This is a genomic window from Clostridium sp. YIM B02551 (assembly GCF_022324735.1).
In the GTDB taxonomy this organism is placed as follows: domain Bacteria; phylum Bacillota; class Clostridia; order Clostridiales; family Clostridiaceae; genus Clostridium_T; species Clostridium_T paridis.
Genome location: NZ_JAKGTF010000003.1, coordinates 173,015 through 230,685 on the forward strand (window position 1 = coordinate 173,015; position 57,671 = coordinate 230,685).

Genomic DNA, 57,671 nt, shown 5'->3' on the forward strand with positions numbered 1-57,671 from the left:
GTTCTAATAAAAGCAATTTTTTCATAATTTTTATTAGTAAATTATTTATTTTAACAATATAAACGGAGGTTTAAATATGAATGAATCTAATAAAGAAAAAGATTTAACTTTTAGGGTATTTCACGACACCTTAAATTTATCATCTTTTCCAAATGGCTTTGAATCAGGTGTTACTTCACAAAGCTTAATTAAATCAAGTAAGCTTAAAGGTGACTTAAATAATAACCTTTTTTTAAGCACTCAAAGTCAAAATGTTATTAATCCACCTGATCCACTAACTCTAATTAGAACTATAGATGAGGATGAAGATGATAGTTTATTTATTGAAGAAATAAAAGCAGCTAACGACGTGCTAAATAAAATTGAACAGAATAATCCTGGCCTAATAAGTTCCTTAAGAGCTTATAATATTCCAAAATCAACATATAAAATGATTGTAAAGAGAATTATAGCTCTCTCTCTTAAATATAATGAAAATAATAAAGTAATGCCCTTTGAAAATCTTTAGAGGAGACTAAATGAATTATTTTCAAAATCAATCTTCAAAAAATGGTTTAGGGCAATTGTTCACAAACACTTTGCCTCAAATGGAAATATTCGTACGTTTTTTTAATACGTCTCCTAGTACTTCATCAATAGATGTTTATATTGACGATACTTTAGCATTTAGTAATATTGAATATAAGGAGTATTCAATTTACGTTCCTTTAATTACCGGAGAACATAAAATCTCTATATTTTTATCTAGAGATAATAAGCTTCCAATAGCCACTAAAATAATTGAACTATCACCTCATTCTATTTATACTATAGCTATAATAAATAAATTAAACGTATTAGATTTAATCCCTATAATAGATGGAAATAAATCCTACAGCTTTGGAACTACTTTTTTTAGATTTATCCATCTATCACCGGAAGCACCACTACTTAATCTTGTAAATAAGAAAGACAAGAAATTATTTAAATATATAGAATTTGAAGAAAGTACTGGCTATTTGCCATTGACACCTGGAAAATACAATTTTACTATTAGTTCTTCAACAAATAATGTTATTTATCTTAGAGTTCAACCAATAAATTTAATTGCAAATAATTTTTATACACTTTATGTAGTTGGACTTCTCAATAACTGCCCAAAAATGGAGACATTTATAATCAAAGATGGTTTGTAAAAATGAACATAATAAAAAGCAGAGAACCTTGTATTTTTAATTTCTCTGCTTTTTACTATGTTTTAATTTAAATAAGCTTTATTCATATCTTAATGCGTCAATAGGATCTAATTTTGCAGCTTTTCTCGCAGGATATATACCAAAAAATATACCAACAGAAGAGGAGAAAAGAATAACTAAAATAATATCCCTAAGTGATAATACAGGCGTAACATCTGCATAGCTGCCAATAGCATAAGCCCCCATAATTCCCAAAATCATACCTATAAGTCCACCTATTAGTGATATAATTACTGATTCAGTTAAGAATTGTATAAGTATTGCATTAGTTGTCGCTCCAATTGCTTTTCTTATTCCAATTTCCCTAGTTCTTTCTGTTACTGAAACTAACATAATATTCATAACTCCGATTCCTCCAACCACAAGAGAAATGGCTGCTACTGCACCTATGAAAGATGTGAAAATATCTATTATCTTATTGACTTGATCAACTTGTTTTAATAGCTTTTCTCCACTATATAAATTTTCTCCACGATTATTATGCTTTGCGCTTAAAATATTTAATGATTCATTTATTGCATCATCAGTTGTTTCCTTGCTATTTGACACAATAAAAATATTATCAATAGATAAGTCATCATACATATTACTTAATGCGGTAATTGGAACATTTACCATTGCAGGCATTTGATCATTAAACGATCCTCCCATGTAGGAAGCACTCTTTGTAACACCTACTATTTTAAACTTTTTAATATTGGCATCTTTACCTAAAGTTATGGTCTCATCTACTGCATCCTTATAGCCAAATAAATATGATGCAGTAATATCATCGATTACTATGACATTCTTTCCATCTTCAACTTCTTTCTCATTAAAAAATCTACCATATAATATCTCTGAATTTTGCACATACTTCATATCTTCATTACTACCTGTCATATACGCTCTTTTACTTTTATCTTTATATCTTATTGTGCTTTGTCTTGAAACTGAAGCTGATGCATATTTAATATTTTCACCTTTTTCTTTTAAATAATCTACGTCTTTTAAGGTAAAATAATCCCCTTTTGAAGCTTCTTGAGTATCTACTTTAATTTGAGCTGATGAGGAACCTATTTTCTCAAGTTCTCCTGTTATACTCGCCTTTCCCCCTGCCCCTAATGATAATATTGCTATAACTGAACTTATCCCAATTATTATTCCAAGCATAGTCAAGAAGCTTCTTAATTTATTGGAAACTATACTTTCCTTTGCCATTTTAAAGTTTTCTAACAATCCCATTTCCTAACCTCTTTTCAGATCATTTCATAGTACTATTCTATCTGTAACCACATCATCCTCAACAATGTTACCATCTCTTACCTTAAGTATTCGTTTTGAATACTTTGCTATATCTGGCTCATGAGTTACCATTATTATTGTTGCACCTTCATCGTTAAGCTGTTGAAATATTTTCATTACTTCTTCTGAAACCTTTGAATCCAAATTACCTGTAGGTTCATCAGCCATAATAACAGATGGACTATTTACTATAGCTCTTGCTATAGCAACTCTTTGCTTTTGTCCTCCTGAAATCTCATTAGGTCTATGCTTAATCCATGGAGTTAATCCAACTCTATCTAAGGAATGTAAAGCTCTCTCTCTTCTTTCTTTGGCTCCAATTCCACCATATACCATTGGTAGTTCAACATTTTCTAATATACTCATCCTAGGTAACAAGTTAAAATTCTGAAATACGAATCCTATTTCTTTATTCCTAATTAAGGCTAATTGATTATCTGTAAGGTTAGAAACATCTTGATTATTTAATATATATGTCCCTTCATCCATCCTATCTAAACAACCAAGCACATTCATAAGTGTGCTTTTTCCAGAGCCAGAAGGGCCCATTATTGCCGTAAATTCTCCCTTCCCTACATCTAATGATACTCCTTTAAGAGCTTCATATACTATATCTCCCGTCCTATATGTTTTTCTCACATTCTTTATTTGAAGCACTCTAACTCCCCCATTACATAGAATTTTTCCTGCTATATAGGGTTTTTTATAGGAAACTTAACTTATTCTTGTTTGAGTTCTGGCATGAATAAGTTATTAGCTGAACTTAAAACCCTATATACTTTTACTAAGATGATACTGTAACTTTAGTACCATTAGTTATGTTTTCATTTGGGTTTAAAATTACCTCGTCTCCCGCATTAAGTCCCAATAATATTTCAGCATCAGATTCTGTTTGTAATCCTACCTTAACCTCTGTTTCTTTTACGACACCATTATTAACCACATAAACATAATATTTATTCCCTTTTGCTGACTTTAAAGCTTCCGCTGGTACTGAAAGTGCACCACTCTTCTCTCCTAGTAAAATATCTACATCTTCATCAAACTCTACCTTTAATCCTTTTATGTCCTCCGTAGGTTTTATTTCACCACCTAATGATACTTCCCCAGCAGCCAATGGATTTGAAGTATCTTGCTTTGCCGCAGGGTCTATGAATGAAACTACTCCAGACACATCACCTTCAGGTCCATGTATTACAACTTTAGAATTCACTGCCACTTTACTTGAATCATTCTTATTTAATGATATTTTAATCTTTAAATCACTCAAATCTTGTAATGTTAAAGCTTTAATAGTAGGATTTCCTACTGAGCCCTCAGATAAATTAAGTGCTGTAACAGTACCATTAAAATCTGCTACAATACTTCCTCCCATTGTTGATACTTTATTTCTAGCACTATCTAGCTGAATTTTAGCCAGATCCACTGCACTTTGTGCCTGCTTTATTTGTGTATCACTTATAGGTATTAATTGATTTCTATTTAATTTTGCTAGAGCTAATGCTTGAGCACTTGCATTGTCAGTCTTACCTTCTAATTGTTTTATTGTATCATCCAGCTGCTTAATGTTATTATCAATAGTACCTTTTTTACTAATTAAATCATTATATTGAAGCCCAGCATTATTATAAGATATTTGTGCTTGCTTAATTGCTGAATCTAAATCACTTGTATCGAAAGATACAAGAGTATCCCCCTTCTTTACATTGTCTCCAACTTTAACATATATTTTTGTTACCTTTAACTGTGATGTATAATAATCTTTAGTATTAGCAGACTCCACTTTTCCAGTAGTACTTAAATATGATTTTAAATCCTTTACAGTCGCTTTTGAAGTTCTTACACTTATATCCTTCTTCTTTCCAACCGATAACTTATATACTCCAAATGCAGCTATAGCAATTACGCACAGTATTACTATATTTCTAATTATTTTTTTATTCTTCATAGCGATCTTTTCCCCTCTCAATAAATCTCCATAATTATAATATACTAATAATACCTTCTTTCAATTCACTAAACAATTGTTTTATTATAGATTAAATTAGAATTTTACAATTATATATAGTATAATAAAATTGAATTTTTATCCCCAATAAGGAGTAGTAAAATGATTATTTTAGGATGTAAGGATTTAGAAAAAAGTTATGGTACAAAAGTAATACTTAATAAATTAAGCTTCTCAGTTAATGAGGGTGAAAAAGTTGGAATTATAGGGGCCAATGGTGAAGGGAAATCCACCTTATTTAAAATATTAACAGGTGAGTTATCTCAAGATTCAGGTGACGTCTTTTTAGATAAAAACAAAACATTAGGATACTTATCTCAACATTTGGCTTTAGATGAAGATAGTACAATTTACAGTGAAGCTTTAAGTGTATTTCAAGAATTGCTTGATATAGAGGCTCGTCTACTAGTTTTAGAGGAAAAATTAAAGGAACCTTATGATGAAAATAAGGCCTCCTATCACGAGAAATTAATAACTGATTACACTACCCTTCAGGATATATATTCCCATAGAGGGGGCTATACATATAAAGGCGAAATATCTAGAGTAATTAGAGGTCTGGGGTTTACTGAACTGGATTTTGATAAGAATATATTTAACTTAAGTGGTGGTCAAAAAACTAGGGTTGCACTAATTAAATTACTTTTAAGAAATCCTGATATTTTGCTATTAGATGAACCTACCAATCATCTAGACTTGGAAGCAATTGAATGGCTTGAAGAATACTTATTAAGCTATAAAGGAAGCGTACTAGTAATATCTCATGATAGATTTTTCTTAGATAAAGTTACAACAAGTACTTTTGAATTAATACAAGGTTCAATATATTGCTATAGTGCTCCATATACTAAATTTTTAGAATTAAGAAAAAAAGATATAGAAGCACGTACTAAAGCATATAACCTTCAACAAGCGGAAATTAAAAGGCAAAAAGAAATAATTGAACGCTTCAGATCTTTTAATAGAGAAAAAAGTATACGTGCTGCAGAAAGTAGAGAAAAAGCTCTCGAAAAAATGGAGCTTTTAGATTCACCTGAAAAAGAAAAAGCAGCCTCTAAAATTTCTTTTGAAACAAGAGTGAAGAGTGGAAATGATGTTCTACATATTGAAAATTTAAAAAAATCTTATGGTGACAATTTATTATTTGATAATCTATCTTTCGATTTGAAAAGAGGAGATAAAGTTGCTTTAATTGGTGAAAACGGAAGAGGAAAAACCACATTATTTAAAATAATATTAGATAATATTAAGCCTGATAGTGGTATTAAGGTAATAGGAAGAAATGTTGAGCTTGGATATTATGATCAAGAACAATCGGATTTAAATCTAAACAATACTATTTTAGCTGAGGTATGGGATGCTTTTCCTGAACTAACTACTTCAGAAGTTAGAGGTGCATTAGCAGCTTTTTTATTTAAAGGAGAAGATGTATTTAAAAATATCTCTTTACTCAGTGGTGGTGAAAAATGCAGAATAAATCTTCTTAAATTAATGCTAGCGAAAGGAAACTTATTATTACTTGATGAGCCAACTAATCATTTAGATATCTTATCAAGAGAAGCTCTTGAAGACGCTATTTTATCCTACGATGGAACACTCATGGTAATCTCACATGACAGATATTTTCTAAATAAAGTAATAGATAAGATTTATGAACTTAATGCTGATGGAATAAAAGAATACTTAGGAAACTACACTTATTATTCTGAGAAGAAAAAGAACCCTACTAGATATGAACAGCTTAACGAAGTTCAAGGAAAAACAAAAACCCAAATTAGAGAAGAAAAGCGTAAGCAAAAGGAATCAGAAAAAGAGACTAAAGCTTCTAAACTCCGAATTCAAAATATTGAAAAAGAAATTGCAAATTCTGAAGACACTCTTCTAAAACTTCAAGAACAACAATGTCTTCCAGAAGTATACTCCAATCCAGAAAAGAGTGGAACTATAAATAAACAAATTTCTGAAATTCAAAATAAAATTGATGAACTATATGAAGAATGGGAAACTTTAGTTGAGAATTAAATTAGAAAAGCAGAAGACCTAGTTCATCTAGGCTTCTGCTTTTAAATTATTTTCTTCTATACACCTGTATGTCCAAATCCACCGCCTCTATTTTCCCCAATTTCTACTGGGTTATCATGCTCAATAAATTTTGCTTTTTTATATTCACAAAACACCATTTGAGCAATTCTTTCATTTTTCTTAATATAAATAGTACCATAAGGATTTCCTCTTTTATCTAAATAAATAATGTCATTTAGAATCTTTAATTCCTCACCTCTATTTAAATATTTAGATAAATTTGTCTCAACATAATTTTCTTTAAGTTCATTTATTATTTCTGGATTTCTTAAAATTTCATATTTTAAATTTGCATTATTATAGCTATTCTCCACTATTACCCCTACCATATCCCTATAATCAGCATCAATAGTTCCTGGGGAATTAGGAATTCTTATGTTTGTTTTAAGCGATAACCCGCTTCTTGGTCTTATTTGTGCTTCACAGTTATCTGGTATTGCAATACTAAAATTTAGTGGCATTATTCTTACTTCACCAGGTCTTATTACTAAGTCCATGCTTGCATATAAATCGCAACCAGCAGCATGTACAGATCCATATGTAGGAATAGTCCCTTCTTCATTTACTTTTATGTATACATTTATCTCTTCACTCAATTGTAATTTCTCCTTATATAAAAATATAATAAAATTTTATATTAAAATAATAAATTAAACAATAGTATTCAAGGGAATAAAAACTCATAAAAGATTGTTTTTATTCCCTCTTAGTTTTAAGAATCTATAAATTTTTACAAAACTATATATAAATTAATTAAGTTTAAAACCAGAAGCCCCAGCCGCCACAGAAGAATAGAAGTAAAATTATTGCTAATTCACAACCACAATCATTTCTTCTGCAATCTCTTCTGCGTAACCTGTTTACAACTATAATAGTAGCTGTTTCTACTACATCATTGATTTCGACTTCATTCCATGGAATATAAGATGGTTTTTGGAAGAATCTCTTATCTATTTCTTGTACTACTCTATAGAATCCATTTGGAAGATTATCAAAGATTACTCTACCATTACAGTCTGTAATCTTGGAACTTATTAGTTTAGGACATCCCCCAGTAAGTCTATATAGATTTACTTTTACTCCAGATAAAGGTTCTCCACTTGCACTTCTAAATTTCGAATAAACAACTATACTGCCTCTTGCTTCATGGTGATGATCGTGATGATGATCATCGCAATCCTCTTCATGAAAATCATTGCATATATCCCCTTCGTTTTGACAATCATATTCATATCCATCATCATTTCTGAGATAGCTCTCGAATATATCATTACTTTCATTTCCTTCTAGTGGAAATCTAGTTTCTTCTTGACTACTTTGAAACATATAAATACCTCCTTCGATGTATTTCCTATAACATAATATGTTCGATAGGAGGTTTTTGTGTCACATTATAAAGAAAAAAGCTATGCTTAAAGCATAGCCGAAAATATACCTACTAATGAACTTACAAAATTCAAGTCATTATAACTAAATTCTTTCTCATTTATAGAAACAGACAAATATATTACTCCTTTAACTTCACCATTTTTTATTAAAGGAACTATTAATAGTGATCTCCAGTCTGGCATCCATGTACTGCCATCTTGATTATATACATTGTCCCAATCTACTAAATATCTTCCACTTTTATTTGTTATTACTTCTTCTACTAAATCTTCATTAAATCTAGAAACCTCGTACCAACCATCTTCATACCTTTTCCTCGAATACCTTTCTTTAACTTTATCGTCCTTAACCAAGAAAAAGGTTATTTCATCGGATTCTACTATTTCATTTATTCTAGACATAAGCTCATATATCTTTTCTGATAAACTACCCCTATTTTTTATTATCTCAATTACATCCATAATAGCATTAACTTTTCTATAGTCATTACTAGTATTTCCTGATAATATTCCTGTTAGCTTATCATTAGCTTGACTTACTTTTCCATACTCTCGATCCCAAAGTACAGTCTTATTCTTCCCTGTATTCTTTGCAACATATAGGGCTTCATCCGCTCTTTTAATAAGTTCATCAGCTCTTGTAGAGTCAATCGGAAAATTAGAAACCCCTATACTTATAGTAAGCTCACGTCTTCCCCCTAGTATATTACTTTCCCTAACTTTTTCTCTAAATTTATCACATTCCAACAAAGCCTTATCCTTATTCTTATTTGGGAAAATAATTACAAACTCTTCTCCTCCATATCTACTTAATATATTTTCAGGTTCTAAACTATCTTTTACGATTGCAGCAACTGATCTTAAAACTTTATCTCCTAGATCATGTCCAAACTTATCATTCACTCCTTTGAAATTATCAACGTCAAAGATAGCAATTGAAAATTCTTTATGCTCTAGTCTAGAACTTTCTAATAAATCAGCAAAGGTTTCTTCGAAATACTTTCTATTATAAACTCTTGTTAACTTATCAATAGTTGAATTTATTGTTAGATATTGTTTATCTAACAGAAACCCAAATAGCGGAATCAATTTCTCCAATTTTTCAAGAGTTTTTTCATTGATATTATTTAAATATTTATTAGAATATAAGATTAATGTACCTTGAGTATTTTCAGTTGCCTTAATCCTAATCCTATTTTTTATCCTTAAGCATATTGCAGCTTTCATTCCTTTAGGTAACAACTCTTCATTAAACCGATTTTCTGAATCTAAAGCTTTTTTTATTATCTTAGTTCCTTCATCAATATTTAATCTACTCTTAAAAAACTCAACATTTCTTTTAGGGTTTATTGCTCTATTTGTATGAATTATAGATTCAACCCCATCTGCATCCTGCATAGTTACAATGGCCCCATCTGCTAATGTAATTTTACATAAATACTTTGTTAAAACATCTATGTTACTTATTATATCGCTTTTAAATACATTAAATACATCATACATATTTTTATAAAAGTTATAAAAACACTTGTCAAAATTCTCTTCTAACTCATATAATAATTCTTTATTTTTAATTAAATTTGATATTTCTAATACATGCAATAAATCTTCAAATTCTTCTAACGAACCAATATATTCTACTTTCTTCAGCAATTGCTTTCCAGTTATCTTTTCCAGGCTGCTTGCAAATTTATTATATGCATATAGAAATCGTCCATAATTAATATAGTTTAACTTACTTTTATTTGGTAATGAGTTTATATTATTAACTATTAGACTTAAAGCCATGTAATAGTATTCTATAGCATTGAATGGAATATTAAGCTCTTCATAAGTTTCACCTATCCTAATTGTTACCTTACCTACTAAGCTTTCATCATCTACATTTTCTATAAGTCTTTGGAGCTCCGTTACTATAGATAACTTTCCATTTCTCTCATAAAGCAATTTAATATAATTTAGCTTTAAAATTAGTTTTTCATCAATGCAAACATTGTTTAAAGATTTATATAAATCTCTACCCAAGTCTTCATAAGATAAATCATTAAGCTCAAGTATTGTTTCTATTGTTAAATCAACCTTAAAGTATTCATCTCTTATTAATTTCATTTCCTCTAAAATTATATTTATTTCACTTATTATATCTTCTAAGTTCTTACAATTTCTTAGATTATAGAAATGATATTGACATCTTAATTTGCTTACTAACTGTCCTGTAAGACCAAAACTTTCTTCAATAACTGAAGACATTATTTCTGAAGCCATTTGATAATCTTTAATTTTATATAGGTATCTAGCCTCATTACTCTTTAGGGATTTTCTGAAAGCTTCTCCAATATTATACTTAGAAGTTACTAATAATGATGCTTCCAAATATCTATGTGTTAATTGAAGCTTATCCAGATGTAAATAACAGCTACTAAGATAAGAAAGAACTATTCCCTTATAGAACTCATGATTCCATTCGTTAGCTTTTTCTAATGCCTTTAATAAGAGTTCTTCTGAATCAGCAAATTTTCGCTGAGACATTAAAGCTGCTGCCACATTTATTTCTGTAAGTATGTTTAAATCCTTAATTTGATGTTTGTCTGAAGCCTTCTGTGCATTTATAAAAAAGCTCAAGGCTCCCTCTAGATTTTCCTCTATTTCAAATAGTGTTGTTCCTAAATAGATATTAGATGAAATTACTCCTCTTAGATTAAAAGTCTTATTAAATAAACTTTTTGCCTTATTTAAGCAGTCAATAGCTTCTTTCCCTTGAGAAATATTGAGATAACAATATCCAATGTACAAGTTTAAATATCCTTTTAAGTCAAAATCTTCACTCCCACATATTTCGAGTGCTCTCTCTCCTGCTTCAATAGCTTCAGAATATTTACCTATAAAGCAAAGATGTTTTAGTAATGCTAAACTATATATTCCTTCGCCATACTTATAATCAAGGTTATTTAGAATACCTCTTGAATTTTTTAAATAATATTCTGTTTCTTTTATTCCATCTATTCTATAGCCAACTATAGCTAAGCCTGAATAGCAAAGGGATTTATCCTCTTGACTATCAGTTTTTTCTATTACATTAAAATAATAGTTTGTTGACTCTTTAATTTCCCCTTGTCTATAGTATAAGTCTGCTAAGATTAAAGCAATTTCAATATATTCTTCATTAGAGATTTCTTCTGCTTCTAATGCCTTTTTATAGTAATAAATCGCTCTGATATTATCCCAAGACTCTAACTTCTGTCTTCCTCTGTTTTTACAAAAGTATATAAGTTTTTTTGTTTCACCTAAAACATCAAATTGATAAATAAGTTCATCATTATAGTCATGACCTAATTCAATTTCATGCTCTAATAATTTTGAAATTTCTCTGTGTAATTCTTTTTTCTCTTTTTCATCTATACTCTTAGATACTATCTTTTTCACTAGATTATTATTTATTTCATAAAGTATTGCTCTGTCAGAAATTTTTTCAGAAATATATCCTTTGTTTTGCAATAAATAAAATTCATCATAATTATTTTTATCTAATACATTTGCTTTAAATAAGAAGTCTTCTTCAACTGCACCATTTATAACAGACATCTTCTTCATGATTTCATATTCCTTAATTGAAATCTCATTTAAGCTTCTCTCAATTTCTAATTCGATGTTTCTTGGAAGTGCAATTTCCTGCTGCTGTAAGTTTAATTTCCATCTTCCAGTCTGTTCCGATACAAAAAGTAATTTATCCTCAAATAATTTCTTTACAACTGCAATAATATACATTGGATTTCCCAATGTTTCTTTATATATCTTATTAGAAAAATCATAAAGTTCTGATGATGTATTCATAATATTTCTTATTAATTGTCTAGATAAAATCTCATTTAAATAGGATATTTTATATTCTTCATAACGCTCTGTTAATTTACAATTATATATTAATTCTTCTACTTCCTCATGTTTCTTTAATTTATTTTCATTATAAGTTATAACAATAAGTAGATTTTCAAACTGTGATTCTGAAAGAAATAAATATTTTAATAGCAGTTTAAAAATCGTACTACTACTTTCTATATTATCAACAAATAGAACAGTGAATTTATTCCTAGTTATTTCTGAAAGTAGTTTTGCAACTCTGTTTATTGTTTGTAATTCCCTATTGCTTTTACTTATCTCACTAGCCTCATGAGGGAGAGCTAGTAACCTACAAAATTCCTCTAAGTACTGTCCATATTTTTCTATTAAATTTTTATCTATAAAACCTAAAAAATACTCAAAAATGTCCTTTTGCTTAATTTGTCCACCAGAATTTCTCTTTATATCATCTGAATCAATTAAGTTAGCATTGTAATCAAATTTATTATAGATTAAAGTTTTAAAATAATTTAATAATTTTGTCTTTCCGCTACCTTCATCTCCATCAATCCCTATTATAGAAAATTTATTTTTTTTAGAAATTATGTTATCCACTACTTGAGAAAATCTCTTAATTTCATAATCTCTTCCTATAACTTCAACATCTTCTATTATTTTATTTAAAGAATTGTAATCGAATCTACTGTACTCTTTTTCAAAATGAATATTTATATAATCTATACACTCATTTAAAGAAATAAACATTTTATCTCTTATGTTTTTATATAAAGCTAAAATTTTACTACTATTATCACTTCTATTTTCTAATTCGTCTTCAAAAATCCCATAATAAATGTTTGAAATTTCAATATGATTAAAATCATACTCTTGAATTTCATGATTACTTCCAAGTATGTCCACTTCTCTATTTTTATTTATAACGCTTAATTTTTCTATTTCCATAGTTAGAATATCAGTCAACTTAACTTCATCTTCACTATAATAAATATTGTCCAAAGATAAGTTTCTATACTTGTATCCTTTAATACTCAATGTATTAATTATGTTTAGTACCTTTGCAAATAGATTCAGCTTAAAATCAAAAGTGCTCTTCATCAATATTTTTGATTTAATAACATCTTCGTATATTGGATCTATAAGATATGCATATTTTCTATTTTCTAAAACAATACCATCAATATTCTCAATAGTTAAAAATTCATGCACATTAACTAAACCTGGGAAGTTTAAGTTTTTAATCCAGGTTATATTTGATAAAATATGTTCTTTTATTCTTTCATTTAATACTTTAGTTTCAATTACTTTTAATACATATACTTTTAAATCATCTAAATCTTTAACTAAGTAACTATTAATTTCATCACCCATAGAAATAGTTTTTTCTATTCTATACCTAGAATTAATTAACTTCATTTTACTTCTCCTACCTATATCAAATAAATCCCTCTACTTTTTAACATCCTCATAATCTACATCTATAACATTTCCATCTGTATATTCTTCCTGTCCTTTATAAGTAGTTGAATATCTATTTACATTATTATGTTTTCTGCTTTTTAACATATTATTCTTTATGTATCTATAAGCCCAGAATATAACTAATCCAATTAACACATAAGGTAAAATCCAAGATAATAAGGCTATTACACCAACAATTATGAATATTGTTACTACTAAATAAATCAATGTATTTAAACCTTTTCCCATTTAACTCATCCTTTTCATAAGCTTTTTTTTAATTACATACATTATAACATAATTTCAATTTCTTAACTTCTTAATTTTTATTTATTTTTTATAATTTTATCTTAAAAATATATGGAGCAAACTCACGCTTTTATATTTTATAAATTAGTAGAATATTGAATTCACTCCTTTTATTACTTAATAAATATCTAATATTTTTTGTTTTATAGCAAATAATACTTGTGAAAAGGAGCTGATTGAAATGACGAAGTCTAAATTTACTTTTTTTATAACTTTATTCTTATTATTCACATTAAATTTTATTCCTTGCTATGGAATGGAAAGTGAAGAAAAAGTTATATATATTACTTTTGATGACGGACCCACTAAAGTAAGTAATAAGGTTCTAGATGTTTTAGATGAATATGGAGTAAAAGCAACCTTTTTTCTAATAGGAGAACAGATTCAGAGAAATAGAGATGTTGTGTTTAGGATGTATGAAAATGGTCATAGTATTGGACTACATTCTTATACTCATAGTAGAAATAAAATTTATAGCAGTAGAAGTTCATTTTTAGATGAAATGAAAAAAACTCAAAAAGAGCTTGAGGAACTTACTGGTTATAAGTCTACTATATTGAGGTTTCCTTTTGGATGTAACAATAATATGTATAAACTTGATAATAAAATGGTTGATATGCTTCATAGTGAAGGTTTAAAGATATTTGATTGGAATGTTGATAGTAAGGATGGTGCAATTCAAGGACTATCCTCATATGATATTCTTAAGAATTCTAAAACCGATAAAAATAGAATAATATTACTGCTTCACTGTAGTTCTAATAATAAAAATACTGTTAAAGCGCTTCCATCTATAATAAAGTATTATAAAGAAAAAGGATATACCTTTAAAACTATTGATGCTAATACTGATGAACAATTTAGGGTAATAAAAAAATCGTAAAGGCGATAATGAGCTTTAGATTATAACTCAAACTTATAATTTTATTTATAACCTTAAAATATTGTAGATTCCTAAAGAGTAAAATAATATACTAATTTTATAATATTATTTTGGAGACTGTATGATAGAAGTTGATAGGATGAAAATAGTTGATTATGCCTATGAATATGCCCTTTATCATAATAAAACCTTCAGCTACTTAGGTAATATGTATTCTGGAGGAAGTGACTGCGCTAATTTTGTTTCTCAAAGTATTCATTATGCCGGCTCACCCATGAATTTTAATAATCCTTTATGGTACTATAGAAATAAAAATGACTATTCCATATCTTGGGCTACAGCTCATGGTTTATACTGGCTACTACTGGAAAACTATAGACGTAATCTAAAAGGACCTAAGGGGAGAATAATTGATAAAAGTGAAGTTTCCCCAGGAAACTTAGTTTTCTTCCAAAAGAAAAACAATTTTATTTTTCATTCTGCAATTGTTACTTCTTTTAATAAACTTGGTGATCCACTTATTTCTCAGCATAGTATAGATGCTCTAAACAAAGAGATAAACCCTAACTATTATTTTCTTAATATGTATTTCATTGAGGTTTATATTTAATAGGTGACTATAGTTCATATTATAGTCACCTTAATTATTTTATTAACTAAATTTTAACTGATTCTTTTTTAACCCATCCTGACTTTGTAAACTCACCTTTATCTGTTGTATAAACAATGTTTAACCACGAACTTTGTTCTTCTAAAATTGTTACTTTTTCATTTTTAAATACTCTACCAATTACACTCCCATTTGCATTTGAATAAACATCTAAATCTTGTAGAATAGTAGCATTATATGGATTTAAATATTGAATCCAACTTCCAACACTAACATATGCATATCTACTTCCAGTTGGCGTAGGATAAATTATATATGCAAGTTGTCTAGAATAAGATACATCTAAAACTTTTATCTTGTCTCCAATATCCACTCTTCTATTTGGAATAATTTCTCCTTTAGCATCTCTTACATACAACCAATCATATCTAACTCTTGCATTTGGCGTATAATTACTTGTATTCCCTGAATCTCCAGGTGTTGATGGTGGTGTTGGTGTTGAAGGATTTGAACCTGAAGGATCATAATTAGCTTTAGAAGTACTTCCAGTTACAGCCTTAACTATTGCATTTGCAATTGAATTAACATTATATCTATTCATATCTTCCTTAGAATCCAAAAAAGCACACTCAACAAGAACGCATGGCATAGAAGTATATTTCGGAATAAAAAGATTTCCAACTTTCACACCTCTATTATAATATCCTATTTTACTCATCTCACTGCATATTTCATTTGCATAAGCTTCTGCTTGACCACCTCTTCCAGATATCCAAGCTTCCACTCCAGTTCCTCCACCTATATTAAAATGTATACATAAATGAAGAGCCGAACCAATACTATTAGCTTCTTTTACCCTAAATCCTAGTGAACCATTTACTGAAGTAAATTTTTGATCCCAAGGTGTACAATCTTTCACCACATATCCTAAATCACTTAATTTAAGCATTATTGCCTTCCAAACATCTTTAGTACAATTATCTTCAATCCTTATACCGATAGCACCAGTATCCGGATAAGCATTATGTCCAGCATCTCCGCTTATGATACTTCCCTTACTTAACATATCCTATCACTCCTTTATCCTAAGTTATATCTCTATATAATATGCAGACAAAGGAATTTATGAAATAAAAAATGAACATATACATAATCTAATACAAATTTTCTAATTGTATTTTGATATGTATATGTTCTACTTATTATTAAAGTGAAATTTCTCTTGTGTCTTCGGAAATTTTATTAAATTTATAATCTGCTCTTAAATTTTCTACGAAAGCTTTTATCCATTCATCTCTTAATTCATAAAAACTATTTACATTTCCACCTACAATATTCCAGTATTGTCCATGAATATCCATTGTCGATTGCCATACAATATGTTCCTCTGAATTTTCTACTATTTCATTTACTCTATCACATGGCATACCATCAAGTATAAAATTATTAACTGCTGTAAATGCTTCTGCAGGTGATTCTATACTATTTCCTTCATTTAAATATTCCTCTGCGTTCTTCTTTCCTTTTTCTATGTAAATTTCTTTTACTGATTCTAAGAAAGATTCTCCAATTTCCTTAACTCCCTTAGTAATTAATGCTGCCTGTCTGCTCTCAGCAGAAGTAATTTTCTCTTGTAGCCATCCATGAATGTTAGATGTATCTATCATATCTTCTAATGGTTTCTTTTCTGTTGGTTCCCCATACTTATTGTATATTTCTGCTATCCACTCATCTACTTTATAGCCTTTGTTTTCAAGCATATTTTGAATTTCTTCTTCTATACCCTCAAACCATGTAATTTTATTAAATAGCCAGTAATGTATCTTTCCTAAAAATAAACTCATTTTTTCAACCTCTTTCATTTTTTCTATTATGTTCTTATTATAAACACTTTATATATATTTATCAGTAACATGTGTTACAAATGAAAAGGCTGGAGAAATTTTTCTCCAGCCTTTTTTCATAAGATTAAAATTATAATCTTACAAATCAAATGATTTAGCAGCACCACTTCTTCTTAAAGATGCCTCAAATATTTTGAATAATACAAGCCCAGCAGCTAAATTTATAACTGTAGCTGGTAAAACTACTGTAATAAATAAAGCACTAAATGGGGCAGGTAATCCCACAATATATAGAGCAGCTGTTAAAAATATAGTTCCACTAATTAATGTTCCTATTGGAAGTGTTAATGCTAGTACAATATTTTTATTTAACCTATTTCTTATTAAACTTAGCAAACCATAAACTATAGTAACAGTTACTACTTTATCAATAATATTAGGAATTTGTCCTCCTGGGAATTTTGTTGTTAAAGCAGTAAATATTCCAGTTATTATTCCAGCTGTTAATACAGTTTTAAAATCCTTATTTATCATCATTATTATAAATAGTGTTGCTAAAGCAAAATCTGGTTGCATTGGAAATCCTAAAGCTGGTGTAAATTGATGTAGCATTAAGCCTATTGCTAAAAGAATTGCATTTAATGTTAATTTTTTTGTGTTCATTATGAACGCCCCCTTAATAAATAATTTTTAAAATAGCCCTTTATTGATAATAAAAAAGAATAAAAAAACTCCGTCCTATTATATTAATAGGACGGAGATTAAATCCGTGGTGCCACCTAAATTGCGTATAAAACGCCACTTAAATCAGGTACTAACATACCTTATTTCTCTTAACGTAGAAACTACGATTCAGCTACTCTCACTGGATTTCACCTTATTCCTCAAAGGCCCATTCATTATAACCTCTTGTGTTGAGATTCCACCATCCTCAACTCTCTTTAACAATTTATTATAACTACTCTTCCTTATCAAAGGATTTAAATATTCTCTTTATATTTATATTATAATAATGAATTTCTAAAGTCAATATGTTTCTATAGGGTTTTTGATAGGAAACTTAATTTATTCTTGATTGCAAATGTCGGCTTCTGGACATTTACAGGCACGAATAAGTTAATAGTTGAACTTAAAACCCTATTACTTATCCTCATTAGATTTTTTATCTTTTATTAATGATGCAATTAATGCTGCTACTGCTAATGATAGTATAGTTGCTTTTCCTTTATTTTTTAGTGCCAAAAAGATCACTTCCCATCTATTTTACTTATTTCTATTATAAATATGAAATAAGTGTAATTCAATAATTATTGGGTTTTTTATAGGAAACTTAATTTATTCTTGTTTGAAAATATCGGTTTGTGGACATTTTCAGGCATGAATAAATTTTTAGTTGAACTTAAAACCCTAAAGCTATGCAAAATTTTATTTGCATAGCTTTTTATTGTGATTTTTGTGTTATATATGTTAATTTTCTTGTTTTACTGATGTCCAAATATCATCAAAAATCTTAATTTTATCTCCAATATCTTTTAAGTATTCTCCTTTTTTAACTTCTTCGCTAGGAGGATATACTGCTTTATCTGCTATTATGTCTGGGTCAATTAAAGGGTAGGCTGCCTTATTGGGATTTCCGTATGGAAATGCCTCTGATATTTCAGCACTTATTTCTGGTTCCAGAATAAAGTTTATAAATTCATGTGCTAAGTCATTATTTTTAGCTCCTTTAGGAATAACAAAGTTATCCTGCTGTAAAAATAACCCCTCCTTAGGCAATACCATTTGAATATTTTTATTTTCTCTTTTTGCTAAGCTGCTTTCAGCCCCCCAAGCAAATATGGCTTTTGCTTCACCATTTATTAGCATAGTTTTAGGTGAGTCACTATCATATGCCTTTATATTTGGCTTTAATTTAATTAATTTTTCTTTAGCTTTTTCAAGTGCTTCTGGTGAAGTTTCGTTTAATGAATAACCTAAAGACTTTAATGTTAAGCCAATGATTACTCTCTCATCGTCCAATACTACAAGAGAATTTTTAAACTCTGGTTTCCATAAATCATCATAGCTTGTTATTGTACTTGGATCAACCTTTGAAGAGTCTACTCCTATGATTCCTGCAAGCCACATATATGGAATAGAATATTCATTTCCTCTATCAAAAGGAAGATTCATAAATTCATCTCCTAAGTTACCTATATTAGATAACTTATTCTTATTTATCGGCTCTATTAAATTTTGTTTTTTTAGGATTTCCACCATATAATCTGAGGCTACAGCTAAATCATAATTGGATCCTCCTGCCATAATCTTCGCAAGCATTTCTTCATTTGAGGAGAAGGTACTATAATTCACCTTACAATTATATCTTTCTTCGAACTTATCTATAACTGACTGTGGTAAATACTCTGACCAGTTGAATACATTTAGTTCTCTTTTCTCTTCACTTGGTCCTTTAACAAACTTAAGTATTCCTCCACTTATAAATAACACACATACGGTAATACTTAAAAGTATTGCTCCAACCTTTTTCATATTTATTTGATTATTTCTAAGCAATGCAGATAATAAGATTATAATCAACGTAAATAAAAGCATAAGAGTTGATAGTGCATTTATCTCTGGAGTTACTCCAAATTTCACCATTGAGAATATCTTAAGTGGCAAAGTGACACTTTCTGGTCCTGCTGCAAAAAAGCTTATTATCATATCATCTAATGATAATGTAAAAGATAAAAGCGCTCCTGCCATAACTCCTGGCATTATTATTGGAAGGGTAATTTTGAAAAAAGTTTGAGTTTCTGTAGCTCCTAAATCCCTTGCTGCCTCTTCAACTGATTTATCAAAATCATCTAACCTTGTTTTTACTGTACTTACTACATAAGCTATTGAAAATGTTATATGTGCAAGTATTAGTGTTACCATACCAAGAGGTATTCCTGTATATGAGAAAAATGTAAGTAGTGATATACCTAAAACTATTTCAGGTATAATAACTGGAATATATAATAAGCCTTCTAAAAGACTTCTTCCTTTAAATTTATATTTGTACATGCCTACAGCTGCCAAAGTTCCTATAATTACTGCAAACACGGAACTTACCAATGCAATAATAAAACTATTTTTAGTTGCTACAAGTATTCCTTGATTCTCTAACAAACTTCTATACCACTTTAAGGTAAAGCCTGTCCAGGTCACATTAAGTTTTGATTCATTAAAAGAAAAAGCTATTAAGACTATAATAGGTATATATAAGAATGAATACATAAGTAGTCCGTAAAGTATTTTAAGACTTCTACCCCTATTTTTCTTCATCTATAGCACCTCTTTTCTTATGGACTCACCACTGCCACGTCTTGATAAGGCCATAAAGATTAGCATTACTGCTATTAGTACTACTGAAATAGCCGAACCTAATGGCCAATTTCTTGCTGTCAGGAATTGATTTTTAATAAGGTTACTCATTAAAACAACCTTACTTCCTCCCATTAGATCACTTATAAAGAATAATCCTAAGGTTGGTATAAATACTAATAGACTACCTGAAGCTATACCTGCTCTAGTTAATGGTAATATAACATTTATAAAAGTACTGGTTTTGCTTGCACCTAGGTCCCTTGCAGCTTCAATGTAAGACTCGTCAACCTTCTCAATTGACGAATAAAGTGGAAGCACCATAAATGGTATCATCATATAAATCATACCTATCATTACTGCAGCATTGGTATACATAATCTCTATAGGTGCGTTTATAATATGCAATTTTAATAAAATAGTATTTAATATTCCTTCTGATCTGAGCAATATAATCATCGCATAAGTTCTTACTAAGGAATTAGTCCAAAATGGTAATATAACTAGCATAACAAGTATAGGTTTTACCTTCTTATGAGCTCTAGCAATTATATAAGCAAATGGATATCCAAAAATCAAACATAAAGCTGTTGATGAAACTGCAATCATTAAGGAGTTAAAGAATATTTTTATATAAAGTGGATTAAATAACTTTCTATAGTTATCTAAAGTAAATTTATATTGTATGTCTCCTACCTCACCTCTAACACAGAAACTAATAACAAGAATTGAGATAGCGGGTATTAAGAAAAAAATTATCATCCAAAAAGTTACTGGACTTAATGTAGCAAGTGCTCCAATATTAATTCTTCTTTTCCTTATCATGACTTCATCACCACTAGATTATCTTGCTTCCAAGTAACATATACATTAGTTTCATTGTCAAAATCAAAATTATCTTCTGTTGATTCTAAAACTTGTATTTCTTGTCCACTCTCAAGAGTAACTATGGTTCTTTGAGTTACACCAGTATAAACTTTTTCTTTATATGCTACCTTTAAAGACATAAGTTTATTTTCAGAATTAGATAGGCTTAATTTTTCTGGTCTTATAGCTAAAAATAACTTTTCGTTAACCTCATAATTTTTATTCTCTATTAATACATCTTCACCTGTATTAATTGATAGTATTGCTTGGTTATCTTTTAATTCTTTAACTATAGCTTCTAAAATATTTGCCTCTCCTATAAAGTCTGCTACAAATTTTGTTGATGGTTTTTCATATATTTCATAAGGAGTTCCTATTTGTTCTACAACTCCTTCATTCATTACTATTATTCTATCTGACATTGTTAATGCTTCTTCTTGATCATGTGTAACAAAAATAAATGTTATCCCTAACTCTTTTTGCAAATGCTTTAGTTCAAACTGCATCTGTTTACGAAGTTTAAGATCTAGAGCTCCTAATGGCTCATCTAACAATAATACTTTGGGATTATTAATAACCGCTCTGGCTATTGCAATTCTTTGCTTTTGCCCTCCACTTAATTCTGAAGGCATCCTATTTATGTATTCCTCCATTTTAACCATTTTAAGCATTTTTTTAACTTTCTCATCTATTTCCTCACTCTTTACCTTCTTCATTCTAAGACCAAAGGCAATATTATCATAAATATTCATATGAGGAAAAAGTGCATAGTTTTGGAATACAGTATTTACACATCTTTCATTTGGATCTTTTAATGTTACATTTTCATCTTGAATTATAACTTCACCATTTGTAGGTCTCTCAAAACCTGCAATTATTCTTAGTGTTGTGGTTTTCCCACACCCACTAGGTCCTAACATCGTTAGAAACTCTCCTTGATTAATTGTTAGATTTAGGTTATCAAGAACTAACTTTTTATCTCCTTCAAACCTCTTTGAAACATTCACTAGCTGAACAAATGCATTCACGGTCACACCTTAACAACTCCTTCCAAATCTTAAAAATTAAAAACCCTTCCTATCCAAATTGCTAGATAGAAAGAGTCTCGTTTTTAGGTCAAGAAAAATATACCATAATATATTTATATATTCAAATATTTTTTTCCATTATCTCAAAAAATTTTTATACAAATGCATTTCTACTGGAATTATACTCGTATCCAGCTTCCTTTAATCTCTCTATTAATGCGTTTTGATCTATTTCTTCTTCATAGCAATAATTATCTAGAGAACTATAAAAATCCCTCAATTTCATATTAACCATACTTAATAGTATAATAGGATCTCTATTAAATATTTCTTCTCTATCCAAAACCTCTCATCTCCTAAATATATTTTTCAATTTCCTTTACTAGCTTCGTAAGATATTCTTCCTCTAGTTCAGTAAATCTAGATAACTCGGGACTATCTATATCTAAAACTCCATAAATTTCACCATTCTTTATTATTGGAATTACTATTTCTGAGTTTGATGCAGCATCACAAGCAATATGTCCTGGAAACTCATGTACATTTTCAATTCTTAAGGTTCTCTTTTCTAATGCAGCTGTTCCACATACACCCTTTCCTAATGGAATTCTTATGCAGGCTGGCAATCCTTGAAATGGTCCTAGAACTAATTCATTTTCTTTAAATAGATAAAATCCTGCCCAATTACATCTGTCCATATAAAATTTAATAAATGATGAAATATTTGAAAGGTTAGCTATTACATCTTTCTCATCTTTTAGTTGTTCTATACATGCTGATACCATAAAACCTAAAGTTTCACTTATTTTTTCTGAATTCTTAAGTTCCTTCAAAATAACGCCTCCTTAATTTAAACTTTTCTATATATTATATTAACTTAAAGTTATTTATAAAAAAAGCATTTATTTTCTAAAGAAAAAAAACCCCTGATACCAGGAGTTTAATGAGGATACTTATAACAGGCTTATGGCAAAGCTATGTTTTATTAGTTCCTTTGATATTTTTATCATATTGTTATACAATTATTCATTATAAATTTAACAATTAAAAAACATTTTTGAACTAAATACTTAATTCTATTTATTATAATAATTTTCAACTTTATTTTTTAACCACTCTTTATCCTCAATACTACAAAATGCTGCTTCAACTGCATAATAAGTAATAATCTCAAAATCTTCAAAAGATAATCCTAATTTATCAATTATATTATTTATTTCAATTGATAAGCTCACATTAGAAACTGTTCTATTATCAGTATTTAAAGTAACTTTTAACCCATTGCCATAATATGTTTTTATAGGATGTTCAAGTAAACTTTTTATTGCATTAGTATTTAAATTACTGGTTGGACACATTTCAAGGAAAACACCTTTTTCCTTAATAAGCTTTAATATATTAGGATTCTTATATGCAAACACTCCATGTCCAATTCTCTCAGCTCCCAATATATTTATTGCTTTTTCTATATTTTCTTCCTTACCCGTTTCTCCCGCATGCACAGTTAGATGAAAGCCTAAATCCTTTGCTAATTTAAAAACTTCTTTGCTTTCTTCGGGTGGAAAATCATGTTCATTCCCTGCCAAATCCAAGGCAACGACACCTTTGTTTAAAAATGCAGCTGCTCTTTTAACTAAATCTATATTTTTTTCAATAGGAAAACCTCTCATGGCGCATATGATTAACCTACTTTTAACTTTATATTTCCTCTCCCCTTTGGAAAGTCCTTTTAAAACAGCTTCTATAACTTCTTCTATACTTAAACCTTTTTCCTGGTGGAAATATGGTGCGAATCTTATTTCACTATAGATAACTCCCTCTTTTGCAAGATCTTCAACCAGCTCTTCACTTACCCTTGTTAAAGCCTCTTTTGTCTGCATTACCTTTATTGGGAAATAAAATGCTTCTAAATATTCTTTTAGTGATTCACACTTACCATCAATACTCAATATATTATTTAATTCTTCATAACTGCTGAAAGGATTTTCACCTAATGCATTAAGCAGTTCCCATATTGTTTCTTTTCTTGTGCTTCCATCCAAATGTAGATGCAATTCAATTTTAGGTATTCTTTTTATATCTTCTATTACATTCATTTATTCTTCCTCTTCTATAATTAATTAAAAAGATTTGGTAATTCCCCGCCTTTTTTTATAACATCTTCCTTATTCTTTAGTAATTCATTTTCGTCTTTTAAAGCATTAATATATTCCTTTGCTTTTATATCTACTTCTTTTTCCTTCTCAGAATCAATTAAAGTATCTAGTTCTCCCTTAAGAACATCTATTTCTTTTTGCTTTAAATCCATTTTAGATTCAATTTCTTTTAAACTATCTTCAATATACCTGCTTGAATTCTCCCAGTACTCTTCTTCTTCTTTTTTAGTTTTATCTATTTTATTTTTCGCATCATTACTAGATAGCAACCCTTTTTTAACTTGTTCACCTACATCATTAATATATTTATTTAATAACTCTCTAGATTTACTTCTATTATTTAATTTTTGTTCCCAAGCCCTATCAATATTTTCTTTTAAAGTTCTCTTTTGTACCAATATTTCTTTGTAATTGAATTCATTTTCTTCATTTAGAACTTTGTTTCTCTTTTCTATATTCTCAAAGGGCCAAAAAATTTCTTGAGCTTCTTCATTATTAATCACTTCATTTTCTTTTTTATAGTTAATCATAACTGCAATAGGAATTAAACTAAGTAAAAGTATTATTAATATGAGGATTAATTTGTTTTTCAAAAAACTCACCCCTTAATGTACTTATAGTTACATTATTAGTGTGGTTAATTTTTCAAATTAAATTCCTATTTTATCTAAATTATTTTATATTTTAATTTATTTAAACTTTTATTTTTTTAAAATTAAAGGATATTTCTTCATTTGTAAATTCTCCAATACAAAAGTAAGCATATCCGTCGATAGTCAATCCTAGAGAGCCAGGATTTATGATTGTTTTTTCTCCATAACTTGTTACCATTAATGGTAAATGAGTATGACCAATTAAAACATAATCTACAGAATCATCGTAATCCTTTAAAAATCTTTCTAAAGATTCTCCATTATATAAAAGAGGGATATCTGTATTAGAAGTTTCTCTAGAATGTACCATTAAAAAACTTTTACCATTTATATCTATTATCTTTTTTAATTCTAACTTATTTAATTCTCTTATTATTTCTCCCCCATATTGCTCATATAGGTATGCTGACAACTTATTTTCATGATTTCCTCTAATATTTATAAATCTTTTATCACTAAAAACCTTCTCAAATACTTCTTTAGGATATTCCCCTGCCAAAATATCTCCAAGGTTAAGTATTTTCTCAATACTTTTATCATCTATATATTTTATAAATGCTTCTAGTGCCTTTATATTTCCATGAATATCTGAAACTATAGCAAATTTCATAATTTCACCTAACCTTTTATTATTCCTGCTACAAAAACAATAATATATGCTGCTGGAACTAGTAATGTAACTGACATTAATGTTCCAATAGCTTTACTTCCTACCATTCCAATAACACAAGTTCTAAATTCTTCCGGTGATTTTCTACCATCAATAACGTCATCTGTCATTATTGATAAATGTGGATCAGTAAACATAGTCAATAGCAGTGTAGCAATTCCATTAATAATACCAGCTAATGCAAGACAAGTTCTCCCATAACTAGGTGCTAACATACCTGCATAAATTGGTGATAGTGCTCCTGCAGTAGAAATAGCTACTATTATTGCATTAGTAAGTAATAATTTTTTAGGTAACTTTTTAAACTCAATACTTGTTACGCTCTCCTTAACTGGTATTGCAATTGAATTTTTTATATGCCTAACCCCAGCTTTTGAAAAGCCATGTAGTACTATTTTAGAAACTGATTTATCTGCTGAAAATGCGATTACACCTTTAGCTAATATCTTTTGAAAAGTAGGAATAAGGAATGCACCTACAATTGTAGCTATTGTTGAAATCACAATTATTATATAGAATACCTTTAGTACCTCAAAGCTATTTGTACTAAATTCTACATAACTTGTTAAAACAGGCGTTTGAATAGAAACGGCAATTCTAGAAACTAGCATAACTATATTGAAGAGAGCAAATGAAATTGCAATTTTACCAGTTCTTACTCCCACAAGTCTTACTGAGTATCCTAAAGTCCCAATTAATGTAATGATAAAATTCATTACTAATACAATAATTACTCTAATATCCATAAATCCTCCACTAAGTAATATTTACATACGTAAATTCATTACCACAATATCCTAAAAATTTAATAAAATCATTATAACTTAAAAGCAGCGTAGAAGTGTTTACATTTGGGTGAAATGTTATATACTTACATAATTCTAAATCTTTATCTAATAGTACCTTAACATGTTTGTCTATATCATTTATTAATCCAAAGGGAGTTACTGATCCAGGTGTTAGTCCAAGTATTGACTTTAATTTTTCTTCTGATGCAAAAGAAAGTGACTTCTCATTTATCTCATTGGTTATATGTTTTATATCCACCCTTTTACTATCATCAACTATAAGTAAATAATACTGATCTCCTTTTCTATTTTTTAAAAACAAATTCTTACAATGCTGCCCTGGAATTTTCATTGGTATATCCTTAGTTTCAGCTACTGTGAATACTGCTTCATGCTTATACTCATCATAAGTAATATTCAAATTATCTAATATATCATATATGTTGTTCATACTCTTCCCTTCTTTATTATTATTTTTTCATAAGAATGTTAAAATATCTAAATATTGGTTGATAATTTATTTATAAGTGATAGAATAGTCTGTAGGATACTGAAAGGAGTGAAAATTGTGGAAGTTCAAATTAAATATTCTTCTGAACTTATAAATGAGTGTTTAGAAACTATTGACTAGAGAAATAACCTAAAAGATAACCTTAGGTTATTTTTATTTTATCTATTTTTATAATGTACTTGAACTAACCCTGAAGAATAAGACTTACTTTCTACATATTGAACTTCTTTAGTTGGACGCCCATCTTGGAATAGTCTCTTTCCATCCCCCAATAATATTGGAATTATAGATATAATATATTCATCAAAAAGATTTTCCCTAAGAATCTCATTTACTACTTCAGCTCCTCCGTCAACAAAAATATCTTTTCCAGCTTTCTTTTTCAATTCTTCTATAAGCTTCTTTATATCTCCTGAGTAGTATTCAACCTCATTAGATTCTTTTTTCTTTCTAGAAATTATATAGCACTTTTTATCTTTATGAGGAAACTCAATACCAAAAGAACATACTTTATCATATGTCTTTCTGCCCATTATTACAGTATCTATTCTGTCTATAAACTTTGCATATCCATAGTCTTCACCATCTACTTCAACTTGTGAGAGCCAGCTAATATCATCTTCTTTTGTTGCTATATAGCCATCTAAACTCATTGCTATATATAAAACTACGTTTCTTTCACTCATGTAATTCCCTCCTTAGATAATAATATTTATAAGATTATACCACAAATTACCTAATATATTTTATAAAAAGTAAAAAACAGATATTTCTATCTGTCTTTTACTTTTAGCTAAAAATATATTATTAAATACCTCTATTAGTTTGAAAACTTTGAGTGTTCCTTTTTCTATTGAGGTGTATAGAACATTTGAGTAGCATAATATCTACCATTACTATAATATATTCCTATTCCGATTTCTTTAAATGCACTGTTGAGTATATTGGCTCTATGTCCTGGAGAATTCATCCATTGAGTAACAGTATATGCACCATTTGGTGTCATTCCTGTAGATGTATATATATTCTCACCCATAGTTGCATATTTAAAACCATTATTAGTAAGCATTTGTCCTGGATCTCCATAAGTTGGTGATGTATGAGAAAAATAGTTTTTATCATACATATCTCTAGCTTTCATTGCTGCTAGTTTTGACACACCTGCATTAAGCTTAAGTGGTTGTAGTCCTTGCTTTGTTCTTTCAGCATTTGTATTAGTTAATATATCATTTACAACATCTCCAGTAGTAACACCTGGGTTTCCGCTGTTAGGTGTATTAGGGTTTCCTGATGGGTTAGTTCCTTCAGGAATATTATTGTTAGTTGGAGGTTTTGGATTATTATTTGAGTTTGGAGGATTTGTATTTTGTACATTTCCATCCCCTGGATTTGTATTAGGTTGATTCAATGTACCATTTGTATTATTCTGATCTCCAGTTGTACCTGTTGTGTCTCCTGTTGTATCATTTCCGCCAGATTGATTAGGAACTACTTGCGGTTTAATTGGTGAAGTTCCTTTTTGACAACCTATTACAGTAAAACTTAAAATAGAAAAACTTAATATTACTGAAATAAACTTTTTCATATAATCACCTCACCATTATTTTGAGCAAATTTAAGAATAATAAAATAATAACTTAGAGGTAATTGAGTAAAAAAAAGGAGAGCAATAATTTTTATTTTTTTTGCTCTTCTTTAAAATAATTTTTTTATTTTAATTCTAAAATTTCATTTATATGATTTTTATAGAAAACTTAATTTATTCCTACATAAATAAATTATTAGTTGAACTTAAAACCATCTAATTTTACTTTTAATTCATCACTTATTTCAGTTAGTGGAAGTCTTAGTTCTGGGGATTCAATTAATCCTATCTTATTTAAGATATATTTAAGTGGTGCTGGATTTGGTTCTGCAAATAGCATAGGGACAAATTGATATAGTTCTTTCCATATCTTCAAAGCTTCTTCATGGTTATTTTCTTTAACCTTATTATATACCTCTATAAAGCTTTCAGTGTGAATATGAGATGAAGCCAATATTCCACCATGACCTCCAAGGGTTAGTGTAGTATAGAAAAAGCTATCTTCACCAGTCAAAATTGAAAAATCCTTTGGAGGATTGATAAGAAGATCTGTTGTTTGCTTTATATCTCCTGATGCATCTTTTATTCCTACAATATTTTTTAATTCAGCTAATTTATAAATAGTACTATTTTCAATATTTCTACCTGTTCTATATGGAATATTATATAAAATTATATCTAAATCAGTTGCTTCAGAAATACTCTTAAAATGTTCATATATTCCCCTTTGATCAGGTCTAGAATAATATGGTGAAACTGATAATATACCATCTACATTATATTTTTCTACAACCTTTAGTTTTTCTTTTACTTTTTTAGTATTGTTTCCACCTAATCCAAAATATACTGGAACTTTATTATTAACATATTCCATTGTTTTTTCTACGATAGTTTCATATTCCTTATCCTCAATAGTTGGACTTTCTCCTGTTGTTCCTAATGGCATAAATCCGCTAACACCTTTAGCTAAATAGTACTCTACCATTCTCTTATATGATATTAAATCTAATTCATCATTTTTAAATGGTGTAATTAATGGAACAAAAACTCCTTGAATTGACATAACATACCTCCTAAAATAGCAAATTAAAAAATCGTCAAGGCGATTATGAGCCGTCGATTTTTTTCTCGCATCTGCCTTTCCAAACGCATGTGAGGAAAAATTGGCAGGCGACTAATTCTATTTTTTTACTCTTTAGGGCAACCTTCGATTGTAATCCAAATTTATAATTTTAACCATAAACTTAAAATATTGTAAATCCCTAAAGCGTAAAAAAAAACCTTGGAGAATACCAAGGTTAAATTATTCTTAATTTATTTAATCGAATAAATTTCCATGTATAGCACTCCACAAAAAACTTGTGACAGTCTTGCATATATTTTATACAAAACCAGCAATATAGCCTTAAAGCATTAGCTATACACTTCGGCGATGGTTCCTTTTCCAAAACATCTACGTGCTTACCTCCGTAATGGTACTCATAAACATCGCGCCTCTATCTCAAAAAATATTTACTTTTTTGTTAATTATACCTTTATATTTAACATTTATCAAGGGTTTATTTTTACATAGTTTACTTAAAAAATATAAATACTAATAGAGTAAATAATAGTTTAGGGAGGTTTTATAACATGGATACATTAAAAGATTGGGATTCTTGGAAAGCTACCTTAGGTAAAGCTGTAGATGCTGGTGAAACTGTTGGACTTTCTGATAAAACTATTACTGGAGTTGCTGAAAAAGTAGGCACATTTCTTTCAAATAATGTTGATCCAAGAAATCACGAGGAAAGACTTCTTAAAGAATTGTGGGATGCTGCTGATGAAAATGACAGAAATACGCTAGCTAAACTAGTTGTAAAAATTGCTGATAAATAAGTATTTAATTTTCTTATACAAAAAGTGGGAAAGACTATTTTCATAGTTCTTTCCCATCACTTATATAATGCAAAAATCATATTACATCTCATGGAACTCTTAGTTCAAACGTCTAAGAGCTCTATGTAACATGTAAATTCTTTAATTTATTATATATACTATTTATTTAAGTCTTCAATAAGTTCCGAACTTAAATTTCCTTTTGCGATTTCTCTAACTTCTCCTGTCATCCTTACATTCCAGTTGTCATCAATTTCAATAATTAGCTCTCCACCTAGCATCTTAATTTTAACTTTATCATTTACTAATCCTCTTTTTCTTAAAACAGATGCAACTGCACAAGAAGAACTTCCTGAAGCTAGCGTAAATCCAGCCCCTCTTTCCCATATTAGTATTTGAGCTTCATCCTTAGAAATCACTTTTGCAAATTGAGTATTAATTCTATTTGGAAACTCTTTATAATTTTCTATTAATTGTCCGAATGCTTTTATTTCATCCATATCTAATTCATCTTTTATTATTACACAATGTGGATTTCCTAAGGAAACACAATTTATTTCAAATTCCTTATTGTTTAGCGTTATTTTTTCACCTATAACTTCTTCACTTTTAAAGTTTGTAGGAATATCACCAGCTTTAAAAATTGCTTTTCCCATATCAACTGTAATTAACTTAGCCTTTGAATTAGATGTTTCAACAATATTAGCCTTAACTATTCCGCCTTTTGTCTCAACCGTAAAAACTTCATTATTAGTAAAACCATAATCATAAATATACTTACAAAATATTCTTAGCCCATTACCGCTTTTTTCAGCTTCTGAACCATCTGGATTATATATTCTTAATCCAAAATCAGCTTTTTCTGATTTTACTTTAAGTAATATTCCATCAGAACCTATACCAAAATTAACATTACAAATTCTTTTAATAGCCCTATCAGTAAGAGTGAAATCAATTCTATCTTCTTCCAAAACTATGTATTCATTCCCCAAGCCATGAGTTTTAACAAAAAAATTATCTTTCATCTTCATCTTCCTTTTCTTAAATAATATTAAAATTATATCAAATTTCCAAAATTAATAAAACTGCAATCTATTGTAATCATAATTCTTGAATTCCTAAAAGTTTTTATTGTCCACTTAATATATCCTTTAAACTTATATTTAGTGAGTTTGAAGCCTCTTGTAACTTATCTGCTTGCTCTTTGGCATCATTAGCAGTTTTATATCCTTTAGCCGCAATTATTACAGTGTCTAATCCCTTAATATAATTATTATGTATTCCGTTTATTTCACTACTATGTTCCAATGTCTCTGCATGGTTTTTAAGTATTATAAGTTCATCAGTATTTTCTTTAATATTTTTTCCTTCTTTAATAGCATCTATATTTTCTGCTGCATGCGAAGAAATTGAGCTAATACTCTTAAAATATGTATAATCTGTCTTATATCTGTTTATTTCATAGCTTATAGATTTTTTAGTAATAAAAATATTATAGGCGCTTACTCCCAAGGTTAATATCAATAATACTATTATAATTCCTTTTATTACTCCTTTTATAAATTTTATTGCTAAAAATAAAAATACTATAGCAACCAAGGCTATGATAATATTATCAGTGCTTAATCCCATTGTTATTTCCTCCATTTATTTAGAAATATTTTCTTTATACCTATGTATTATATCATGATACTTTACACATTCATTTATTTTTGACAAAATTGAGAAAAAAGCAACTAAAATACGAGAAAATATTTCTTATATCTTAGTTACTTATTAAAATATATTATACATTAAAGTTTATGTAGTTACCTGAGTTATCTGACGTTCCTGAAGTAAGGGTATCCACACTGCTATACATAGCATAGGGATTTGTACTTAATATACTTGAAACAGAACTTTTATATGTACCATTTTCTATTGATTCATATTGTCCTAAAATATTAGTATCTATTGGATCACCATTAGGAGAAGTACTCTGAAGAAGTGATAGTATATTTGAATCTTCTAATGTTACACTATTTGCACTTGGTGCCACATCCTTTGGAATACTTAAATCACCTGACTTACTATATTCCAAGGGGATACCGTAATTAGGTTCGACTTGCTTGTAAATATCTGTTAATTCCAAATCTGTTGTTCCACCAAAATAATTCTTCTTTAGATAGCTATTATTAACACTTGAATCAACATTTTCAATTAGTGGTACTGCAGCTGATACAGTATTTGAACTTGGATTAATATTTTTCCATAAAGAAGACAAGGTATAATTGTTCATAACACTATTAACATCCAATGTAATCACCTCATTTTAATATAAGTAAAATCAACTATTTATTAAATTATAGCATTTTACAAAACTCGAAATATGTAAATACTAATAAGATTTTATGAAGATATTGTTAATTATAAGTCACAAAAAAGTAGTGTGTTTGGTAATTGTCTCCAAACACACTACTCATTATTCTTTAGTCTTCTCTTTACCTTGAATTTCTGGTACAGGTGTTACTGTATTCTTTTTTGGTTCCTTAAATCTTTTACTATTCCATGAAGATTCTTGATCTTTCTTTGCCATAAATTCACCTCCAATTTACTATGTTTATCTTTTTCTTTTATGGAGATTTTATTCATGGTTATACTATAGTTTTTTTATAGGAAACTTAATTTATTCGTACATAAATAACTTATTAGTTGATCTTAAAAAATTATTCACTACTTCTATCTTTCTTTTTCTTTAGTAATAATTCAGTATTTAATTTTGCTCTTTCATTTTTCTTTACATTGTCTTTTTTAACTTTTTCTTTTGGAGCTTGATTGTTCTCTAAAGCCTTCGGGATAATTTCTATTTTACTTTCTGCTAAATTTCTCTCTTTTTTTGATGGTGCTTTTTTTACTTTTTTCTTAAAATGGATCCTATTAATAAATTTAGGTAAAGTAATATTCAAATCTAATCTTCTATAAGCTATTTCAAACATTAATAATATTAGTGCTAGTATTGTAAGAGGCAAAGATAAATTTATTCCACCTTTAACCTTCTTTATTTCACCATTAAATATATCTTTAGGTAATTTAACAAACTTACCATTTGTACCTTCTACAAGAGAATCTAATGCTCCTGTATCTCCCATAAGCTTATACTCTAGTGAATATTGTAAGGCTATTACTCCATTTTTTACTGATGTAATCTTACCGTCATTTTCTTCTCTAACACTTACTGAATAAAAGCTGCTCTCATCTAGTGAAATATTCTTCTCATAGACTCCTGGAGCTTTAATATCTAAGTTGAAATCCCCTTGTGTACCATCACTTTTAGTATATATTCCGCTTAATTTAGTATTATCCTTAACGGAATTTGACTTATACTCAATATGAGCTTCATTTCCTTGCACAGAAATATTTAAATTGCTTTCCCCGCTAGTATAATCCTCTAATGACCAATTCAAGATATTTCCCCATAACTTCTTATATCCCTCCCAATTAGTATAATTAGCATCCCATTTTCCTGTAACATCTGAAGTCCAGGCAACACTTCTTCCTAAACCGTATTGCCAAAGAGCTAAAATAGGATCATCTTCATCAGAATTAAATACTACTGTAGCATTTTCCTTTGGTGAAGTACCAATATATCCTAGAAGATTAGGAATTTTACCATCATTTATAACCCCATCTAAAACCTCATGTGAATTTACAAGCTTAGGGGTAAATTCTCTATTATTTAGATATGCTTTTGAAGCCATAAAAATTTCTTTTGCAAATATCCTTGGCAGATCTGTATATATGTCAGTATGATAACTTCTTCCTTTCCCAGACTCTGCTAATGATTGTAATAACTTTATATCAGCATCTTCTCCAACAGATACTGTAGATAATGTTATATTATTTTTTCCTAGTCCATTTATAATATCATCATATTGTCTAAAACCATCTTGACCATCAGTCAACAGAATTATATGTTTTATCTTTGCATCAGAGTTCTTTTCGTATTCGTAGGCTTCTTTAAGTGCTGGGTAAATGCTTGTTCCACCATTTACCTGTATCTGACCAATCTTATCTTTAACAACTTCTTTATTGCTTCCTTTTTCACCCTTAACAATCCAAGAGTAACTTTGATCAAATGCTATTACTCCAATTTCATCATTTTCTCTCAAGGTATCTGCTGCTTTTTGAGCAGCTTCTTTTGCCAAAGTTAATTTAGAAACCTCTCCGTTCCCGCCTCCCATACTTCCTGAATGATCGATTACTAATGTAATGCTCATTTTAGGTATTTCTTTTTTTCCCCTCATGTCCATATTTACTGGAAGTACTTTTTCTAATGGAGTATTAGTATATTCTCCCAATGCATAGGAGTCTTCACCACCTGTAGCTATAAATGCCCCACCATATTCTTTAACATAACTATCTAGTGAATCTTTAAATCCTTTTGGAAAATCCTCTCCATGAACATCTACTGATATAATTCCTTTATAGGCTAACATATCCTTTAGTGCACCTGGGAGTTCTGTACCAAGTCCTCTATCGTAAGAATATCCAAGTGAAGTTAATATGTTTGCAATATTATCTCCTTGTCCCTTTTTCCCTTCGGCTATAAATACCTTTTCTCTAGTCAGTACATTTGTATACCCTATATATTCATTATTTTTGACTTCTGTATCCTCAGCAGGATCAATTACAACCTTGTAATTTTTAATTCCTCCTGATTTTTGTATATCCTTAAAGGTAAAGTTATTCATTCCTTTGGTGAGCGAAACTTCACTTTGAGCTTTTAATATACTCCCATCATATAGGTAAACCTTTGTTTTAGTTTGGATATTAGAATAAATCCCTACACCAATTGAAAATTCGTCTCCAATATTTATTTTGTCAGGAAGTTTTAAACTATCCACGTAAACTTCTTTTTTGAAGCTTTTTTCTACCTTATATACCTTCATATCAATATTTTGTTCATTTAAAGAAGGAATAGTTTTTTCAAGCTTTCCTATATTCTCTTCTCCATCTGTAATTAAAACAAATCTTTTTGCTTTATCTGATGGGAAAAGTGATAATCCTGTATTAATTGCATTTTCAATATTTGTTGCTGAAGCTATTGGCTTACTTTCTATAGTGTTAATTGTCTTACTCTTTGATACAAATTTTTCAACCTTTGCATCTTGTCCAAACACCACTATTCCTGCATAGTCGCTTGTTCCCATTTCTTTTAGAGTCTTTTTAATAAAATCTTGTCCATTTTCTTTAAACTCCTCATTTGAATGAGATAAATCTAGCAAGAAAATCGTTGAAGTGTCTTTTGTTATTTTATTCACCGTAATATTTACCAGTGAAAGAGTTAAAAGTATAGCAATAACACATCTTATGATAATAATTAATCTTTTTCTTCTCTTGTCTTCAATTATGCTTTTGCCTAAGTAAATAATAAATATCATAAGTATAGGAATTAATATTAGATAAATAGGCCTTAATACTTCAATTGACACTCTTTCACCTCCTAATTCTTTTTGGTATAAATAAACCATTCTATCATTAGAACAATTAACGAAAGTATAACCATGTATTCAGTTAGATTTCGTCCTCCTCTAACTTTAAATTCTTTATTATCTCCCCTTTCACTTCCCTCTTCTGTTACATCAGATTCCTCACTTGATGGAAAATTAACTCCAAACTTCTCCTCTTTTTTCTCACCTTTAATATCCTGAGTAACTTTATATATACCAACTTCATTGGTTTCTTCAAACTCTTTCATTGGAAATCTAATTGGCATACTTTTCTCTTTCCCTTTAGGATTTGTTATGTTAATATCTCCTCCATCAATATTAGGATTTAAAGGCACACTTTCCCCAGCAGAAAATTCTCCTGAACTTAATATTCCACCTAAACTTAAATAGTTAATAAAATTATGAACCATAATAGGGAATTCTGGTTTAAGCACAATATCACTATCGCTTAATTTAAAAGGAATAGCTATTATCTTCCTGCCATCTTTTTCTCCATAAAAAGCTTCCTCTCTATCTTTTATTGATAAGAATCCTTTTAAGTATCCTTCCTTCTGTATCTGATTTATACTCTTTACTCCAAACTTTAAGTTCTTAATTTTATCCGTTAATGGCGTATCTATTTTTGCATTTCCATTTCCACCTTCTACCTCATTGGCTACTTTAAAGAATTCATTGGAAGGAGCATTAATAAATATTATATTTCCTTTCTCAGGAAGTTTATCAGGAATTACTCCATCAAAAATATATATATCATATTCATCCTTTGGGTTATAATTTTGAAGAGAATCTACTTTTGATACCTCAATTCCTTTAACAGTTTTCAATGCTTTTTCCATAAATAAATTTTTCTCTGATAGCAATAAAACTTTTTGGTTCTCTTCTCTTTTTACAAATGAGTAATAAGTATTATCTTCTGATATTGCGTCTTTTTCAGATAATTCCCCTTTTAAAATGCTTATATTTTTACTTTCTAATTCAAAGGTCAAAACCTTGCTTTCATCCTTAGAAAGATTGATTTCTTTAACTGCTAATAATTTATCATCTCCATATAAAGAGAAATCACCTTCATACTCGTAAGCTCCCCTATTTGTAATCTTTGAAATCACTGATATTCCCTTATCAGTTTCCTTATAACTAACTAAATCCACTGATGCATTATTTCCCTTTGAAGATAAATTAATAACATTTCCATTTATCCCTTCAATGGGGAAATCCTTATCAGTCAAAAATACAACCTCACTTCCCTCTTGTGCATTGCATAAACTTTTGACTAATGAGAGAGAATCTTCTATTTTCCCTGTGGTATCTTCTGGTGATAAAGTTTTAATTTTATCTAATATTACACTTTTATTTTTTTCATTTGATAGTTCAACCTTACTATATTTTCCACTTGTTAATATTGTTACATTTGCACCTTCTTTTGTAGAAGAAATTAGTTTTTCCATTTCTTCTTGTGCCAACTCAAATTTAGATTTTTCTTGAACCTTTGCTTTCATACTCCCAGTTATATCAAAAACAATAATTAAATTTCTAAATTCCTTCCCACCTAAAAGTGTAATTGGTTCTAGAAGAGAAAAAATAAGTAATGCCACAATTATTAGTTGTAATATCATTAGAATATTCTTTCTTAGCTTTTCCCAAGGGGATTTAGCCTTAATATTTCTATATACTTCTTTCCATAATATTAAAGATGGAACATCTTCACTTTTTCTTTTTTGCTTAAGCATATAAAGTAGAATAATTCCTACTAAGGCTAAAGAAAATACTAAAGGCCATAATCTACCTAGGCTCATGTTATCCCTCCTATCCCCTGTTAATTACACCTTTGATTGCAAGCTCTTTAAATATAATTTTTTCTAATGAATTTTCTGAAGATGTAAATATATACTTTGCTCCATATTTTTTAGAAATTCTTTGAACTTCTTCTTTAAAATCTTTTAATTTTTCCTTATATAAATTTAAAGCCTTACCATAAATGCTTATATCTAAATTTTCCGCAATATCTTCTATATTTTTTAATTTTAAATCACCTCTTATAGATGGCTCTAATTCTTCTTTTGAAAGTATTTGAATTAGAATAACTTCTTGTTTTTTATGTCTTAAATAAATTAAAGTATCCTTCAAGGTATCCATATTATAAAAATCAGATATTATTATGCTAACTCCTCTTCCAAAAATATCAGCTCTTTTAACGCTATCAAACAATGGTGATCTTCCTTTAAATTCTATATCTTTTAATTCATATAATATCTTACTAATACCTAACTTCCCCGAGGCATTAACTTTTCCATAGTTAATACTCTCTGAAATCTCATGTATTTTAACTCTGTCATTATAATTTAATATCATATAACTTAATGCTACCGATAATTTTAGTGCAAGCTCTCCTTTATTAAACACTCCATAATCCATTGACTTACTTGTATCAACAAATATATTAAATATTGCTTCTCTCTCCTCCATAAATAACTTCAAATAAAGTCTATTGAACCTTCCATAAGCATTCCAATCAACTCTTCGAAAATCATCCCCAGGAGAGTATTCCCTATAGTCTGAGAACTCTACACTGATACCTTTTTCTCTTGACCTTCTCCCCCCTGTAAAGCCTGAACTTATAGGAGTTTTTAAGATTAACTTTAAATTTTGAAGTTGTTTAAAGAATTCTTCATTAAATAAGTCTTCTCTCATATTAAATAACCTTTACTTCTTCTATAATCTTATCTATAACCATATCAGTTGTAATTCCTTCTGAAATACCTTCAAAATTCAATATAATTCTATGTCTCAATATTGGATACGCTACATCTTTAATATCTTGAAAACTAACATTGTATCTCCCATCCATAAAAGCTAAAACTCTTGCTGCAATAAAAATTCCTTGAGCTCCTCTTGGACTTGAACCTACTGAAATATACTTCTTAACATATTCTGGTGCTTCATCTAATTCTGGATGAGTAGCTAGTATGATTTTCAAAGCATATTCTTTTACCCCTTCTGCCATAGGAACTTCCTTTACAATAGATCTTATTTCCATTATGTCCTTTAATGTGAGTATCTCTCCTAACCTAATATCCCTATTAGTAACTGTTATATCCATTATTTTCATAAGTTCTTCTAATGTAGGAAAGCTTACTTGAAGTTTAAAAAGAAATCTATCTAATTGAGCCTCTGGCAGAGGATATGTTCCTTCCATTTCAATAGGATTTTGAGTTGCCAACACCATAAATGGCTCTTGTAGTTTATATGTTTCATTTGCTACTGTTACGGTTTTTTCCTGCATTGCTTCTAATAATGCTGATTGAGTCTTTGGTGTAGCTCTATTAATTTCATCTGCTAGAAGCAAGTTAGTAAATACTGGCCCTTTCTGAAATTCAAATTGGTTTTTTCCATCTTCATTAGTAATTATATTGGTTCCAATTACATCAGCAGGCATTAAATCTGGTGTAAATTGTATTCTTGAAAATGAAAGATTCAATACTTTAGAAAGAGTTTTAACTAATTGAGTTTTACCTAGTCCAGGAACCCCTTCCAACAGTACATTGCCTCCAGAAAAGAGCCCTATTAAAACTCCATTTACTATATCTTTTTGGCCTACTATACCTTTTGCTATTTCCACTTTACATTCTTGTATTTTCTCAAGAAGCTCTTGTATCTTATTCTTTTCCATACTCTCTCCTCCTATTTACCTAGTTCCTCAAAATAATCCTTTATAATATCTTTAAGATAATCTGGCATGGAACTTCCTTCAAGGCCATCAATTGCATCTTTTGAATAATCCCCTATAACACTATCTAAATCAACCGATTCTCCTCTTTCATTTATTCCATTGCTAGAATTTTGAATCTGTGAATTACCTCCATTATTTTTTTGTCCAGTTAAATTTTCATCATTACCAGAATTTCTATCTGGAATATAGACTTGTTCACCTTTGGCTGGATCAACCTCTCTCCCATTTTTGCTACCATTATTCCATCCTACGCCATTCCCATTTCCTTGAGACCCCCCTGAACCTTGCCCACTTCCTTGGCCATTTCCAGGTTTATTTCCATTTCCACCGCTATTTCCATTTTCACCTTGGGATGATGATTCTCCATTAGAATTTCCTTGGGAATTAGATATAGATGAACCTTCTTTTGCTTCTTTCAAAGCATCATTTAGTTTATCTTTGGTGTTTGATGATATTTCTCCTGACATTATTTCTTCCGAAGCCTTATTTAATAAATTCTTTAGCTCCTCATCGGATACTGAACTTGCAGCATCACCTAATGCCTTGGAGACTTCACCTTTTTCTAAATCTCCCATAGATTTAAGTGAATTATTAAGATTATTTAATGCTTTGTTTACATCTTCATCTTTACCACTCTCAATAGCTTTAGCTAGTTCATTTGTTTTTTCACTTCCATTTAGCTTATCCTTGATTGCATCTAGATCTTTTTTATTATTAAGCTTTCTCTCCTCTGCTGCCTTTGGATTCAACTTATTTCTTAATTCTTCAAGAGAGTTTCTAATTTTATTATTATCTTTTTCTTTTTCTAACTGTTCTAATTTTTTATCAATTCTTTCTAATGTCTTTTTAACATCACTTTCATTATTAGTTTTATTAATTTCAAGTTTACTCTTTTCAATTATTTCACTTAATTTTTTCTTATCCTCTTTACTTAATTCTTTATTATCTTCTATCTTTTTCTTTTCTTCCTGCAGAACTTTACTTACTTCATTTTTCTTTTTTTCAAGTTCGTGGGCATTCTTTGCTACTCCCTTTGCTGGAGTTGGAACTAATATAAACGTAATAAATAATATTAAAAACGCTCCTATACCTATTAACAATTTTTTATTTATTCTTAAAGGCAGTCCTTTTTTAATATCAACTTTTTCTAAATAATCTAATGCATCTTCTCTTTGAATAATTGCATAATCTTCATCTCTTCCAATCAATTCTAGTGCAGTTGATGCTCGTTCTTTTAGTCCTATAGAATCAAGTATTATCCCTTGCTCCTTTATACTTGGAAAATAAAAAAGGGCTATTATAAGCCCTCCTATTAAACTTGATGATATGAAGAATAAACTAAGAAAAACACTTTCATAAAAGGGTACGAAAAGAGATATTAAACATAATAAAGTACTTAATACCAGTGCCATTAATAATCCTTTAGTTACTTTATTTAATACTATTTGTATCTTTATTCTTCTTCCAGCCTTTTTTATAAAGTATATAATTTGTTTTTCTTTATCACTCATTATTTTTTAATTCTCCTTTTTCTTAAAGGATTTAACATGTATGTCGCAGCAAATAACATTACTATTGTCATTATACCTTCTAGGATTAAATTTATAATCCATGCTTTTTCAATTCCAACAATTTGCCCAAAAGGCAATATAGAATTTGTACTTGCCCCTAATTGATTGTATATTATGGATCCATATCCAAGACCTGGATTAAAATATAACCATACTGGTATTACAGGGTCTAAACTTTTGCCTAATAAAGCATATTTATTTACTAAAAAGTTATAGTATATTAGCGTTATTATAATAGTTCCAAAGGCAAGTACTGATAGAAATACATAAGTAGATGCTATAGAACCCTTTGTACTTTTGCAAAAAGATGAGAAGAACAATCCTACACTACCACAAAAAATTGCAGTAGCTATATATAAAAGTATCATTTCAAATATATTTGATATACTTACACCACCCAGTGACAGTGTTATTGCAAAAATAGGTGTTGAGGCTATAATAAGTAAAATAACCTTACTTAATGATGCCCATAACTTACCTAATATTATTGAACGTGGTGACATCTTTGTTGACAATAAAATATCTAAGGTTCCTCTTTCCTTTTCCCCACATATTGCAGGAGCAGTAAGGGTTGGTGCAATAAGCCCAATTATCACAAACTCTATTAATGTTGTAATAAAATATAAGGCTGTTAAGCTTGTTAAATTTCCATAGAACTTTACTTGAGTAAGTAATCCATCAAAAACTAGAATAACTAGTGCACTTATTATTCCTAGAGAAATTGCAAGGGTAAGAGGAAATTTAATGCTTCTCATTGTTACTACTAATTCTTTTCTCCAAACTGGATTAATTTTCATTAAGATCTCCTCCATTACTCATTTCTGTTATTCTCATAAATACATCTTCTAAACTTCCATTCTCTTGTGTAAATGATATAACATCAATATCTCTGTCAATTAATTGCTTTAGTATGTCGCTTACTTCTTTTTCTTCTCCTTTAAACCCAAATATAATTTCATTTTCATTTTGAACAGGTTTATCTACATTAGGCATTTCTGCTAAAGCACTAATTGCTTCTTCTACATTACTTAAAACTTTCAATTTTATTGGTCTAGCGTGATTCATTTTTATCATTATTTCTTCTACAGTACCTTGAACTATTAGCTTCCCCTTTTCAATAATACCGAGATTTGTACATATCTCTGCAAGTTCAGGCAATATATGAGAAGATATTAATATTGTCTTTCCCATATCCTTAAGATTTTTAAGAATATTTTTCATTTCAAATCTTGCTCTTGGATCCATTCCTGACGCTGGTTCATCTAAAATTAATAATTCTGGATTGTGTACCAAACATCTTGCTAAGCATAATCTTTGCTTCATCCCTCTTGACAATCCATTAACATTTGAATCTTTTTTATCAACTAAATTTACTAATTCTAATAGTTCTAAAGAAAGCTTTCTTCCCTCTTCACCAAGTATTCCATAAATGGATGCATAAAATTCTAGATACTCAAGTGCTGTAAGATTATCATATACTCCAAAGAAGTCAGGCATATAACCAATCTTTTCTTTAAGTATTTTGTTATCTTTAATTGCATCTATGCCTTCAATATAAACTTCGCCTGAATCAGGTGATAATAATCCTGATATAATCTTCATACTGGTAGTCTTACCAGCTCCGTTAGGCCCTACGAATCCGAATATTTCACCCTTTTTAATTTCTAAATTTAGTCCATTAAGAGCTTTAAATCTTCCATAAGACTTCTCTAAGTTTTTAATAACTAACATTATTTAGCCCTCCCCGTTACTGCAATTTGAGGAATTGCTGTTGGCATTTTTCCATTTTCAGTATTTTCTGCTACGACTCTAATTCTAACCTTATTATTAGAACTATACATCTCTGGTGAAAATTCTTTTTTATCAGAACTCAATTTATATTCATCATACTTAGAAGTTTTATAATTATATATTTCAAATTTACCTATATCTGAATACTTTAGTCCATTTCTGCTGTTATTAAGGTCCTCCATAAAGTATATTTTATCTAAACTCACTATTCCTTCAATGGTATATTCTAATTCTAACTCACCTGCTTCATATATTTCACCGTTAACTAAATCAACTCCATTTACCTTACTCTTTAAATCTAATTCTGGAATTATCAAGCCAAACGGATATTCAACTATTCCATTATTCTCATAACTTAAATCTATTGGAAAAGCTGCTAATGTTTTTTCTCTTTTATCTACTTTCCCATTATTAATAGATAAATTTTCAGCAAAATTATCATCTATATATCCAATAATATAGTTTTTATTTAGAACTGAATTACCTGTAGAAATACTTAAATAACTATTTAAGAAATACTCAATATCTGAAAATTCTATTCTTTTTTTAGTTTGCTCCTGCATTTCTTCCTCAGTTAAAGGTGCAGAACTTGCAACAAAATTATTTATAAAATCGTTAGTATTTCTATATTTTTTCATTGAATCGTTAATACTCAATGATTTCCCTTTAGTTATACTACCTAATTCGTATATTCCTGAAGATGTTATTAAATATGAACTGTTTAGATCATACTGTAAATTATTCTTAAGGTCACCTTGGATTTTCCCTCCACTATAATTTAGCTTACCATCTAACTTTCCAATAGTTTTCTCTCCACCGCTTAGAGAAAAATATGCTGGAGAAAAAGGTGACATATCTTTATTTTCATAAATTCTTTTACCATCAACATAGTTTATCTTCTGGACAACATTTTTAGTAAAATCACCACTTCTTCTGTTATTATAATTTAAGTTGTCCATAATAGTTTCTAGCTTAGATGACTCTGGTTCTTGAATCTCCAGATCACTTTTATATGGAAACATGACTCCAACAAGTGAATTAACATTTCCTTTTCCTTGATTATCTACCAATATGAAATTTTTAATATTCATAATTGGATCTTTCAATCTTGTTGTTCCGCCTACGATAGATATAATCACAGTAAATATAACTGCAGCTATTGGTATTCCTATCCACAATAAACTACTCTTTTTAAGTTTTTTAAATATAAAGTAACCTACTGGTCCAATAATTAAAGCATAGACTAATAGAATTAATAATAGAATTTTTGTATTAGGCAATTTAACTCCTAGTACATTTCCAACCATGTTTTGAATCCTATAATCCATTCCGCTCATTGAACTATTTGGCTCTAGCAGTTTTGCTGGTATAACCTCATCAATTATATTATTTATTGAAGTTTTACCAATTAATTTGTTAAAAGGCTCTGAACCTAGGCTATATGAACTAAAGATTATATTACCGTTACCCTTTTGTACCTTTTGAAAATATCCTGTATCATCAACCAAATTTTTAGATGCCTCAATTGTTAATGGCATTACTTGATATTCTCCAACTTTTTTTAATTCTTGACTCTTAATCTTAATATAATCATCTTTGAATATACCAAGTGTTTTTTTTCCATAAACACCTGTTCCAATAATAAGTTCTCTCCCACCTTCAACCCATTTCTTAATGGTATCTATCTGACCTTTAGATAACTTTGATGTGTCATAATTATCAATGACTATAACATCAAATACATCTAAAACTTTTGAATTTTCTTTTAGAAAATTCTCAGGTATATTAACCAAGGTTGTATCTGAACTTAATCCTTTTACATTTTTTATATTTATATTTAATGATTCCATATAACTCAAACTATTAGGATCTTCGGTTAAGGTTCCAACTAAAAGCTTATTTGGGGAAAGTCTTTTACTATTTCCTACCTTTAATTCCTCTTCATATTCTTTTTTCCCTTTATTATATATTGAAACTACTATCTTATTTATTGATTCTCCAACTGGAATACTTAATACTATATTCTTCTTATCTCCTTTGGCTAAAGATAATTCTTGAGAAATCGTTACTCCCCTCTGATCTTGAAGTGGATATGTTACCTGTATCTCTCCTTGTATGTCTTTTGTTTCGCTCTCTACTTCTATGCTTATTGGCATTTCTCTATAGGATTTATATACCCCTTGAACCCCAAAGTCAGCTTTTATTTTTACACTACTTTCCTCCGCCTTTACCAAACTTGAAGGTATTATTACCGTTAATATAAACAGAAAAAGCATTAATATAGAAATTTTTTTCTTCATCATCTCACCTCATAAAACTTCCTGTAATATTATTGTAAACATTTATTTCTACATTTAACGAAGGAATTTATTAAAATTTTCTTACAATAAATATGAATTTTTAATGGTTCAAAATCTACATAACTACGTTTCTTTACCACTTTTTTCTCATCTACCAAGTTAATATTATATACTTATAACTATTTAATAATTTTTACTAAATCTTTTTTTAATAATTCACTTTTACTAAAACCATTTCTAAAATATCTTATCTGCTTATATTGAACTCCATTTAGTTCTAAGTCCAATACATCAATTCTATCTCCTGTATAAGTTATTGGATCTTTTTTTCCTACTATATATACTCTTACTTCCATTTCTTTCACTCCTTGTTTATATTTTTTCTTTATATGTACATTTTGGGTAATTAGAACAACCTAAAAACTCGCCATATGGTCCATTTCTTAACACTAGTTTTCCTCCGCAACTTGGGCATTCACTATCATATTTTTCTTTAATCAACTTATCTATATCCCTTCTATCCCAGAGCACTACATTATTCACCATAGCTAGTTTTTTTGCATTATCACTATAGTAACTATTCGTAACCACCATTGCTTCAGTGGCTTTATAATATCTCATTGACGCCACGACTTGCTGAATTGCTTCTACTCCTACAATACTTTTCCAACGTTTAGCCTGAACAACCTTTTTGCCCCTAAACTTTTTCAGTATAAGATCTGCACCATAATCAGCAGTTCTTGGGGTTAATTTACATTTGTACCCTAAATCCTTAAATTTCACTTGAAGATACTCTTCAAATTCTTCCCCAGACATGATATCAATTTCATTAAAAGTTGCATTTCTTAGTTTCTCAATTCTTCTCTTTTTAAAGACAACATAAATTAGAATAAATAAAATTAATGCAACCATAGGTACAACTTTCTGATTTTTGTATATATAAAAATATATAAAAATTATTAAGTATAAAAATATAATAAATCTTTGCATCTTTTGTATTTTGTTTAATCTTCTTTTCATTAGTAGCACCTTCTAGTTTAATTATGTAAACCAATCATTATATTTCTTTCCAGAGATAATTATATACAATATTTTGGTCTCAATCAAAAGTATATAAACATATTTGGTGTAAATGTTGATTTTTGTATTTATTTTGAATTTATTGTATAATTATTTTATATTCAATATTTTTAAATTAATGTTAGGAGGAGATTTTATGTCATTAAAAGGTACAGAAACAGCAAAAAATCTGCTTGCGTCATTTGCAGGTGAATCTCAAGCAAGAAATAGGTACACCTATTATGCAAGTGTTGCAAAAAAACAAGGGTATCTTCAAATTGCCGAAATTTTTCTTGAAACTGCAGAACAAGAAAAAGAACATGCTAAAAGATTCTTTAAGTTTTTGGCAGAAGATTATAAAGATGAAGCAATTGAAATTACAGCTTCTTATCCAGTTTCACTTTCTACAGAAACAGTGGACAATCTAAAATCTGCTGCTGCTGGTGAAAATGAAGAATGGACAGATTTATATCCTAAGTTTGCTGAGATTGCAAGAAAAGAAGGTTTTCAAGATGTAGCTCTGGCTTACGATAATATTAGTAAAGTAGAAAATTTCCATGAAAAAAGGTATAGAAAATTAGTTGAAAGTATTGAAAAGGGGCAAGTTTTTGAAAAAGATGAAGCAGTGTTATGGAAATGTAGTAATTGTGGATTCATATATGAAGGAAAGAAAGCTCCACTTAAATGCCCTGCTTGCTTACATGACCAAAAGTACTTTAGGATTTTAGAAGAAAATTATTAAGAAGATTTTTTTGGGTGAAGTAAATTTTTTTACTCCACCCTTATATTTTAATACATATTTTTAGGAGGATATACATGATTAATCCAATCTCTGATAACGAAATACTTAATTCCTTTAACACTCTTCTACCCTACTTGCCAAGTATGTTTGATGATGATGTTGCATTAGGTATTACCGACACTACTACATATTTAAAATATCAAAGCTCACCTACACTAGACTTACGAATCACCGTAGGAGACAAGATACCAAATAGCGGTGGTGCTTATGAAGCAATTAAGTCAGGACAAACTCTTATAAAAGATGTTCCTAAAGAAGTATATGGGGTTGCTTTTAGATCTTATGCTATCCCTATAAAGAATGAAAGTAATGAAGTTGTAGGATGTCTTCTTATAGGTAGAAGCTTAGCCAAAAAGAATGAAGTCGTTTCTCTTACAAAAACACTTTCATCATCCTTAAGTCAAATATCACAAGCAGTTAGTACTCTTTCAGTGGGAGTTCAGGATGTGGTTAATATGAATACTGATATTTCTCAAATGGTTCAAGAAGCTGATGCCTCATCAAAGGATACAGATGATATCTTAAAATTCATACAAGGCATTTCAAATCAAACAAACATGTTAGGATTAAATGCTGCTATTGAAGCATCAAGAGCTGGAGAACTTGGTAGGGGATTCGCAGTGGTAGCTACTGAGATTAGGAAGCTCTCATCTTCTACTAGTGAATCTATACGAAAGATAGATAATGTTTTAAAAAGCATAAATGAAACAGTTACTGCAATAAACGGCAGAGTAACTGAATCAAATAACATTTTTCAAGATCAAGTAGCAACTCTTGAAGAAATTGCTGCTTCTATAGAAGAATTAAATGTTTCTTCTCAAGTTCTTACTAATCTATCTGAGAAAATATAATAATAAATATATAAAAAAGGCTTATGCAAACGGATTTGTATAAGTCTTTTTTATATGTATATTAATCTTAAAGTTTTACAAACTATCTATATATGAATTTAAGGAGGTGGTATGATGAAAAACTCCAAAAAGAGTAAATCCTCAAATGAATCTTTGCTTACTGACAATAGAATTCTTGATAAATCTTTAGAGAAGAACATTACACTAATTAAAGGAATATTTCAGAAAGATGATACATTGACAACTAGAAGAATGGAGAATTATTCTAATAGCAACTTAAAGGGTTGTCTATTTTTTATACAAGGTATGATTAATAGTGATTACTTAAGTGATAGTATTATAAAGCCCTTTTTAAAACTTAATGAACCAAATACAAATGCAAATTTTATAGATTTACTTGAGACTAAAGTAATCTTCTCAAACTCTATTAAGAGAACAAATGAACTTGACAAAGTTCTTGAAGCAATACTTGTTGGAGATACTGTATTACTAATAGACGGATATATTGATGCTCTAATAATTGCATCTAGAGGTTGGGAAAAACGTCCAATAGCAGAACCTGATACTGAAAAGGTTGTTAGAGGCCCTAGAGAAGGTTTTGGGGAATCATTAGTTGTTAATCTATCTATGCTCAGAAGAAAAATTCAAAATCCAAGCCTTAAATTTGAATTTAGAAAAATTGGAAGTGAAACGCATACACGAGTCTGTATATGTTACATAGAAGGTATTGCTCCAAAGGAAATCCTAGATGAATTAAATTCTAGATTAAACAAAATAGATTTAGATAGTATCCTTGATTCTCAATATATTGAAGAATTTTTAAATGAAGCTCATATTTCTCCTTTTGAAACAGTTGGTAGTACTGAAAGACCTGATACAGTAGCCGGTAAACTTTTAGAAGGTAGAGTTGCAATCTTAGTTGATGGTACACCTTTTGCATTAACAATTCCATTTTTGTTTATTGAATACTTTCAAGTAAATGAGGATTATTATAACAATTACGTATTTATGTCTTTTAATAGGATACTTAGAGTAATTGCTTCTTTTTTAACAGTAAGCGTACCAGCTATTTATTTGTCCTTTGTAACATATAATCAAGAAATGATACCCACACCACTCCTTTTAAGTATTTACGCTGCTAGAGAAAGTATTCCCTTTCCTACAATACTAGAATCTATTCTTATGCTTCTGGTATTCGAAATTCTTAGGGAAACTGGTACTAGACTTCCTACTTCCATAGGGCAGACAACAAGTATAGTTGGTGCCTTAGTACTAGGTCAAGCAGCCGTAGATGCAAGAATAGTAAGTGCTCCAATTGTCATAGTTGTAGCCCTAACTGGAATAACTGGTCTTTTAAATATTAAAACTAAAGCTGCAACTATACTACTTAGAGCCATATTTTTACTTTGCTCAGCCTTTTTAGGAGTATACGGATATATTTTTGCTCTTTTAGGATTGATTATACATCTGATGAGTTTAAAATCCTTTGGTGTGCCTTATATGCTAAGTATTGGATCAATAAAGCCAGAATATATTAAGGATACAATTATTAGAACTCCTTGGTGGTATTCTAAAGTTCATCCATTTTATATTTCATTAAAACATAAGAGGAAAAGAGGTGCCTAAAATTAAATTTCATAAATATCTTGCTTTGTTACTCTCTATGCTATTATTTACGTCTACATTATCAGGTTGTTGGAATTATAGAGAAATTGAATCCTTAATAGTTGTTTCAGGTATTGCAATAGATAAAAATCCTGATACTAATCAAATTGAAGTTACCACTGAGTTTGTTGATATTAAGACTGGTAAAGAAATTGTCACTGAAGCAAAAACAATTACCCTATCTGGTGATACCATGTTTGAAATTGCAAGAAAATTAATAACTGTTTCTGGCAAACGCGCATATTGGAGTCATTCACAAGTAATGATTATAAGTGAAACTATTGCTAGGGAAGGCTTAGCTAAAATTATAGATTGGTATGTAAGGGACGCTGAAACTAGAACTGATATCTCTGTATGCGTATCAAAAGAGAAAACTGCAAAAGAAATTTTATTTGCCCATGCTTTTACAAAGTCAATAGTATCTTTTGAACTAGCAAGCGTTCTAAAAAATGAAAGTAGTGTTTCTACTGCTCCACTAATTGATTTATGGGATTATATTTCTGATTTAAAACAAGAAGGAAAAAATGCTATGCTTCCAACAGTTCTCTTAAAAGGTAAAGGTAGAGAAGCCACTCCTTATGTAGATGGATTAGCAGTATTTAAAGGGGATAGATTAATTGGAACTATAGCAGGAGAAAGTACACAATACTTATTATTTGCTAATAATAAAATAAAAGGAGGCATTTTAACATTAGGTAAAACTCCTTATGATGAATCTCGTTCAATATCCTTAGAAATATTTAAGAGCAAATCTAAAATTAAACCAATAATATCAAATAATGAAGTAGAGATACAAATTTTAATAAATACTAAAGTAGCTTTAGCAGAAATTGAATACTTTGAAAACTTCTCTTCTGTAGATGTCAGGAAAGAAATTGAAGAAAGGGCTAATATAATGCTCCAAAATAATGTTATGGCAGTTATAAAAAGATTTCAACAAGAATATGATGCTGATGTTTTTGGATTTGGAGAAAAAATTGAAAAAGATATGCCTACAGTATGGAAAGGTATTAAAGATGATTGGCCTGAAAAATTTAAAACCTTGAAGGTAAGTGTAAAATCGGATATTAAAATAAAAAATAGTGCAACTACAAATACTCCGATTGAGATGGGTGACTAATATGATTGTAATAGTGATTTTTACTTACATTGCTATTGTCTTCTTTGATTTAATGGATCTTTATAAAAATAATTTAAAAAAAGATTTTTTTATTGCTTTAATTCTTTGCTTTATATCATTTATAGTGGCTATTTTATTATCACTTGAAGTTAAAATTCCATCTCCTGCAAAGCCTATTGCAGACTTTATAAAATATATATTTAGATGGATTAAATAAGAGGAGTGGAAAACTAATGAATAAAGAAACCTTATCTAATACTCAAGCCATATGTACCATAAATTTATTTTTAATGGGTAGCACCTTATTATTAGGGGCCGGAGCGCAGGCAAAAAATGATAACTGGATTTCAATTATTATTGCTACCTTATTAGTAATTCCTTTAGTTTATATTTATAGTAGAATACAGATATTATTCCCTAATAAAAGTTTATTTGATATTTTTAACATATTGTTTGGGAAGGTATTATCAAAGGTGTTTACAATTTTATATACCTGGTACTTCTTTCATCTTGGTGTACTCGTACTTCGGAATTTCGGAGAATTTTTAACTACTCAGGCAATGCCTGAAACGCCTATGCTTGTACCCATTATTGCATTAACACTTTTATGTATTTGGGCAGTTAAAGCTGGACTTGAAACAGTGGGTAGAAGCTCAAAAGTTCTCTTCTTAACGTGCATTTTAGTAATACTAATAATACAATTTCTTGCACTCTCAAAAGAGTCATTACCAAATATAAAACCAATTCTCAAAAATGGATGGAATCCAGTACTTTCAGGAGCATTTTCAGCCTTTTCTTTTCCTTTTGCTGAAATTGTAGTATTTATGGGATTGCCTTATTTCTACAAAGACAAGGTTCACCCCTTTAAGGTTATACTATTTTCTGTTTTAGGTATCGGCCTTGTTTTATTAATATTAGCTATTAGAAATATATTAGTTCTAGGTCCAAATAACTTAAGTAATACCTATTTTCCATCGTATATAGCTGTAAGTAGAATTCATATTGGAGACTTTCTTCAAAGAATTGAAGTATCTGTTTCTATAACTTTTGTTTCATCAATTTTTATTAAGATTAGCATTTGTCTAATGGCAGCTAGCAATGGGATTAAATCATTATTTGGACTGAGTTCATATAAGACCATAGTTCTTCAGTTAGGTTTATTAATGGCTTACTTTTCATACTTCATTTACGGTAACATAATGGAAATGTTTTTTTGGGCCTTAAATATATATCAATATTACGCTTTTCCATTTCAAGTCATAATTCCTATTTTAGTTTTAATAGTTGCGAAGGTAAGGAAACCAAAACTTGTTACAAATAATTAAAAGAAGTGAAAATATAAGTTCTTAATCTTATATTTTCACTTCTTCTTAATTAATCATAAATATTTTTGGAGAAGTATCTATCTCCTCTGTCCGGAAAAATTACCACTATATTTCCTTCTTCTATTTCTTGTGAAAGCTTATATGCAGCTGCCATCGCTGCTCCTGAAGATGATCCAACTAATATTCCTTCTTTTTTAGCTAGTTCTTTTGTATAATAAAAGGCTTCTTCATCACTAATCTTTTTTACTAAATCTATATGATGCCTATCTAAGGTTTTAGGAATAAAGTTATTCCCTATTCCCTCTATCCTATAACAGCCTTCTTCTCCTCCACCAATGGTGGAGCCATATGGATCAGCTAGTACTCCCTTGATGCTTGGGTCTTTCTCTTTAAGATATTTTAATACTCCTGTAAAAGTTCCTCCACTACCTGCACCAGCTACAAAATAATCTATATTTCCTTCTAGGTCTCTATAAATTTCTTTTCCTGTTGTCTTATAATGAGCAATTGGATTAGCATCATTTTCGAACTGCTTTAACGAAATACTATTAGGAATTTCCTTCAGTAATTTTTCAGCCACTTCACAGGCACCCGTCATTCCCTCTTCCTTTGGAGTAATGATTAGTTCTGCTCCTAGTGCTTTCAATATTGTTTGCTTTTCAACTGAAAATTTTTCAGGTATAACAAATTTAATATTATAACCCTTATTTAATGCTCCAATAGCTATTCCAATTCCTGTATTCCCTGCAGTCGCCTCTATAATAGTATTTCCTGGCTTTAATATACCTTCCTTTTCTGCTTTTTCTATCATATATAATCCAATTCTATCTTTTGTGCTTCCACCTGGATTTTGGCCTTCTAGTTTAGCAAAAATATTTACACCATCTTTTATATCAAAATTATTAATTTTAATTAACGGTGTATCTCCTATTAAATCAACAATACTATTAGCATACTTCATTTTATTTTTCCTCTTTACTATTAATTATTGCTTGTTCAATTTCATCTCTTAAATCTTCAAAGTTTTCTATTCCAACTGAAATTCTTAATAAATTATCTTTTATTCCTATTCTTTCTCTAAGCTCAACTGGTAGTGCTGCATGAGTCATGGAAGCAGGATGGCATAATAATGATTCAATTCCTCCTAAGCTTTCCCCAAATGTTATTAATTCTAATGAATTAATAAACTTCTTAAAATCATATCCTTCTTTTAACTTAAAGGATACAACTCCTCCAAAACCTCTTGCCTGAGCTTTTTGTATTTCATGACCTGGATGATCCTTTAAACCTGGATAAAATACTTCTTCGATAGCCTCATGTGCTTTAAGATATTCTGCTATCTTTTGAGCGTTATCTGCATGCTTATCTAATCTAACACTTAATGTTTTTATTCCTCTTACTAATAAATAAGAATCAAATGGAGGAAGCACTGCTCCAATTGAATTTTGTAAAAAAGCTAATCTTTCAGCAATTTCAGTGTTATTTGTAACTGCAAGACCTGCAACTACATCTGAATGTCCTCCTAAGTATTTTGTAGCAGAATGCACTACAACGTCTGCTCCTAAACTTAGTGGATTTTGAAAATATGGAGTCATAAAAGTATTATCAACTATAACAGTTAAATTTTTCTTTTTAGCTTCTTCTGCAACCCTCTTAATATCAGTTATAGATAATAACGGGTTTGTTGGAGTTTCTATAAATACTCCTTTAACATCCTCAGATATAGTAGAAAAATCAAAAGTATTAAAATCTTCAACTATATCATATTTAAGCCCAAAGTTTGAAAATACTTTATCAATTACTCTAAAGGTTCCTCCATATAGATTATTATTAATTAAAATTCTATCTCCTGATTTAAATAAATTTAATACAGTAGATGTAGCAGCCATACCAGAGGCAAATGCAAACCCTCTTACCCCACCTTCTAAATCACTTATTAATTTTTCTACAGCCTCTCTTGTTGGGTTACCTGTTCTTGCATATTCATATCCAAGATTTACCCCAAATTCTGGTTGTTTAAATGTTGAAGAAAGATATACTGGTACGTTTACCGCTCCTGTTGTCTTGTCTGATGAAATTCCTCCGTGAATTACTAATGAATCAATTTTCATAATTTCCTCCTAATTTGTATAATATTTATTTTTCCCCATATGCTAAAAAAATCCCTGTTTGCGTATATTCGCCTTTTGAAGATACGCCTTTGCATTCTAGCCCCGTTGAGTTTACACTAACATTTTTAAATCCTGCCTTTATCATCCATTCTTCTATTTGCTCATGCGAAAAACCTAACCAAATATCAAACATTTCTTCTCTAGCCCATTCTCCATGATGTTCTTCTACATCTGTAATTACAACTTTTCCGTCCTGCTTTAATATTCTATTAATCTCTTCAATAGCTTTAAATGGATTTTCTACATGATGTAGTGCCATATTAGTAAAGACCACATCTGTTGATTCATCGAATAGAGGTATTGCCTCCATTCCACCTTTTATAGGAAAAATATTGTTGTAGTTTTTGTTTTTAGCAGAACTATATAGTTCTTTTAGCATATTTTTAGAAATATCTACCGGAAAAACTATCTTTGAAGTTTTTACTGCTTCTAGTGAAATAAATCCTGTTCCACATCCTAAATCTGCTACTATCTTGTCCTTTATATCTACTTTACTTAATGCTACATTTCGAACCTCTTCTTTAAAATAACCTGTCCTAATTTCATTCCAAGAGCTGGCAATACTATTAAAATAGTTAACTGAGTTTATCATATCTTAACCCTCCTTAAGGGCTTGTAACTGTGAAACTTAGTCTATGATACTAGTTCTTATATAAAATATATTTCTAGTATATTTTTACTTATAGCTCTGCATAAAACCCTTTTAATTTTAAATCAAATAAAAAAAGGACTCATCACCTAAAGAGGCAGTAAGTCCGCGGTTCCACTCTTCTTAAATCCCTAAATAAGGATTAACTTAAATCGAGTACATGAAATATACTCTAGCGTAGTAACAGACGCCCCTGCATTGCTTACTTTAAATTCAGCTTTGAGTTCAAAGATGCATTCCTTTAAGTCCTTCTAAATTTTCCTTTCAGCCAAGGGAAAACCTCTCTGATAGCTTTTCTTAAAGTACTAATTCTTATCATCACTTTTATTTCATACAATTCCTATATGATATATAGTATATGCTTAAGAGTTGCTTTTGTCAATAATTTTAAAATATAAATTTATCTATATAGGGTTTTAAGTTCAACTAATAACTTATTCGTGCCTGAAAATGTCCAGAAACCGACATTTTTAAACAAGAAAAAGTTAAGTTTCCTATAAAAAAACCTATATAATGCAAAAAAGATGGTGCCTCAAATCATATTGAGACACCATCGTATATTTGTAAGGGATTATATGGACTAAATTATTTAATTACATTTCCATGAACATTTTAACATCATCTTCAACATTTGTTATTCCACCGATACCAAAGTTTTCAACTAAAACTTTAGCTACATTTGGTGAAAGGAATGCTGGTAATGTTGGTCCTAAGTGAATGTTCTTTACACCTAAGTATAGTAAGCTTAATAATACTATTACAGCTTTTTGTTCATACCATGCAATATTGAATGCTATTGGTAATTCATTTATATCTTCTAATTCAAATACTTCTTTTAATTTTAATGCTATTAATGCTAATGAGTATGAATCGTTACATTGTCCAGCATCTAATACTCTTGGAATTCCTCCAATATCACCTAATTCTAACTTATTATATTTATACTTAGCACAACCTGCTGTTAAAATAACTGTATCGTTAGGTATTGTTTTTGCAAAATCAGTATAGTATTGTCTGCTCTTAGCTCTTCCATCACAACCAGCCATTACGAAGAATTTCTTGATTGCTCCTGATTTAACTGCATCTACTACCTTATCAGCTAATGCAAATACTTGATTGTGAGCGAATCCTCCAATGATTTCTCCTGTTTCTATTTCAGTTGGAGCTTGACATTTTTTAGCTAATTCAATAATTTCTGTGAAATCTTTTGCTTGTCCATTAACTCCAGCTTCAATATGCTTGCAACCTTCAAAACCTGCTGCTCCAGTTGTAAATAATCTGTCCTTATATGAAGCTCTTGGTGGTACAATACAGTTTGTTGTCATTAGTATTGGTCCATTAAAGCTTTCGAATTCTTCATTTTGTTTCCACCATGCATTTCCATAGTTTCCTACGAAGTGTGAGTATTTCTTAAATGCTGGATAGTAGTGAGCTGGTAACATTTCTGAGTGAGTGTATACATCTACTCCAGTTCCTTCTGTTTGCTTTAATAATTCTTCTATATCCTTTAAATCATGTCCTGAAATAAGTATTCCTGGGTTCTTTCCAACTCCAATGTTTACTTTTGTTATTTCTGGATTTCCGTAAGTTCCAGTGTTTGCTCCATCTAGTAGCGCCATAGCGTCAACTCCAACTTTACCAGTTTCTAATGTTAAAGCTATTAATTCTTCTGCTGATAATTTATCATCTAATGTTTTACTTAATGCTTTTTGTAGGAATGCATTAATTTCAGCATTATCATAATCTAAAGCATTAGCATGCTTTAAGTAAGCAGACATACCTTTTAATCCGTAAGTAATTAATTCTCTTAAACTTCTAACATCTTCATTTTCAGTTGCTAGTACTCCAACTGATGGTGCTTTTGCATCAATTTCTTCATTAGTTGTAGCAGTCCATAATGCAGCTTCACTTAAATCAGCTTTATTAGATAACTTTTCAATTAGTTCATTTTTTATCTTAAGAGTTTCGTTTATTCTTTTGTAGAATACTTCATTATCAAAGTTTGCATTTGTGATTGTAGTGAATAGATTTATTGTTACATAATGATCTACTTCTGCAGCAATCTTTATTCCTTCTTCTCTTGATTTTGTAGTAACTTCTGAAAGCCCTTTAGTTGCATAAATTAAAACATCTTGTAACCCAGCAAGTTCTGGTGTCTTTCCACAAACTCCTTTTATTGTACATCCACTGCATCCAGCGGTTTCTTGACATTGATAACAAAACATACTCATTCTTTAATTCCTCCATTTATATTAATTTCTATTTTTGTTCTCTCTTGATCACAAGTTAATTATATTTGCATTTGAAAAGATTTTCGGTAACTAAAGTTACCAATAAAAAAAATCTTACTACTTTAGTAAGATTTTTTCCAAACATTATCTCTTTATTCTTAAATTAGTTAATGCTAATTACTTGCCTGCACCTTCATATGCATTTATATACATTTGCTTAATTTCACTCATTAATGGATACCTTGGATTTGCACCTGTACATTGATCATCAAAAGCCTGCTCTACCATTTCATCCAAGGTAGAATAAAACCTATCTTTTGTAACTCCATATTCTGCTATGGTTTTAGGCATTCCTATCTGTGTTTTTAAAACATCTATCTTTTTAATAAGTCTATCTATTTTTTCTTCCTCCGTATTCCCTCCAAGATTTAAATAATCTGCTATAACAGCATATCTCCATTTAACGTTAGGATA

Annotated in this window: 53 protein-coding genes, 1 riboswitch and 2 other annotated features (1 of these 56 cut by a window edge); of the genes, 12 read left to right on the forward strand and 41 right to left on the reverse strand. The window is 29.4% G+C overall.

Features of this window, described 5'->3' with window-relative positions; all coding sequences use genetic code 11:
* Positions 1-76 precede the first annotated feature (76 nt).
* Positions 77-508, forward strand: a complete 432-nt coding sequence (locus L1S47_RS05055) for a hypothetical protein (protein ID WP_238882384.1) — start codon at positions 77-79, stop codon at positions 506-508.
* A 10-nt stretch (positions 509-518) separates the two neighbouring features.
* Entirely contained in the window at positions 519-1,175 is a 657-nt protein-coding gene (locus tag L1S47_RS05060; protein ID WP_238882385.1) for a DUF4397 domain-containing protein, read from the forward strand.
* A 78-nt stretch (positions 1,176-1,253) separates the two neighbouring features.
* Here the strand turns inward: L1S47_RS05060 and L1S47_RS05065 are convergent, their stop codons facing one another.
* The 3 genes from L1S47_RS05065 to L1S47_RS05075 form a co-directional block, all read right to left on the reverse strand.
* Entirely contained in the window at positions 1,254-2,459 is a 1,206-nt protein-coding gene (locus L1S47_RS05065) for an ABC transporter permease (protein WP_238882386.1), read from the reverse strand.
* Positions 2,460-2,483: 24 nt separating this feature from the next.
* Positions 2,484-3,176, reverse strand: coding sequence for an ABC transporter ATP-binding protein (locus tag L1S47_RS05070; RefSeq protein ID WP_238882387.1), 693 nt, complete (start codon positions 3,174-3,176; stop codon positions 2,484-2,486).
* 127 nt (positions 3,177-3,303) lie between these two features.
* Positions 3,304-4,467 carry an efflux RND transporter periplasmic adaptor subunit gene (locus tag L1S47_RS05075; protein WP_238882388.1) on the reverse strand — a complete coding sequence of 388 codons (1,164 nt, stop codon included), beginning with the start codon at positions 4,465-4,467 and terminating at the stop codon, positions 3,304-3,306.
* 162 nt (positions 4,468-4,629) lie between these two features.
* On the opposite strand from L1S47_RS05075, the gene abc-f reads away from it, so the two are divergent.
* Positions 4,630-6,549 carry a ribosomal protection-like ABC-F family protein gene (gene abc-f / locus L1S47_RS05080; RefSeq protein ID WP_238882389.1) on the forward strand — a complete coding sequence of 640 codons (1,920 nt, stop codon included), beginning with the start codon at positions 4,630-4,632 and terminating at the stop codon, positions 6,547-6,549.
* Between the two features lie 56 nt (positions 6,550-6,605).
* Here the strand turns inward: abc-f and L1S47_RS05085 are convergent, their stop codons facing one another.
* The 4 genes from L1S47_RS05085 to L1S47_RS05100 form a co-directional block, all read right to left on the reverse strand.
* Positions 6,606-7,205, reverse strand: a complete 600-nt coding sequence (locus L1S47_RS05085; RefSeq protein WP_238882390.1) for a dUTP diphosphatase — start codon at positions 7,203-7,205, stop codon at positions 6,606-6,608.
* Positions 7,206-7,368: 163 nt separating this feature from the next.
* Positions 7,369-7,935, reverse strand: a complete 567-nt coding sequence (locus tag L1S47_RS05090; protein WP_238882391.1) for a SpaA isopeptide-forming pilin-related protein — start codon at positions 7,933-7,935, stop codon at positions 7,369-7,371.
* Positions 7,936-8,021: 86 nt separating this feature from the next.
* Positions 8,022-13,268: a diguanylate cyclase gene (locus L1S47_RS05095; protein WP_238882392.1), complete on the reverse strand. Its 5,247-nt coding sequence runs from the start codon at positions 13,266-13,268 to the stop codon at positions 8,022-8,024.
* Positions 13,269-13,301: 33 nt separating this feature from the next.
* Positions 13,302-13,562: a hypothetical protein gene (locus tag L1S47_RS05100; RefSeq protein ID WP_238882393.1), complete on the reverse strand. Its 261-nt coding sequence runs from the start codon at positions 13,560-13,562 to the stop codon at positions 13,302-13,304.
* A gap of 241 nt (positions 13,563-13,803) precedes the next feature.
* Between L1S47_RS05100 and L1S47_RS05105 the strand changes: the two genes are divergently transcribed.
* Both L1S47_RS05105 and L1S47_RS05110 read left to right on the forward strand, forming a co-directional pair.
* Complete coding sequence (locus tag L1S47_RS05105) at positions 13,804-14,505, forward strand: polysaccharide deacetylase family protein (RefSeq protein WP_238882394.1); 702 nt, start codon at positions 13,804-13,806, stop codon at positions 14,503-14,505.
* 121 nt (positions 14,506-14,626) lie between these two features.
* Positions 14,627-15,115 carry an amidase domain-containing protein gene (locus tag L1S47_RS05110; RefSeq protein ID WP_238882395.1) on the forward strand — a complete coding sequence of 163 codons (489 nt, stop codon included), beginning with the start codon at positions 14,627-14,629 and terminating at the stop codon, positions 15,113-15,115.
* Between the two features lie 46 nt (positions 15,116-15,161).
* On the opposite strand, the gene L1S47_RS05115 is transcribed toward L1S47_RS05110, so the two are convergent.
* From L1S47_RS05115 to dapA, 16 genes are all read right to left on the reverse strand, one after another.
* Positions 15,162-16,181, reverse strand: a complete 1,020-nt coding sequence (locus L1S47_RS05115) for an N-acetylmuramoyl-L-alanine amidase (RefSeq protein WP_238882396.1) — start codon at positions 16,179-16,181, stop codon at positions 15,162-15,164.
* A gap of 139 nt (positions 16,182-16,320) precedes the next feature.
* The gene (locus L1S47_RS05120; protein WP_238882397.1) at positions 16,321-16,959 is read right to left on the reverse strand and encodes a hypothetical protein; all 639 of its coding nucleotides are present in this window, start codon (positions 16,957-16,959) and stop codon (positions 16,321-16,323) included.
* A gap of 138 nt (positions 16,960-17,097) precedes the next feature.
* A complete protein-coding gene (locus L1S47_RS05125; protein ID WP_238882398.1) occupies positions 17,098-17,622 on the reverse strand; it encodes a tryptophan transporter in 525 nt (174 codons plus the stop codon).
* Positions 17,623-17,706: 84 nt separating this feature from the next.
* Positions 17,707-17,943, reverse strand: a binding site (T-box leader).
* A 483-nt stretch (positions 17,944-18,426) separates the two neighbouring features.
* Positions 18,427-20,271, reverse strand: a complete 1,845-nt coding sequence (locus L1S47_RS05130; RefSeq protein WP_238882399.1) for an extracellular solute-binding protein — start codon at positions 20,269-20,271, stop codon at positions 18,427-18,429.
* A complete protein-coding gene (locus tag L1S47_RS05135) occupies positions 20,272-21,135 on the reverse strand; it encodes an ABC transporter permease (protein ID WP_238882400.1) in 864 nt (287 codons plus the stop codon).
* The gene (locus L1S47_RS05140) at positions 21,132-22,211 is read right to left on the reverse strand and encodes an ABC transporter ATP-binding protein (protein WP_373689030.1); all 1,080 of its coding nucleotides are present in this window, start codon (positions 22,209-22,211) and stop codon (positions 21,132-21,134) included. The genes L1S47_RS05135 and L1S47_RS05140 overlap by 4 nt, the downstream gene beginning before the upstream one ends.
* 148 nt (positions 22,212-22,359) lie before the next feature.
* Positions 22,360-22,548, reverse strand: a complete 189-nt coding sequence (locus tag L1S47_RS05145; RefSeq protein WP_202767820.1) for a DUF4250 domain-containing protein — start codon at positions 22,546-22,548, stop codon at positions 22,360-22,362.
* 13 nt (positions 22,549-22,561) lie between these two features.
* The gene (locus L1S47_RS05150) at positions 22,562-22,990 is read right to left on the reverse strand and encodes a GAF domain-containing protein (RefSeq protein WP_238882503.1); all 429 of its coding nucleotides are present in this window, start codon (positions 22,988-22,990) and stop codon (positions 22,562-22,564) included.
* A gap of 291 nt (positions 22,991-23,281) precedes the next feature.
* Positions 23,282-24,301: an adenosine deaminase gene (gene add / locus L1S47_RS05155; RefSeq protein ID WP_238882402.1), complete on the reverse strand. Its 1,020-nt coding sequence runs from the start codon at positions 24,299-24,301 to the stop codon at positions 23,282-23,284.
* A 20-nt stretch (positions 24,302-24,321) separates the two neighbouring features.
* Positions 24,322-24,954 carry a hypothetical protein gene (locus L1S47_RS05160; protein WP_238882403.1) on the reverse strand — a complete coding sequence of 211 codons (633 nt, stop codon included), beginning with the start codon at positions 24,952-24,954 and terminating at the stop codon, positions 24,322-24,324.
* Between the two features lie 100 nt (positions 24,955-25,054).
* Entirely contained in the window at positions 25,055-25,624 is a 570-nt protein-coding gene (locus L1S47_RS05165; protein ID WP_238882404.1) for a metallophosphoesterase, read from the reverse strand.
* An 8-nt stretch (positions 25,625-25,632) separates the two neighbouring features.
* The gene (locus L1S47_RS05170; RefSeq protein ID WP_238882405.1) at positions 25,633-26,430 is read right to left on the reverse strand and encodes a lipid II flippase family protein; all 798 of its coding nucleotides are present in this window, start codon (positions 26,428-26,430) and stop codon (positions 25,633-25,635) included.
* A 10-nt stretch (positions 26,431-26,440) separates the two neighbouring features.
* The gene (locus tag L1S47_RS05175) at positions 26,441-26,923 is read right to left on the reverse strand and encodes a prolyl-tRNA synthetase associated domain-containing protein (protein WP_238882406.1); all 483 of its coding nucleotides are present in this window, start codon (positions 26,921-26,923) and stop codon (positions 26,441-26,443) included.
* Between the two features lie 218 nt (positions 26,924-27,141).
* Positions 27,142-27,669: a dihydrofolate reductase family protein gene (locus tag L1S47_RS05180; RefSeq protein ID WP_238882407.1), complete on the reverse strand. Its 528-nt coding sequence runs from the start codon at positions 27,667-27,669 to the stop codon at positions 27,142-27,144.
* Positions 27,670-27,833: 164 nt separating this feature from the next.
* Positions 27,834-28,568: a CAP domain-containing protein gene (locus L1S47_RS05185; protein ID WP_238882408.1), complete on the reverse strand. Its 735-nt coding sequence runs from the start codon at positions 28,566-28,568 to the stop codon at positions 27,834-27,836.
* A gap of 196 nt (positions 28,569-28,764) precedes the next feature.
* Positions 28,765-29,631, reverse strand: a complete 867-nt coding sequence (gene dapA, locus L1S47_RS05190) for a 4-hydroxy-tetrahydrodipicolinate synthase (protein WP_238882409.1) — start codon at positions 29,629-29,631, stop codon at positions 28,765-28,767.
* Positions 29,632-29,901: 270 nt separating this feature from the next.
* Positions 29,902-30,075, reverse strand: a riboswitch (Lysine riboswitch).
* 125 nt (positions 30,076-30,200) lie between these two features.
* On the opposite strand from dapA, the gene L1S47_RS05195 reads away from it, so the two are divergent.
* Positions 30,201-30,446 (forward strand): DUF3243 domain-containing protein, encoded by a 246-nt coding sequence (locus L1S47_RS05195; protein WP_202767829.1) that lies wholly within the window; start codon positions 30,201-30,203, stop codon positions 30,444-30,446.
* 158 nt (positions 30,447-30,604) lie between these two features.
* Here the strand turns inward: L1S47_RS05195 and dapF are convergent, their stop codons facing one another.
* The 13 genes from dapF to L1S47_RS05260 form a co-directional block, all read right to left on the reverse strand.
* Entirely contained in the window at positions 30,605-31,471 is an 867-nt protein-coding gene (gene dapF / locus L1S47_RS05200) for a diaminopimelate epimerase (RefSeq protein ID WP_238882410.1), read from the reverse strand.
* Between the two features lie 103 nt (positions 31,472-31,574).
* Complete coding sequence (locus L1S47_RS05205) at positions 31,575-32,078, reverse strand: hypothetical protein (protein WP_238882411.1); 504 nt, start codon at positions 32,076-32,078, stop codon at positions 31,575-31,577.
* A 154-nt stretch (positions 32,079-32,232) separates the two neighbouring features.
* Positions 32,233-32,742 carry a hypothetical protein gene (locus L1S47_RS05210; protein WP_238882412.1) on the reverse strand — a complete coding sequence of 170 codons (510 nt, stop codon included), beginning with the start codon at positions 32,740-32,742 and terminating at the stop codon, positions 32,233-32,235.
* Positions 32,743-33,151: 409 nt separating this feature from the next.
* On the reverse strand, positions 33,152-35,917 hold the full coding sequence (locus L1S47_RS05215) for a VWA domain-containing protein (RefSeq protein WP_238882413.1): 2,766 nt from the start codon (positions 35,915-35,917) through the stop codon (positions 33,152-33,154).
* Between the two features lie 11 nt (positions 35,918-35,928).
* Positions 35,929-37,728, reverse strand: a complete 1,800-nt coding sequence (locus L1S47_RS05220; RefSeq protein WP_238882414.1) for a BatA and WFA domain-containing protein — start codon at positions 37,726-37,728, stop codon at positions 35,929-35,931.
* A gap of 10 nt (positions 37,729-37,738) precedes the next feature.
* The gene (locus L1S47_RS05225; RefSeq protein WP_238882415.1) at positions 37,739-38,623 is read right to left on the reverse strand and encodes a DUF58 domain-containing protein; all 885 of its coding nucleotides are present in this window, start codon (positions 38,621-38,623) and stop codon (positions 37,739-37,741) included.
* A gap of 1 nt (position 38,624) precedes the next feature.
* A complete protein-coding gene (locus L1S47_RS05230) occupies positions 38,625-39,602 on the reverse strand; it encodes a MoxR family ATPase (protein WP_238882416.1) in 978 nt (325 codons plus the stop codon).
* A gap of 11 nt (positions 39,603-39,613) precedes the next feature.
* A complete protein-coding gene (locus tag L1S47_RS05235; protein ID WP_238882417.1) occupies positions 39,614-41,173 on the reverse strand; it encodes a hypothetical protein in 1,560 nt (519 codons plus the stop codon).
* Positions 41,173-42,030, reverse strand: a complete 858-nt coding sequence (locus L1S47_RS05240; protein ID WP_238882418.1) for an ABC transporter permease — start codon at positions 42,028-42,030, stop codon at positions 41,173-41,175. The genes L1S47_RS05235 and L1S47_RS05240 overlap by 1 nt, the downstream gene beginning before the upstream one ends.
* Positions 42,020-42,964 (reverse strand): ABC transporter ATP-binding protein, encoded by a 945-nt coding sequence (locus L1S47_RS05245; RefSeq protein ID WP_238882419.1) that lies wholly within the window; start codon positions 42,962-42,964, stop codon positions 42,020-42,022. Before L1S47_RS05245 ends, L1S47_RS05240 begins: the two co-directional genes overlap by 11 nt.
* The gene (locus L1S47_RS05250; protein WP_238882420.1) at positions 42,964-45,324 is read right to left on the reverse strand and encodes a hypothetical protein; all 2,361 of its coding nucleotides are present in this window, start codon (positions 45,322-45,324) and stop codon (positions 42,964-42,966) included. The genes L1S47_RS05245 and L1S47_RS05250 overlap by 1 nt, the downstream gene beginning before the upstream one ends.
* A 179-nt stretch (positions 45,325-45,503) precedes the next feature.
* Positions 45,504-45,680, reverse strand: a complete 177-nt coding sequence (locus L1S47_RS05255) for a hypothetical protein (RefSeq protein WP_238882421.1) — start codon at positions 45,678-45,680, stop codon at positions 45,504-45,506.
* Between the two features lie 16 nt (positions 45,681-45,696).
* Positions 45,697-46,344, reverse strand: coding sequence for a restriction endonuclease (locus L1S47_RS05260; protein WP_238882422.1), 648 nt, complete (start codon positions 46,342-46,344; stop codon positions 45,697-45,699).
* Between the two features lie 196 nt (positions 46,345-46,540).
* On the opposite strand from L1S47_RS05260, the gene rbr reads away from it, so the two are divergent.
* The 6 genes from rbr to L1S47_RS05290 all read left to right on the forward strand — a co-directional run bounded on the left by rbr (position 46,541) and on the right by L1S47_RS05290 (position 52,146).
* On the forward strand, positions 46,541-47,125 hold the full coding sequence (rbr, locus tag L1S47_RS05265) for a rubrerythrin (RefSeq protein WP_238882423.1): 585 nt from the start codon (positions 46,541-46,543) through the stop codon (positions 47,123-47,125).
* 74 nt (positions 47,126-47,199) lie between these two features.
* Positions 47,200-48,036, forward strand: a complete 837-nt coding sequence (locus tag L1S47_RS05270; protein WP_238882424.1) for a methyl-accepting chemotaxis protein — start codon at positions 47,200-47,202, stop codon at positions 48,034-48,036.
* A 114-nt stretch (positions 48,037-48,150) separates the two neighbouring features.
* Complete coding sequence (locus tag L1S47_RS05275) at positions 48,151-49,662, forward strand: spore germination protein (protein WP_238882425.1); 1,512 nt, start codon at positions 48,151-48,153, stop codon at positions 49,660-49,662.
* Positions 49,655-50,821, forward strand: coding sequence for a Ger(x)C family spore germination protein (locus tag L1S47_RS05280; protein WP_238882426.1), 1,167 nt, complete (start codon positions 49,655-49,657; stop codon positions 50,819-50,821). Before L1S47_RS05275 ends, L1S47_RS05280 begins: the two co-directional genes overlap by 8 nt.
* 1 nt (position 50,822) lies before the next feature.
* On the forward strand, positions 50,823-51,038 hold the full coding sequence (locus tag L1S47_RS05285; protein ID WP_238882427.1) for a hypothetical protein: 216 nt from the start codon (positions 50,823-50,825) through the stop codon (positions 51,036-51,038).
* A gap of 16 nt (positions 51,039-51,054) precedes the next feature.
* Positions 51,055-52,146 carry an endospore germination permease gene (locus L1S47_RS05290; RefSeq protein WP_238882428.1) on the forward strand — a complete coding sequence of 364 codons (1,092 nt, stop codon included), beginning with the start codon at positions 51,055-51,057 and terminating at the stop codon, positions 52,144-52,146.
* A 49-nt stretch (positions 52,147-52,195) separates the two neighbouring features.
* Here L1S47_RS05290 and L1S47_RS05295 read toward each other — a convergent pair whose 3' ends face one another.
* The 5 genes from L1S47_RS05295 to adhE form a co-directional block, all read right to left on the reverse strand.
* Positions 52,196-53,107: a PLP-dependent cysteine synthase family protein gene (locus tag L1S47_RS05295; RefSeq protein ID WP_238882429.1), complete on the reverse strand. Its 912-nt coding sequence runs from the start codon at positions 53,105-53,107 to the stop codon at positions 52,196-52,198.
* 1 nt (position 53,108) lies between these two features.
* Entirely contained in the window at positions 53,109-54,257 is a 1,149-nt protein-coding gene (locus tag L1S47_RS05300) for a PLP-dependent aspartate aminotransferase family protein (protein ID WP_238882430.1), read from the reverse strand.
* Positions 54,258-54,282: 25 nt separating this feature from the next.
* Positions 54,283-54,906, reverse strand: coding sequence for a class I SAM-dependent methyltransferase (locus L1S47_RS05305; protein WP_238882504.1), 624 nt, complete (start codon positions 54,904-54,906; stop codon positions 54,283-54,285).
* A gap of 150 nt (positions 54,907-55,056) precedes the next feature.
* Positions 55,057-55,294: a binding site (T-box leader), on the reverse strand.
* Positions 55,295-55,559: 265 nt separating this feature from the next.
* The gene (gene hcp / locus L1S47_RS05310) at positions 55,560-57,191 is read right to left on the reverse strand and encodes a hydroxylamine reductase (RefSeq protein ID WP_238882505.1); all 1,632 of its coding nucleotides are present in this window, start codon (positions 57,189-57,191) and stop codon (positions 55,560-55,562) included.
* 183 nt (positions 57,192-57,374) lie between these two features.
* Positions 57,375-57,671, reverse strand: the end of a protein-coding gene (gene adhE / locus L1S47_RS05315) for a bifunctional acetaldehyde-CoA/alcohol dehydrogenase (RefSeq protein WP_238882431.1). Its footprint extends 2,298 nt past the window's final position; only the last 297 of its 2,595 coding nucleotides appear in the window; its start codon lies beyond the right edge, outside the window; its stop codon occupies positions 57,375-57,377.

What these genes read in the sequence shown, in the direction of transcription:
- L1S47_RS05055 (WP_238882384.1), top strand. Translation starts at nt 77, where the DNA reads ATGAATGAATCTAATAAAGAAAAAGATTTAACTTTTAGGGTATTTCAC.
- L1S47_RS05060 (WP_238882385.1), top strand. Translation starts at nt 519, where the DNA reads ATGAATTATTTTCAAAATCAATCTTCAAAAAATGGTTTAGGGCAATTG.
- L1S47_RS05065 (WP_238882386.1), bottom strand. Translation starts at nt 2,459, where the DNA reads ATGGGATTGTTAGAAAACTTTAAAATGGCAAAGGAAAGTATAGTTTCC.
- L1S47_RS05075 (WP_238882388.1), bottom strand. Translation starts at nt 4,467, where the DNA reads ATGAAGAATAAAAAAATAATTAGAAATATAGTAATACTGTGCGTAATT.
- abc-f (WP_238882389.1), top strand. Translation starts at nt 4,630, where the DNA reads ATGATTATTTTAGGATGTAAGGATTTAGAAAAAAGTTATGGTACAAAA.
- L1S47_RS05090 (WP_238882391.1), bottom strand. Translation starts at nt 7,935, where the DNA reads ATGTTTCAAAGTAGTCAAGAAGAAACTAGATTTCCACTAGAAGGAAAT.
- L1S47_RS05095 (WP_238882392.1), bottom strand. Translation starts at nt 13,268, where the DNA reads ATGAAGTTAATTAATTCTAGGTATAGAATAGAAAAAACTATTTCTATG.
- L1S47_RS05100 (WP_238882393.1), bottom strand. Translation starts at nt 13,562, where the DNA reads ATGGGAAAAGGTTTAAATACATTGATTTATTTAGTAGTAACAATATTC.
- L1S47_RS05105 (WP_238882394.1), top strand. Translation starts at nt 13,804, where the DNA reads ATGACGAAGTCTAAATTTACTTTTTTTATAACTTTATTCTTATTATTC.
- L1S47_RS05110 (WP_238882395.1), top strand. Translation starts at nt 14,627, where the DNA reads ATGATAGAAGTTGATAGGATGAAAATAGTTGATTATGCCTATGAATAT.
- L1S47_RS05115 (WP_238882396.1), bottom strand. Translation starts at nt 16,181, where the DNA reads ATGTTAAGTAAGGGAAGTATCATAAGCGGAGATGCTGGACATAATGCT.
- L1S47_RS05120 (WP_238882397.1), bottom strand. Translation starts at nt 16,959, where the DNA reads ATGAGTTTATTTTTAGGAAAGATACATTACTGGCTATTTAATAAAATT.
- L1S47_RS05125 (WP_238882398.1), bottom strand. Translation starts at nt 17,622, where the DNA reads ATGAACACAAAAAAATTAACATTAAATGCAATTCTTTTAGCAATAGGC.
- L1S47_RS05130 (WP_238882399.1), bottom strand. Translation starts at nt 20,271, where the DNA reads ATGAAGAAAAATAGGGGTAGAAGTCTTAAAATACTTTACGGACTACTT.
- L1S47_RS05135 (WP_238882400.1), bottom strand. Translation starts at nt 21,135, where the DNA reads ATGATAAGGAAAAGAAGAATTAATATTGGAGCACTTGCTACATTAAGT.
- L1S47_RS05150 (WP_238882503.1), bottom strand. Translation starts at nt 22,990, where the DNA reads ATGGTATCAGCATGTATAGAACAACTAAAAGATGAGAAAGATGTAATA.
- add (WP_238882402.1), bottom strand. Translation starts at nt 24,301, where the DNA reads ATGAATGTAATAGAAGATATAAAAAGAATACCTAAAATTGAATTGCAT.
- L1S47_RS05165 (WP_238882404.1), bottom strand. Translation starts at nt 25,624, where the DNA reads ATGAAATTTGCTATAGTTTCAGATATTCATGGAAATATAAAGGCACTA.
- L1S47_RS05170 (WP_238882405.1), bottom strand. Translation starts at nt 26,430, where the DNA reads ATGGATATTAGAGTAATTATTGTATTAGTAATGAATTTTATCATTACA.
- L1S47_RS05175 (WP_238882406.1), bottom strand. Translation starts at nt 26,923, where the DNA reads ATGAACAACATATATGATATATTAGATAATTTGAATATTACTTATGAT.
- L1S47_RS05180 (WP_238882407.1), bottom strand. Translation starts at nt 27,669, where the DNA reads ATGAGTGAAAGAAACGTAGTTTTATATATAGCAATGAGTTTAGATGGC.
- L1S47_RS05185 (WP_238882408.1), bottom strand. Translation starts at nt 28,568, where the DNA reads ATGAAAAAGTTTATTTCAGTAATATTAAGTTTTTCTATTTTAAGTTTT.
- dapA (WP_238882409.1), bottom strand. Translation starts at nt 29,631, where the DNA reads ATGTCAATTCAAGGAGTTTTTGTTCCATTAATTACACCATTTAAAAAT.
- L1S47_RS05195 (WP_202767829.1), top strand. Translation starts at nt 30,201, where the DNA reads ATGGATACATTAAAAGATTGGGATTCTTGGAAAGCTACCTTAGGTAAA.
- dapF (WP_238882410.1), bottom strand. Translation starts at nt 31,471, where the DNA reads ATGAAAGATAATTTTTTTGTTAAAACTCATGGCTTGGGGAATGAATAC.
- L1S47_RS05205 (WP_238882411.1), bottom strand. Translation starts at nt 32,078, where the DNA reads ATGGGATTAAGCACTGATAATATTATCATAGCCTTGGTTGCTATAGTA.
- L1S47_RS05220 (WP_238882414.1), bottom strand. Translation starts at nt 37,728, where the DNA reads ATGAGCCTAGGTAGATTATGGCCTTTAGTATTTTCTTTAGCCTTAGTA.
- L1S47_RS05225 (WP_238882415.1), bottom strand. Translation starts at nt 38,623, where the DNA reads ATGAGAGAAGACTTATTTAATGAAGAATTCTTTAAACAACTTCAAAAT.
- L1S47_RS05230 (WP_238882416.1), bottom strand. Translation starts at nt 39,602, where the DNA reads ATGGAAAAGAATAAGATACAAGAGCTTCTTGAGAAAATACAAGAATGT.
- L1S47_RS05235 (WP_238882417.1), bottom strand. Translation starts at nt 41,173, where the DNA reads ATGAGTGATAAAGAAAAACAAATTATATACTTTATAAAAAAGGCTGGA.
- L1S47_RS05240 (WP_238882418.1), bottom strand. Translation starts at nt 42,030, where the DNA reads ATGAAAATTAATCCAGTTTGGAGAAAAGAATTAGTAGTAACAATGAGA.
- L1S47_RS05245 (WP_238882419.1), bottom strand. Translation starts at nt 42,964, where the DNA reads ATGTTAGTTATTAAAAACTTAGAGAAGTCTTATGGAAGATTTAAAGCT.
- L1S47_RS05250 (WP_238882420.1), bottom strand. Translation starts at nt 45,324, where the DNA reads ATGAAGAAAAAAATTTCTATATTAATGCTTTTTCTGTTTATATTAACG.
- L1S47_RS05255 (WP_238882421.1), bottom strand. Translation starts at nt 45,680, where the DNA reads ATGGAAGTAAGAGTATATATAGTAGGAAAAAAAGATCCAATAACTTAT.
- L1S47_RS05260 (WP_238882422.1), bottom strand. Translation starts at nt 46,344, where the DNA reads ATGAAAAGAAGATTAAACAAAATACAAAAGATGCAAAGATTTATTATA.
- rbr (WP_238882423.1), top strand. Translation starts at nt 46,541, where the DNA reads ATGTCATTAAAAGGTACAGAAACAGCAAAAAATCTGCTTGCGTCATTT.
- L1S47_RS05270 (WP_238882424.1), top strand. Translation starts at nt 47,200, where the DNA reads ATGATTAATCCAATCTCTGATAACGAAATACTTAATTCCTTTAACACT.
- L1S47_RS05275 (WP_238882425.1), top strand. Translation starts at nt 48,151, where the DNA reads ATGAAAAACTCCAAAAAGAGTAAATCCTCAAATGAATCTTTGCTTACT.
- L1S47_RS05285 (WP_238882427.1), top strand. Translation starts at nt 50,823, where the DNA reads ATGATTGTAATAGTGATTTTTACTTACATTGCTATTGTCTTCTTTGAT.
- L1S47_RS05290 (WP_238882428.1), top strand. Translation starts at nt 51,055, where the DNA reads ATGAATAAAGAAACCTTATCTAATACTCAAGCCATATGTACCATAAAT.
- L1S47_RS05295 (WP_238882429.1), bottom strand. Translation starts at nt 53,107, where the DNA reads ATGAAGTATGCTAATAGTATTGTTGATTTAATAGGAGATACACCGTTA.
- L1S47_RS05300 (WP_238882430.1), bottom strand. Translation starts at nt 54,257, where the DNA reads ATGAAAATTGATTCATTAGTAATTCACGGAGGAATTTCATCAGACAAG.
- hcp (WP_238882505.1), bottom strand. Translation starts at nt 57,191, where the DNA reads ATGTTTTGTTATCAATGTCAAGAAACCGCTGGATGCAGTGGATGTACA.